Genomic DNA, 57,671 nt, shown 5'->3' on the forward strand with positions numbered 1-57,671 from the left:
GCCTGGTCACCGTGCCAGCAGGCGTCACCGGTTTCAGCGTGAGCGTGCCGACCCTCACCGACACCGTCACCGGTGAACCGGTGGAAACCGTCACCCTGACCATCGGCGGTCAAACCGGCACCGGTGGCATTTTGGACGTCAACACTGCACCTGTTGCATCCACTTCCATTGCAGCAGGTACAGAAGATCAGTTGCTTACATTGACCTGGGCCAATTTTGGCGTCAACGATGCTGATTCGGGCCCTGAAAGCCTTGCAGTTGTCATTACTGAACTGCCAAGTAATGGCAATCTTGAGTATCAGTTGAGTAACGGCTCATGGGCACCTGTAGCCTTGAACCAAACTATCGGCAAAGCTGATATTGATGCCGGAAAATTACGTTTTGCGCCTGGCACAAATGAATCAGGCATTGATGCATTTGGCGGAACTGGAGTCGGCAACCAACAAGCCGACTACGCCCACATCAAGTTCAAGCCGACCGATGGCGTGAATGAAGGTACGGAAGCCACACTCGTAGTCGACATTGCACCAGTAGCCGATACCCCCGTACTCAACCTGAATAATCAGCTTAACCTGCCCGACGGCAGTGGCCTGTTGGTTCAGACTTGGATAGGTCTGCCACTGGGGACGAACGGCAACGGCGCCAACCCAACTACTTTGCAATCCGTAATTGATCAGGCTGGCGCACCAAGCAACAGCACGACACTGAGCGATGTAAATAACAACAATGTAATTGAAGGTACTGCTAGCAAAGTCTCTGGTTTGATTTACCTGGAAGCTGGCCAGACATATACCTTCAGCGGCGTTGGTGACGACAGTATCCGCGTCGTGGTCGGTGGCAACAATGTGGCTCAGGCTACGTGGAGCCCTGGCAGCGGTCAGTTCAATGGCAGCTTTACACCGGCTAGCAGCGGCTACTACACCCTGGCGATTTATCACCACAACCAGAGTGGCCCCGGTGACTATGATGTGAACGTATCGGTTAATGGTGGACCGTCACAGGATCTCAACAGCACAAACTTTGACTTGTTCCCTAATAGCAACGCGATTACAGATCAAGGCGTCCGCCTGAGCGATCTACAAACCGACGCAAGCGGCACTTTCTATCGCCCATTCGACATCAACGAAGGCAATGAGGACAGTTCGATTCCGCTGTCCAAAATCACTGCTGGCCTAGTGGATACTGATGGTTCCGAAACACTGGTAATTAACATCTCAGGATTGCCAGAAGGCGCAACACTTAGCGATGGCATCCATACCTTTACCGCATCGGCAGGTAATACCGTTGCCCCCGTCAGCGGCTGGACGCTCAACAATCTGTCGCTCACTCCGCCACAAAATTTCAATGGCACAATTAACCTCAGCGTGACAGCCACTGCCACTGAGCAGGCCAATGGCAACCAAGCCAGCACCACGCAGAATCTGGTGGTAACGGTACATCCGGTTAATGATGCGCCAGTGGGAAATAGTGACAGCTACTCCACAGTCGAAGGCGCCACAGTGATTCACGGCACTGTTCTGGCCAACGACACGGATGTAGATGCAGCCCACTCGGCACTGCGTGTGGCGCAGTTCGCAACCAACAACAGCAGTAGTGCTACCGCGGCGAACGGCAGTAATTCGATCACCACAGCACTTGGCGGCACAGTGGTGATGAACGCCGACGGGACTTTCACTTACACCGCCCCTGTGCGTAACCACGGCGATGCAGTAGCAGATGTCGACAGCTTCGTTTATCGGGTTTCTGACGGCAGCCTGAGTTCCGCATGGACGACGGTAACCATCGACATTACCGATACCGCCCCAATCGCCAATCCAGACACGGACAACGTTGGCGTGGGAGTACGCAGCCATAACGCCAATAATTACGCGACCATCACCGGCAATGTCGTGACCGGTGAAGGCAATGTTGGCGGGCAAGACACTCTGGGAGCCGATGCAAGTCGGGTTTCCAGCATCGAGTTCAATGGCACGAGCTACAACCTTGGTGCCGGAAACACCACCATCACGACCACTCACGGCACTCTGGTAATCAACCAAACTGGCAGTTATAGCTACACCTCGACCTATCAGAACAAGGTGGTTCCGGCATCCACAGGGACAGGGAGTGGTGCATCTACGACTGCCACCATTATTTCGGGCTGGAATACCGCTGGCATCAGCCTGTTTGGTTTTGATGGCTCATCGCCATTGAATGCCAACAACACACTCAACTTGGCCTCTCTAACAAACAGCGCATCAAATATCGTTCGTTACCGCAACAATAGCGGTAGTAACAATGATGGTCTGGGGGTGGAAACAACCCTAACAGGTAATGACACAAACCAAAGCAACACTTCACGTATCGAGAACAACGAACACCTCGTACTCAACCTGAATATGGCGAGCCGCAGCACAAGTGTGACCCTGACCGATCTTAGTGCTGCTGAGAGTGCGCAATGGCGGGCTTACGATGCAGGCGGCAACCTTGTTGCCTCGGGAACTATTACCGGAGCATCGAGCAATGTCGTAACCAGTGAGATCACCAGCCCACAAGCATTCCAGTACCTTGTGTTCACCACTGGAACCGCTAGCTCCAACTACCGAATCAACGGGCTGACAGCTACACCGGATCTGAGCAGTATCACGCCGGATCAATTCACCTACACCCTGACCGATGCCGACGGTGATAGCTCAAGCACAACCCTGACCATCAGTACCAGTGGCAGCCCAAGCGCCATGGCCGATGTCGCTACGGTGTATGAGGCCGGTCTGGCTAATGGCACCCAGGCAGGGGTGGCGACAACAACAGTGACGGGCAACCTGCTGCTCAACGATGCCGGCATCAGCGCTAACACCAGCATCACCAGCATCAACGGTGTTCAGCCTTCCGGCGGCACTATTACCATTAGTAATACCATTGGCACTCTGGTCGTGAATGCCAATACGGGCGCTTATACCTATACGCTGAATAGTGCTACGACCGAAGGTGTTAACGACAAACCAACGTTCAGCTACACGCTCACTGACAGCGACACCGGCAAGAACAGCAGTAGCACGCTGACCATCAACGTAATCGATGACGCACCAAGCGGTGGTGACATCACCCAAACCTTGCAAGCGGCCGATGCGGCGGCTACCTACAACTTGGTCATCGTACTTGATCGTTCGGGCAGTATGGCATGGGATTCTGCGGGCCGGGCTTCCAACCAAGCGGGCTTCGATCCGGCGAGCGTACGCATGGACATTGCCAAGGATGCGTTGGAGCAACTGATCAAGAGTTACGACAGACTAGGCAAGGTCAACGTCAAAATTGTCAGCTTCGCCGACGACGTCACGACCTCCAACTGGTATGTCGACAATACGACTGGCGCAATCAAATTCGTAGACCAGACGCAAGCCAATGGCGGCACTCAATACAGCACAGCTTTGAACTCGGTGATAAGCAACTGGGGCACTCCGCCCGCAGCCGACAAAACCCTGTTCTACTTCGTTACCGACGGTGAACCCACCAGCGGATATGCGGTTGGCGGGTCAAACACAACTAACTGGCAGGACTTCGTCCAAGACAATGGTGACATTGCCTTTGCCATCGGTATCGGCAGCAGTGTCTCCATGAGCAATATCACTCCTATCGCCTACCCAAACACGGCCGATGGAGCCAACGAGCCTTATGCCATCACGCTTACCAATCCAGCTGATCTGACCAACACCCTGCTGCAAACAGTGGATGGCGGTGTGGTGCTGGGCAATGTCTCCGTGCTTTCCAACAACGGCACCAGCGGCATGCTATTGGGTGCAGATGGAGGCACGCTGACCAGCGTGGTGGTGGACGGCACGACCTATACCAAGGCTGCCGGCAACGAGCAAACCATCTACACCATCAAGGGCGGTGAGTTGACAGTGAACTTCACTACCGGTGCCTATACCTACCGCCTGGAAGTGAACCAAAGTATCCACAATGAAACCGAGGTATTCCGCATCACCGCCACCGACAATGATGGCGATACCAAGAGTATCAATCTGAATATCGTGCTGGATTATGAGGCCAACCTGGATGCAAATCGCGACACCATCCTGACCAATATCCAGGGCGGCGCACCGATCACGATTTCGAGTCAATCCCTGTTACACAACGACAGCAGCGGTGGCGATGCCAGCATCAGCAGCGTCGGAGGTGCGGTCAATGTAACGGTAAGCGGTACAGACACCATTACCTTTACGCCAGGAATAGGTGGTGCTATCGGGGTGTCGACCGAGGCGAGTGGTGATAGTGCAAGCAACAATCAGAACAACACCCTGCAAACCGCAATCGACTTAACCGATCGTAGCCAATTCGGCAACCTTGGCACCTCAGGCACCGGCTGGGCGGTTGACTCGAGCATCGTAGGATATACCCGAGTATTGAGAGGGCTTCTGGACAATACCAGCTCCAACTCCAGCGGCCGCGATCTGGATGCAGTCAAAGTTCATCTGATTGCAGGCGAACGTATCTATATAGACGTGGACGGCATCACCGGAACCAACAGCAGTCCGGACCGAACAGTGCTGCGGACTATTTATGACGCCAATGGCAATTCGCTGCAGTCCTATACATCCGATAGCTGGTTCACTGCGACCACTACAGGTGATTTCTATATCAGCCTGCAAACCAACTCCAACACCAGCAGCGATACCCCGTATAACCTTGTGCTGACCATTGATACACCCTCACCCAGCTTCAGCTACACCCTCAGCGAAAACGGTGCGAGCACTAGCACTGCGGTCGATATCCAGCATGTCACCGGCAATATCATCAATGGTACCGATGCCGACGAGATACTGATCGGCGGCAGCACCAACGACACCCTTAATGGTGGCGCGGGCAACGATGTACTGATCGGTGGCGCAGGCAATGACATTCTCAATGGTGGTACGGGGCGCGACCGGCTGGAGGGCGGCGCGGGCAACGACACCCTCAATGGTGGAGCAGGCAACGACATCCTGATCGGCGGAGAGGGTGATGACATTCTCTCTGGTGGTACTGGCGCTGATACCTTTGCCTGGAAAGCAGGTGATCTGAACAGTGCCAATGGCAAAGACGTGATCATGGACTTCAATGTCGCCCAAGGCGACCGTATCGACCTGAGCGATCTGTTGCAGGGTGAATCTGCGGAAAACATTGAGCAGTTCCTGCAATTGGTAACCGTGAACGGCACTTCGACCTTGCTGGTCAGCTCGACCGGGCAATTCGAGGAAGGTGACAGCAATGCGGCTATCGCCAGCAAGACGGACGTCAAAATCGAGTTGTCCGGCGTAAACCTGTCGGGCTATGACATCAGCACGCTAATCGGGACAACTGACACCTCGACCATCAAGATCGACTAAACCGATAACCACAACCCCGCTACCATAAGGCGGCGGGGTTGTTCAGTCAGGGTGGCCACAGAGGCAAGGAGCGGTCGATGTTGTATGTAAAGCGGGACGCCTGGGGCAATCTGCAACAGGTGGAAGCGGCGCCCTTCGAGGGCATGGATGGCGAGTTGCTGGCCGATAGCCAGGAAGCTCAGGCCTGGTATGCCAACCAGACGGTCGAAAGCAGCCTGCTGCAGCTCAAGCAGAGCGACCTGGACATGATCCGGGTACTGGAAGACTTGATTACCGTACTGATCCGTAAAGGTGTGGTACGCATCACCGATCTGCCAGAGGCCGCGCAAAGCAAGCTGGTCGGCCGTAGCAAGGCGCGGGATGCCTTGGGCGGGCTGCATCGGTTGATCAATGATGATGAATCAAAGCTGATCTGATCCAAGCGCATTGATACGTCAGGCTAACAAGGGTTCGCGGGCATAGCCCGCGCCTCCAGAACCTGCTTCAGCGCCAAGGCCCGGGCTCACCGAACAGACGACCCTGTACGCCGCTAATGCCCATGGCGCGTAGCACCTGCCACTCCCCTTCTGTTTCCACGCGCTCAGCAATCAACGGCAGATCGATGCTGTTAGCCGCGCGCTGCATGGCCTCGATAAACAGGCGCTTGTCGTTTTCCTGATCGATGTCGCGGATATAGCTGCCATCCACCTTGAGGTAGCCCAGGCCCAGCTTCGCCAGGTTGCCGATCATGCTGAAGCGCCCGCCGAAGTGCTGCAGGCCAAGACCAAAACCCAGGCTGCGCAAGCGCTGGGTCAGGCTTTCCAATGCGGCCTGGTCGGGGAGCTGGTCTTCATCCAATTCCAGGGTCAGACGCGACCCCAGTTGGCGGTTCTGCTGCAATACGGCATACAGTGCCGCCAGCGCTTGCGGATCACGAATACTGCTGCCAGACAGGCTCAGCGCCACAGCGGCCTGATGCCCTTGCAGCTGTTTGAGCACCAGGCCCAGCATGACCTGATCCAGCCGCGCAGCCCAACCGAAACGCTCAACCCAGGGCAGGAAGCGCCCGGCGGGAATCACTGCGCCCTGTTCATCCAGTACCCGCGCCAGCACCTTGTGGTGCAGCACGCGTGCAGAGTCACCGGCAGCCACCACCGGCTGGAAGAACAATTGGATACGCCCCTGCGTCAGAGCCTGATCCAGCAGGCGGTACCAGCTTTGCCCTTCATCCACCGCCAGCGACTGTTCAAGCAGCTCATTAAATGTCCAGCTCGGTTGCGCCTGGCTGGCGGCTTGCGCCAAGGCGCTGTCCAGCGCGCGGAACAGGTCGTTTTCTGCAGCACCTGGGGCGAAACTGGTCAGGCCCATATGCGCGACCGGCAGGCAGTCGCTGGCTCCAGTTTGCTGCAGGCTGTTTAGCTTCTGCTCCAGCTGCTCAGCCAGCTGTTGCGCCTCATGCCGTTCATACCCCGGCGCGAGCAAGGCGAACTCGCCCCCGCGGTTACGCGCCAGAACAAAGCGTCCCTGGCTGAGCTGTTGCAGCTGCTCGGCAATGCTGACCAGCAACTGGTCGGTGCGCTGACCGCCCAGGCGCTGGTTGAGGCCGCTCAGGTCATTGACCCGCAGCAATAGCAAATAACCACTGCAGGCCTGCTCGTCGACATTCAATCGGGCATGCAGCTGCAGATCGAAATAGCGCCGGTTGGCCAGCCCGGTCAAGCTGTCCTGATAGGCTTCAGCCCGCAACGCTTCACTGCGCGCGGCCTCCTCGGCAAACAGTGCCTTGAGTTTGCCGACCATCTGGTTCATGGCATTGACCACCCGGCGAAACTCGGGGGTTTTCGGCAGTTCCGGCAAGCTGAGGAATTCGCGGCGGGCGATGGCATTGGACTGCTCGACCATATAATCCAGCGGCCGCAGCTGACGCTTGAGCAGCAGCACACCCAGGGCAATGCACAGCACACCGCTCAGGGTCAGCCATAACAGGTTGCCAAGGGTGCTCTGCCAGAGTTTGCCGACAGCAAATAACGGGTGACTGATCACCTGCACCTGCGCGGCCTGACGCCAGCCATCACTGACAATCGCATCGCCCTGGGCCGGCTCCAGGTCGACCAGGCGGGCAAACCACTGGGGCGCCTCGCCGCTGACCGGCACACCGCTGCGTTCAACCAACAGCTTGCCGGTTGCCGGGTCGGTAACGCGAATGCTCTCGAAATAACCACTGTCGAAGATCGAGCTGACCATCAATTCGATCATCGCGGTGTCGTTGACATGCGGGCTGAGCGAGAGACCCAGCGCCGTGGCGGCATCCTGGGCATGGGCGCGCAGCTGGTTGACCTGCTGCTCACGCGAGCTTTCCACACTGACCAGAAAACTGCCGACGAAATTCACCAGCATCAACATGCAGATGGCGATAAACAGCTGCTTGAACAACGACATCAACCACTCCTGTCGAGCCCACCGCACAGCTATCGGCCCGAATACGCGTAAACAAATCAGATCGTCGCGACCGGCGCGGTACTCAGAAAGCGCTAACGCCCGCTCGCAGCACAGCTGTGCGACGCCCGTCATGGTGCGGGGCGTAGGCGCAAAACACAATGTTCAGCGCATCTGCGAGGACAACTCAGCGGAGGGAAACGAGAGGGTTGCGATGGCGGTCGCATTGCCCGTTGCAGGCAAGCGACCGCGCAACGAAGGTGGAACTCAGGCGCGGGGCAGACCACGCAGGTGGATAAAGCCGAACAGCAGCACTTGCAGACGCTGCAACCAGAGCTGCGGCTGGCCAACCAGGCGCGCGTTGAATAGCAGCATCTCGCCGAGATGCGCCAGCAGCATGCCACCGGCAATCAGATTGACAGCCAGGTGCCAGCCCTCACCCATGGGGTAAAACAGGTTGAGCAGCGCCAGCAACCAGAATGCGGCCAGCGCACCCTTGGCGAATATCAGAACAGGCATGAAGCACTCCTTCATCAGGTGAAAAACCTGAGCAGTCTGCCCTGATAACGCCTCAAGTGAGTCCGCACTTTGGTCGGGTCGCACAGCGCAGCAACACTCAACGCAGGGTCAGGGCAATCGGCGTATCGCCGAAGTCAAAGCAGCCGAGGAAAGTTTTGATATCCAGCAGATTGCCGTCGACTTTTACATCACCCAGTAGCGCCCCCTTGAGCAGGCCATTCTCGCCGCTCATCACGGTGTCCAGGTAGGTCTTGTCGAGGGTCAGCTTGAGCGTGGTGCCCTCGGGGATGCCCTGATGCAACTGCACCACGCCACGGCGAACTTCCAGCGCCCACTGCTCGCCGATATCCGGGAAGCTGAAACCCAAGGTCAGCTGCACATCATTGGCCTTGTCCGGGTCAACACGGGCAATCCAGTTCTGCAGGAAGATCCGCGCCGGGAAGGTCTTCAGCATGTCCGCCGAGAGAAACGCGCTGCGCATGCTCACGGCCATCTGCTGGACATCCTCACCGGCCAGCTTGCCTTCCAGCTCCATAGCGCTCATCAGGTACCAGTTGCGCCAGTTGATGTTCATGCTGGCGTAACCCAGCTTACGGAAGCTGCGCGCCTTGATATCGCGGGCCAGCGTGTCCTCGTTGTCCACCTGAATGGCGTAGCTGGACAGCTCGGCAGCCCATTGGTAATCACCCTTGAGGTAAGCCTCGCCAGCGGCCAGCAGCAGTTTTTCCCGCCCGCCCATCAAGGCAATCAGACGCTCGGCTTTATCTTTTGGCGGCAGCGGATCGAGGGCCACCGGGTCACCCTGGAACCAGCCCAGGTAGCCGTTGTAGATCTGCCGCACGCTGTGTTTCACCGTGCCGTAGTACTCACGCAGGTAAGGCGTGTAGCCGGCCAGGTGCGGCGGCAGTTTGACCTTCTCGACCAGCTCGTCCGGGGTCAGGCCCTTGTTCATCCAGCGCACGGTCTGATCATGGATATAGGCGATGCCGTCGCGAGTCATGCGCAACACTTCCTCGACCTTGTCCTGGCCACTGACCGGGCGGCCATGCAGCGGCACCATATGCTCGGCCTGATAGGCGCGCAGCTTGTCCAGGCTGTCGACCCACACCACCGGGTCGCGGAATTTGGTGCCGCGCAGGGTGTGGATATTCGGCAGAGTTGGCCCCTGCTCCACCTCGGCGCTGATCAGCACGCGGTTATCCGGCAGGTAGACGATGATCTCGTCCGGCGCTTCGCTGGGCACATGCAGAAACTGCAGATCCAGACCGGCGATGCGCGTGTCGAGCTTGTCCTTGAAGGTCAGGGTCGGCGCGATAAAGGTCGACGCCTCGGCCTTGGCCAGCGGGCCGATCCCAGCGTTCATCTGTTCATGGTCACTGGCCGGCAGCGCCGCACCGAAGCTGTAGCCGGAACGCACCGAAAGAATCGGCCCGACCAGCGCGCCCTGCGCCACCACATTGGCCAGCAGGGTGTCGTGGGCGATGATCTGCACCTCGCCACTGCGCACCTGTTCTTCGCTGACGAAAGCCTTCACGCCATTGATGTGGTCCGGGTGGAAGTGGGTGTAGACCACCGCCTTGACCGGCTTATCGCTGATCTTGCGGAACTCGGCCATGATCTTGCGCGACTCGCTGACCGACTCGCCGGTGTCGATGATGATCAGCCCTTCCGGCGCTTCGATCATCGCCACGTTACCCAGCTGCCAGCCGACAGCGGAATAAACGTTGCCGGCCACCTGGTAGACCTTCTGCGCGAAGTGCTTGGTGTGCTCAGCCAGCTCCGGGTTGATCGACGGACGAATCTGTTCTTCAGGCAGCGCGGCCTGAGCGGCCAGGGGTAATGCCAGGCTCAGCAGCACGGCGGCAGTTCGATTCAGTAAAAACATGCGAGTCGCTCATTGTTATTGGCTGTATTGGCAGAGTGGCCAAGCGACAGCAATAATTCCAATGCATTCCAAATCAACAAATGATGCAATCTGCGCATGAATGATCTTCGTCAGCTTCGCCATTTTGTCGCGCTCGCTGAACACGGCCATTTCGCCCGTGCCGCCGAGGCCGTGCACCTCAGCCAACCCGCGCTGAGTCGCAGCATCCAGGCGCTGGAAAGCAGCCTCGGTTGCAACCTGGTCGACCGCCATAGCCGCGGTATCAGCCTGACCACCCACGGCCAACTGGTGCTGGAACATGCACAGCGCCTGCTGGCGGGCAGCCAGGCGTTGAAAAACGCCGTCAGCCAGCTGGGTAATCTGCAAACCGGTGAACTGCACCTAGGCGCCGGCCCCTATCCGGCAGCGCGCCTGGTGCCACGGGCGGTGGGTCGTATGGCGCTGCGCTACCCACGGGTGCGGGTCAACCTGCAGATCGGTAATTGGCTGGAACTGCGCAGCAGCCTGCTGGATGACGCTCTGGAGCTGTTTGTCGCCGACAGCCGCGAGCTGCTCGGTGACCCACTGTTGTGCATCGAGCCACTGCAGCGCCACAGCGGGGTGCTGTTCTGTCGCCCTGGTCACCCGTTATTGGCGCACGCCAGGCTGCAGATGCAGGCGCTGCTCGACTACCCCATGGCGGGCACCCAGCTGCCGCTGGCCGTGGCGCAGAACCTGCGTGCACTCAGTGGTCGCGAGCAGCCGCTGAGCATTCAATGCGACAACTTTATGGTGCTCAAAGCCCTGGTGGCCGACAGCGACGTGCTGAGCATGGCGCCTTGGGATGTGGTGGCGGAGGATGTGCAGGCCGGCCGCCTGGCGCGTTTGCCGCTGGCCGACGGTGTGCTGACCGAGCAATCAGCCTATGCCTTGATCAGCCGCGCCGGGCATAGTCTGTCGCCGGCAGCCGAAGTCATCCGTGAGGAAATCCTGGCCGAAGACCGCATCTTCGGCCAGCAGGTGGCGGATACACCTAACTGACTGGCGTACGCCATCAGTTGCGCTGGCGCTCCCAGCCGCGCCGCTCATCACGCCGCTGTTCGCCACCATGGCGGCCGTCGTAACGTTCCTGACGGTGTTGCGGACGCTCGCGAGAGTATTCCCGCGGTCGGTTATCCCAGCCGGCACGCGGCTGCACGGCGCGGTAGTCGTGGCGCTTCTGATAGCTGTGCGGTTGGTAATGCCGTGGGGGTGGCGCCGGCACGTAATAGCGCGGGGGCTGACGGTAATGTTCGTGGCGCCGCCCGTCATGGCGGTAGGCCGGATAACGCTGCTGCGGCACCACATAGACCGGGTAGCGTTGCACTTGGTAATAGGTGGTCGAATAGTGCCGGTCATAACCGCGGTGGCCATAGCCACTGCCGCCGCCGTAGACCGCACAACCGCTTAACGAGACAAACAACAGCGCCAACAACATGGATTTATAGGACATGGCGGCCTCCTTCGACCGCAGGTACGGCAACAACTGCTGTCGCTGCCAGGGATGGCTCCCAACTGATCAGACAACATCTGCCCCTCGCCAGTGCGCAGCGTGTGCACGGCAGATTTCATGTCAAATTATTTCAGCACCCATAGCGCCTTCGTTTCGGCTGACACAGGCCAACCTGGCACAGTCCTCGCTTAAGCCAGGCAGCATCAAGGAAATGCGTACGGCAGCAAGTCGCTTGCAGCCTGACAATTGGCAATGGTCGACTAGGGTTCCGATTCACCGCAGCGTACTGCGGTGGGTGTCCGGTCCGAGAGTCGACGACCTCAAGTAACGGCTCAGGCCATGGGGTTACACGGCGGGATAAAAGCCCGGGAGAACGCACAGCACAGCTGTCCGCTTTCCTGTTCCCGCTGACTGACCCGAGGTAACCATGCCCCTACGTACCCTGCTCGCCCGCCTTACCTGCAGCTGCCTGCTGGCCAGCCTGCTGTTGCAACCGGCCCATGCCGCCACTGAACCGAAAACCTTCAAGCTGTGCTGGTCGATCTTTGCCGGCTGGATGCCCTGGGGCTATGCCGGCAGCGAAGGGATCATGCAGAAATGGGCCGAAAAGTACGGTATCCGCGTCGAGATCAGCGAGGTGCCGGATTACGTCGGCTCGATTGAACGCTACAGCGCCGGCGAGTTCGATGCCTGCTCGATGACCAATATGGATGCGCTGACCATCCCGGCTGCGGCGGGCGTGGATTCCACCGCACTGATCATCGGCGATTTCTCCAACGGTGCAGATGCCATCCTGCTGCGCGGCCCGGGCCTGACCCTGAAAGACCTCAAGGGCAAGACCGTGCTGCTGGTGGAAAACTCGGTGTCGCATTACCTGCTCAGCCGCGCCCTGGAATGGGCGTTGCTCAAGCCTGAGGATGTGACCATCCAGCACGTCTCCGACACGCAGATTGCCGAGGCCTTTCTCGCCGGCCAGGGCGATGCGGTGATCACCTGGAACCCGATTCTGGCCAAGATCAAACATCAGGCCCAGGTCAGCCAGGTGTTCAGCTCCAACCTGATTCCCGGTGAGATCGTCGACCTCACTGTGGTCAACAGCAAAGTCCTCGCCGCCCACCCGGAACTGGGCAAAGCGCTGACCGGCGCCTGGTTCGAAACCCAGCGACTGATGGGCATGCCCACCGATGCCGGGCGAGCGGCGCGGGCGAAAATGGCCAGCGCCGCCGGCACCACACCGGAGGATTTCAGCCAGCAACTCGACACCCTGCGCTCGTTCTATTCACCGCGTTACGCCCTGGCGTTTGCCAGCGCCAACAAGATGCCCGAGCTGATGCAGCGGGTTGCCCAGTTCGCCGACCAGCAGAAGCTGCTCGGCCACGACGGCAAGGGCCTGGAGAAGCTGGGTATTGCCTTCAGCGGGGAACGCAGCCTGGGCAATGCCGACAACATCCTGCTGCGCTTCGATGGCCGCTATATGCAGATGGCCGCAGACAAGCAACTTTGATCTGACGCCCCGCAATGCAGCACAGCCGCTGCATTGCGCACCGCCAGGGCGCACAAGCCAGGCCTGCTGTCAGCAGAAACCCCGTGCCAGCGGGCTAGTTCAAGCTGGCACGATGTTCGCAATACCCAACTCGTGCAGGAACAACCCGCTGTGGCGGGATCGCGGCACCACAACTTGCAATAGCTGACTAGGGTTCCGATCCGCGTTCCGATGAATACGGGTGACTGGTCCGAGAGTTGGCGACCTCCTTCGAGGTTACACGGCGGGATAAAAGCCCGGGAGAACGCGCCCCACCCGTGGGGAAACCGCCGCGCACTCCTGCCTGTCTTTCTCGAACTGGAGGCTCCACCATGCGTAAGACCCGTCTGTGTTCAGTACTCGCCGCCGGCCTGGCCGCCGCCATCAGCCTCAATAGCCACGCCGCGCCGAAAACCGACTTCAGCGTCTGCTGGACCATCTACGCCGGCTGGATGCCCTGGGAATACGGCGCCGCAGAAGGCATCGTCGACAAATGGGCGAAAAAGTACGACATCAACATCGATGTGGTGCAGATCAACGATTACGTCGAGTCGATCAACCAGTACAGCGCAGGCCAGTTCGACGGCTGCACCATGACCAATATGGATGCCCTGACCATCCCCGCCGCTGGCGGCGTGGACAGCACCGCGCTGATCATCGGCGACTTCTCCAACGGCAACGACGGCGTCGTGCTCAAGGGCGAGAAGAAGACCCTGGGCGACCTCAAGGGCCAGAACGTCAACTTGGTTGAACTCTCCGTGTCCCACTACCTGCTGGCCCGCGGCCTGGAAAAAGCCGGCCTCAGCGAGAAAGACCTGAAAGTGGTCAATACCTCCGACGCCGATATGGTCGCGGCCTTCGCCACCAGCGACGTCACCGCGGTGACCACCTGGAACCCGCTGCTGGCCGAGATCGAAGCCACGCCGAATGTGACCAAGGTGTTCGACTCCAGCCAGATTCCCGGTGAAATCATCGACCTGATGGTGGTCAACAGCGACACCCTCAAGGACAACCCGGCCTTCGGCAAAGCACTGACCGGCGCCTGGTACGAAATCATGGCCACCATGAGCGCTGACACCCCGGCCGGCAAGACCGCGCGCGAGCATATGGCCAAGGCCTCCGGCACCGACCTGGCCGGCTATGACGCACAACTGGCGGCGACCAAGATGTTCTATTCGGCCAAAGACGCCGTGGCCTTCGCCACCAGCCCGAAACTGCCGGCCACCATGACCAAGGTCGCGGAGTTCTCCTTCGGCCACGGCTTGCTCGGCGAAGGCGCACAAAGCGCTGATGCCATCGGCATGAGCTTCGCCAAAGACATCGTCACCGGCGACAAGGGCAACCTCAAGCTGCGCTTTGACCCGAGCTATATGCAGATGGCGGCTGACGGAAAACTCTGACGCCGTAGGGTGCGCCGTGCGCACCCTACATAGCTCTCGTTCACCCATGAGATAGCCCCATGCGTCTGATCAACCGCCACCCGGATCGCAGCGGTCGCCTGCTGCTGATCCTGCTGCCCTTCGCCCTGCTGCTGTTTGCCTATTTTGCAGGCTCGGCGCAGCGCCTGGCTGACAACCCCAACGACAAACTGCTGCCCAGCGCCAGCCAGATGGCCGCAGCAGTTGATCGCCTGGCGTTTACCGAGGACAAGCGCAGCGGTAACTACCTGTTCTGGCAGGACAGTGCTGCCAGCCTCAAGCGCCTGGGCATGGGCATTGGCATCGCCGCCCTTGCCGGTTTGTGCCTAGGGATTGCTGCCGGCATCATCCCGCTGTTCGGCGCGCCGTTGTCACCGTTGCTCACGGTGTTGTCGATGGTGCCGCCGCTGGCGATTCTGCCGATCCTGTTTATCGTCTTTGGCCTGGGCGAGTTGTCCAAGGTGATGCTGATCGTCATCGGCATCACGCCGATCCTGGCCCGCGATCTGGAACAGCGCGCCCGCGAGATTCCCACGGAAATCCTGATCAAGGCGCAAACCCTGGGTGCCAGCACCTGGACCCTGATCCTGCGCGTGGTGCTGCCGCAGTTGCTGCCGCGCCTGCTGATCGCCCTGCGTCTGGTACTCGGCTCGGCCTGGTTGTTTCTGATTGCCGCCGAAGCCATCGCCTCCACCGATGGCCTCGGCTACCGCATCTTTCTGGTACGTCGCTATATGGCCATGGACGTGATCCTGCCCTACGTGGTGTGGATCACCCTGCTCGCCTGGCTGATGGACCTGGGCCTGCGCCAGACCACCCGTCTGTGCTTTCCCTGGTATGAAGGAGCCAAGGCATGAAGCCCTTCATAGAAGTGAAAAACGTCTGGCAGGAGTACGGCGACCAGGTTGTGCTGGAGCGCCTGAATCTGTCGATCAATGAGGGCGAGTTCTGCACCCTGGTCGGCGCCTCCGGCTGCGGCAAGTCGACCTTTCTGCGCTTGCTGCTCGGTCAGGAACGCGCCAGCCGCGGTGAGATTCTGCTCGGTGGCGCGCCACTGGCCGGCGAGCCGGATAGTAGCCGTGGCGTGGTGTTTCAGCGTTACTCGGTGTTCCCACATCTGAGTGTGCTGGACAACGTCGCCATCGGCCTGGAACTGCCCCGCTCGCCGCTGCTCGGCCGCCTGTTCGGCAGCGCCAAGCGCGAAGCCCGCGAACAGGCGGCAGTGATTCTGCAGAAAGTCGGCCTCGGCCACGCACTCGACAAATACCCCAGCCAGCTCTCCGGCGGCATGCAGCAACGCCTGGCGATTGCCCAGGCGCTGATCATGCAACCACGCGTCTTGCTGCTCGACGAGCCGTTCGGCGCCCTCGACCCGGGCATTCGCAAGGACATGCACAGCCTGCTGCTGGAGCTGTGGCACGAAACCAAGCTGACCGTATTTATGGTCACCCACGACCTTAGCGAAGGCTTCAGCCTCGGCACCCGCCTGCTGGTGTTCGACAAAACCCGCATTGACCCGCATGCGCCGAACGCCTTCGGTGCGCGTATCACCTACGACATCCCCCTCAACAGCGACCGCCGCGCCACCCGCGCTGCCGTCGAAGCGTTGCCCGCGCATATCGCCGGCAACCTGCAACCGGCCCTGTAGGAGCACCCGATGACTGCCTCATTAAGCCTGCGCCCCACCCTCTACGAGGAACTCGTTCCCGGCGGCGGGCACACCTCCTTTATCCTCAAGCGCCGCCAGCTGCTGCGCATCACCGACCTCGAAGGCGGCGCCAACGCCAGCCTGCTGCTGCTCAATGCTGCGGAGAAAAGCGAACGGCTGAATCTGCCGGACAGCCTCAAATGCCAGCACACCGCCAAGCTCACCGCCGGCCACTGTCTGTATTCGGATATGGGCCGCGTGCTCGCCGCCATCACTGCCGATACCTGCGGCTGGCATGACAGCTTCGGCGGCGTGCTTAACGCCGCTGAAGTGCAGGAGAAATACGGTGCCGGCAGCTACCAGGAACTGCGCAACGGTTTCTTTCGCAACGGTGTGGACAACCTGCTGGTGGAAATGGGCAAGTGGAACCTCAATCTGCAAGACCTGCTGATGTGTCTCAACCTGTTCAGCAAGGTCACGGTCGACAGCGACGGCTGCTTCCACTTTCAGCCGGGCAATTCCAAGGCCGGCGACTACATCGAGCTGTACGCGCCGATGGACACACTGGTGGTACTCACCGCCCTGCAACACCCCATGGACCCCAATCCCGTGTATGCGCCCAAGCCGCTGCAACTGAGCTGGCACAAGGTCGAGAGCGACGGCATCAGCGTGCTGTGCCGCACCTCGCGCCCGGAAAACCAGCGGGGCTTCCATAACACCGAACGTCTGTACATCTGAGGCCGGCCAGCATGACTCTTATCTCAAGCGACAAGCACCCGGAAGCTGCGGTGTACCGCGCCACCATAGGCGCTGGCGAACCCTTTCTCTGTGAAGTGAAGGCCGGGCAGACCCTGCGCCTGCTTGATCTGGAAGGCAACCAGGCGGTCGATACGCTGTTCTATTCGGCGCGCAACCCGCGCGAGCGCTATGACGTGCAACGCACCCTGCGCAAACAGAACCGCGTGTACCTGACCACCGGCAGCGTGCTGTATTCCAACCTGGGCCAGCCGATGCTGACCATCAGCGCCGACACCTGCGGGCGCCACGACACCCTCGGCGGCGCCTGCGCCCAGGAGAGCAACACCGTGCGCTACGCCCTGGACAAGCGCTATATGCACAGCTGCCGCGACAATTTCCTGCGCGCCAGCCTGCACGACGGCCGCCTGAACAAGGCCGACATCAGCGCCAATATCAACTTCTTTATGAACGTGCCGGTCACCCCCGAAGGCGGCCTGACCTTTGAAGACGGCATCTCCGCCGCCGGCAAATACGTCGAGCTGATCGCACACATGGATGTGATCGTGCTGATCTCCAATTGCCCGCAGCTGAACAACCCCTGCAACGGTTACAACCCAACGCCGGCCGAGGTGTTGGTATGGGACTGACACGCTGGCAAGCGCTGCGACGCTGGCTGTTTCGCCTGTGCCAAAGCCGCGCGGGGCAGTGCCTGGAGCAGCAGCCCAAGCCACCGCAAAACCCGTAGGAGCGAGCCGACTCGCTATAGCGCGGATCGCCAGCAACCTGGCTCCCACCCAAAGCAAAAGCCTTTCAGCCACGGACGACCGTGGTGCAGACCGAATACCGCGGGACGGCCCGCCCACCCTTTCGAGGGCAAGCAGATGTTCGACAAACTCCTGATCGCCAACCGCGGTGCCATTGCCTGCCGCATCCTGCGTACTCTGCGTCAGCTCGACGTACAAGGCGTAGCCGTGTACTCCGAGGCCGACGCCGCCAGCCTGCATATCCAGCAGGCCGATGAAGCCTTCAGCCTCGGCGAAGGCCCGGCCGCCGGCACCTACCTGGTGGTCGACAAGATCCTTGCCGTCGCCAAGCAGACCGGAGCCAAAGCGATTCACCCCGGCTACGGCTTCCTCTCCGAGAATGCGGCGTTTGCCGAAGCCTGCGAGGCCGCCGGCATCGCCTTCGTCGGCCCGACGCCCGAGCAGCTGCGCGTGTTCGGCCTGAAGCACACCGCCCGCGCCCTGGCCAAACAGCACGGCGTGCCGATGCTCGAAGGCACCGAGTTGCTGGAAAACCTCGAGGCCGCGCTGAAAGCCGGTGAGGAAGTCGGCTATCCGGTGATGCTGAAAAGCACTGCTGGCGGTGGCGGTATCGGCATGCGCGTGTGCAACAGCGCCGCCGAACTCACCGACGCCTTCGACGCGGTCAAGCGCCTGGGGCAGAACAACTTCAGCGACAGCGGCGTATTTATCGAGAAGTACATCCAGCGCGCCCGCCACCTGGAAGTGCAAGTGTTCGGCGACGGTAAAGGTGAAGTGCTGGCCCTCGGTGTGCGCGACTGCTCGGTGCAACGGCGCAACCAGAAGGTGCTGGAGGAAACCCCGGCACCGAACCTGCCGGACGGCATGGCCGAGGAACTCTGTGCAGCGGCGATCAAGCTGGCCAAGGCGGTCAGCTACCGCAGCGCCGGCACGGTGGAATTTGTCTACGACAGTGCGGCCGAGCGCTTCTACTTTTTAGAGGTGAACACCCGCCTGCAGGTCGAACACGGTGTTACCGAACAGGTATGGGGCGTCGATCTGGTGCGCTGGATGATCGAGCTGGCGGCCAGCGACCTGGCACCGCTAAGTGAACTGGCGAAAAACCTGAAACCCAGCGGCCACGCCATCCAGGCACGCCTGTACGCTGAAGACCCAGGCCGCGACTTCCAGCCGAGCCCCGGCCTGCTTACCGCCGTGCAATTCCCGGCGGCCGATGGCAAAGCCCTGCGCATCGACACCTGGGTGGAAGCCGGCTGCGAGATTCCGCCCTACTTCGACCCGATGATCGCCAAGCTCATCACCTGGCAACCAACCCGTGAAGCGGCCAGCGCCGCACTTGGCCAGGCCCTGGCCGACACCCTGCTGTACGGCGTGGAAACCAACAGCCAGTACCTGCGGCAGATTCTGGTCGACGCACCGTTCGCCAGCGGCGAGCCCTGGACGCGCTGCCTGGAAGGCCTAACCTACCAGGCCAACACCTTCGAGGTGCTGTCCGCCGGCACCCAGACCACCGTGCAGGACTTCCCCGGCCGCCTCGGCTACTGGGCCGTTGGTGTGCCGCCGTCGGGGCCGATGGATGACCGCGCGCTGCGCCTGGGCAACCGCTTGCTTGGTAACGAAGAAGGCGCCGCCGGCCTGGAAATCACCATGAGCGGCCCGCTGCTGCGCTTCAACACCGATGCGGTGGTGGCGGTGACCGGCGCAGCGATTCCGCTGAGCGTGGATGGCAACGAACAGCCGATGAATACCGCGCTGCTGATCAAGGCCGGCAGCACGCTGAGCCTTGGCACCATCGCCGGTTCGGGCGCCCGCTCTTATCTGACCCTGCGCGGCGGCGTGCAGGTGCCCGAGTACCTGGGCAGCAAAAGCACCTTCACCCTCGGCCAGTTCGGCGGCCACGGCGGCCGCGCGCTGCGTGCCGGCGATGTGCTGCATATCCCGGCCTTGGCCGATCTGGAAGCCGGCGCGCAGCTACCCACCGAACTGTGCACCGTCCTGCCCGCCACCCGCGAAATCCGCGTGATCTACGGCCCGCACGGCGCACCGGAATACTTCACTCCGGCCTATATCGAGACCTTCCTCGCCACCGACTGGGAAGTGCACTTCAACTCCAGCCGCACCGGCGTGCGCCTGATCGGCCCGAAACCCGAGTGGGTACGCGACAGCGGCGGCGAAGCCGGCCTGCACCCGTCGAATATCCACGACAACCCCTACGCCATCGGCGCCGTGGACTTCACCGGCGATATGCCGGTGATCCTCGGCCCGGACGGCCCGAGCCTGGGCGGCTTCGTCTGCCCTGTGACCATTATCGAGGCCGACTTGTGGCAGTTGGGGCAGCTCAAGGCGGGTGACAAGGTCAGGTTCCTGCCAGTGGATATCACCACGGCACGGGAGTTGGCCACGACGCAAAATCATGCCTACGCGGACCTTTGTAGGAGCCAGCTTGCTGGCGATCCTGCGGCATCGCTAATCGCGAGCAAGCTCGCTCCTACACCAGCCCATGCGCTCATCTCCCCCATCGTTCTCGACATCGGCGAAGGCGACAAGCGCCTGGTCGCCCGCCTGTCCGGCGACACCCACCTGCTGCTGGAAATCGGCCAGCCGGAACTGGACCTGGTGCTGCGCTTCCGCGGCCATGCGCTGATGCAGGCGCTGGAAGCCAAGCACCTCGACGGTGTGATCGACCTGACACCGGGCATCCGCTCGCTGCAGGTGCACTACCAGCCGGAAACCCTGCCGCTGCAACTCCTGCTCGACACCGTCACCGGCCAGTGGGACGACGTATGCAACGCCCAGGACCTCAAGGTGCCGTCGCGCATCGTCCATCTGCCGCTGTCCTGGGATGACCCGGCCTGCCAGCTGGCCATCGACAAGTACATGACCACGGTGCGCAAGGACGCACCCTGGTGCCCGAGCAACCTGGAGTTCATCCGCCGCATCAACGACCTGCCCAACCTCGACGAGGTCTACAAGACCGTGTTCGACGCCAGCTACCTAGTGATGGGCCTGGGCGACGTCTACCTCGGCGCGCCAGTGGCCACGCCGCTGGACCCGCGCCACCGCTTGGTCACCACCAAGTACAACCCGGCGCGCACCTGGACCGCCGAAAACTCGGTGGGCATCGGCGGCGCCTACATGTGCGTGTACGGCATGGAGGGCCCCGGCGGCTACCAGTTCGTCGGCCGCACCCTGCAGATGTGGAACCGCTACCGTGAAGTCGCCGCCTTCCACGGCAAGCCCTGGCTGCTGCGCTTCTTCGACCAGATCCGCTTCTACCCGGTGGGTGCCGAGGAACTGCTGCAGATCCGCCGCGACTTCCCGCTCGGCCGCTATGAACTGCGCATCGAGGACAGCGAACTGGCCCTGGCCGACTACCAGGACTTCCTCGCCGAGGAAGCCGAGGGCATCGACGCCTTCCGCACCCAGCAACGCGCCGCCTTCGATGCCGAACGTCAGCGCTGGATCGCCTCCGGCCAGGCCCACTACGAAAGCGAGGAAGTGGTCGCCGAACTGGGCGACGACGCGCCGCTGGCGGCCGGCCAGCACAGCATCGACAGCCATATCGCCGGCAACCTCTGGCAGGTGCAGGTCGAGGAAGGCCACTCGGTGAAGGCCGGCGACGTACTGGTGATCCTCGAGTCGATGAAGATGGAGATCCCCCTCACCGCCCCGCGCGACGGCGTGGTGCGCGAAGTGCGCGTGCAACCCGGCTCGCCTGTGCGTGCAGGACAGCGCGTGGTGGTGCTGGAAGAGGGCTAAGGGATCAATCGGCACATACGTGCAAAGAGCTTTAGCCGCGACAGCGTCAACCAAGCAACAACCGTCGCGGTTAAAGCCTCTACCACACGACTGACGCCCTCCTTGACAACCAATCGGCGAGGTCCGATGTTTCAGCAGCGCCGGCCGTTGCCGAGCGCTACAATGCGGCCATTATTTAGCCAGCAGAGTCTTGCATGCCACAGCCCTCGCCCCTGACACGTCAACGTTCCTTGATTGTGCTTCTGCTGGTTCTGCTCGGCTGTGGCTTCCTCGCCACCTCCCTGGCCAGCTATTACACCGCCCTTGATTCAATCCGCGCCGGCATCATCAACACCGAGTTGCCCCTGACTTCGGATAACGTCTACTCGGAAATCCAGAAAGACCTGGTTCGACCCATCCTGATTTCCTCGATGATGTCGCGCGACACCTACGTGCGCGACTGGGTGCTAGGTGGCGAGCAGGATGGTGAACAGATCACCCGCTACCTGCGCGAGGTGCAGGAGCACTACGCCACGGTCACCAGCTTCTTCGTCTCCGAGAAGACCCATACCTACTACCAGGCCAAAGGCGTACTCAAGCAGGTGCAAGAAGCCGAAGCGCGTGACGACTGGTATTTCCGCGTGCGCGACATGCAGGCGCCTTACGAGATCAATGTCGATGTCGACATGGCCAACGATGACCGCCTGACCGTATTCATCAACTACAAGGTGTTCGACTACGAACATCGTTTTATCGGCGCCACCGGCGTGGGGCTGACTGTGGATGCGGTGGTCAAATTGATCGACACCTACCAGCAGCGCTACAACCGCAGCGTATTCTTCGTCGACACCACGGGCCGCCTGGTGCTGACCGGGACCGACGGTGGACCGATGGGCGCGCGCGTCGGTCAGTCGCTCAGCGAGCTGCCCGGCCTGGAACAGCTGATGGCCAAGCTGCCGCACCCACAAAGTGGGGATTTCGAGTACCAGGAACATGGCCGCGACCACTTCCTCAACGTGCGCTTTATTCCCGAACTGAACTGGTACCTGTTCGTCGACAAACATGAAGATGGCGCGGTAGCCGGCATCCGCAAGTCGCTGTACCTGAACCTGCTGATCTGCCTGGTGATTACCAGCATTGTCATCACCCTGGTCAGCCTGGCGATGGGCCGCTATCAACGGCGTATCAGCGCCCTGGCCACCACCGATCAGTTGACCGACCTGCCCAACCGCCGTGGCTTTGACCTGCTGGCCAACCAGGCCGTACAGGAGGCCCGACGCAACCCAAGCCCCCTGTGCGCGCTGATGCTCGATCTGGACAACTTCAAGCTGCTCAACGACAGCCAGGGCCATATGGCCGGTGATGAAGTGCTGCGCTGCTTTGCCCGCAACCTGCAGAACGCGGTACGCCAATCCGACATCATCTGCCGCTGGGGCGGCGAGGAATTTATCCTGCTGCTCAAGGACACCACACCCGATCAGGCCCGCGAGCTGGGCGAGAAAATCCGCCAGCAGACCGAACGCAACACCATCAGCTTCAACGGCAGCGACCTGCAAATCACCACCAGCCTCGGCCTGGCGCAACTGCATGCTGGCGAGTCGCTGGAGCAGCTGATTACCCGCGCCGACCGCGCCCTCTATCGGGCCAAACAAAGCGGTCGCAACCGCTTGTGTGAAGAAACCGCGTGAGCACTGATACCACCCGCTGCCCCTGCTGCGGGCAGCTTAACCAATGCGCCCAGGCTGACGCCGACGCACCGGTGAGCGAATGCTGGTGTTTTAGCGCCACCTTTGATGCCGAGCAGCTGGCCAAGCTGCTGCCCGAGCAGCGCAACCGCAGCTGCCTGTGCCCACGCTGCGCACAGGGCCTGCCAGCTGAGACGCAGCCAGCAAACGACTAGCCATGCGCCTCGACCGTTTTCTCAGCAACCTGCCCCAACTCAACCGCCAAACCGCTCGCCAACTGCTGGCCAGCGGCCGTGTGCGGGTGGACGGTGCGGTGGTTTGCGATGGTCTATGCGAAGTCAGCCAGTTCAGCCGAATCGAGGTGGATAGCGAACTGCAGCAAGCCGGCAAACCTGCCCGTTACTTTATGCTGCATAAACCCATCGGCGTGGTCAGCGCCACCGAGCATGAGCAACACCGCACCGTGCTGGATTTACTCGACGAGCCGGACAAAGCCGAGCTTCACCTGGCCGGCCGCCTGGACCTGAATACCAGCGGCCTGCTGCTAATCACCAACGATGGTCAATGGTCGCGCCGCCTCACCGAGCCGCGCAGCCGCCTGGGCAAGGTCTACCGGGTGACCACCGAACAGCCAATCACCGCGGAATACATCGAGGTGTTCGCTCGCGGCCTGTACTTCGCCTATGAAGACCTCACTACGCTGCCCGCCGAACTGGTCATTCTCGATAGCCACAGCGCCCTGCTGACCCTGCACGAAGGCCGCTACCACCAGGTCAAGCGCATGTTTGGCCACTTTCAGAACAAGGTCATCGGCCTGCACCGCCTGAGCATGGGTGCCATCCAACTCGACCCAGAGCTGCTTCCTGGCCAGTACCGGCCACTCAACACGGCAGAAATCGCCAGTTGCTAGGGTCTGTTGACGTTTCGTTCGCGGCCGCGCCGGAGCCAGTTTTAGCGCGAGGTAAGGCACGAGATGCGAAGTTTAGCCAGCTAAATGAGCCATCGAGAAACGCAGCATCGCGCTAAAACTGGCCCGGCCCTTCGGGTTGCGCGAAAAATCTCGCCATGCGTTGTTGGAGGACTTGGCAAGGGAACAACCATTACCTGCGCCCTCCGCCTAGCCTGGCGAGATTTTTCGCGGCAACGCGGCTCGCGACGAAACGTCAACAGACCCTAGCGTCAAGGTGCCGCCCAGTTTTTGTGCAGAAAAGGCAAATTAAGGCTTGTCAGCACCCCACGCGGCTGCTTAAATAGAACCATATGGTCTTAACGTGACTTAATGGTCACTAAAGCCATCTAAGCGCTCCATCGGTTACTTGCGCGCTGCGCAAAATGGGTTCCTGCCTGGTTAAAGACGCCGCCCCACACCTGCCAAAAGGTCGTGGACGGATGCTCTATTTCAGCCATAACTGATTGAAAATAAATAATTTATAAAATCCTCCAGCCTGACATCGTGCTGTCACGTCCAGGCGCTTTCCTGACTGCCCAACACCGTTCGGTTCAACGGCATTGCCCGTTGGCAATGGTCACTTTTATGCGCCAGGAGGAAACGACATGAAGCCAGCCATCGCTGTCGTCGATATACACAGGACGTTCAAGGTTCACACGGAGTTGTATGCCAACCCCAGCGCGCGCAAGACCATCATCCTGATCAACGGCTCGCTGGCCACCACCGCCGCATTCGCGCAAACCATCAAATACCTGCAACCACAGTTCAATGTGGTGCTCTATGACCAACCCTATGCCGGCCAATCCAAGGCACATAACAGCCATACCCGGCCAATCAGCAAGGAGGATGAAGCGGCGATCCTGCTGGAGTTGATCGAACAGTTTAAGGTCGACTACCTGCTGTCGTTCTCCTGGGGTGGCGTAGCCGCCATGCTCGCTCTGGCGCAACGCCCGGCGCGTATCGAAAAGGCAGTTATCACCTCCTTCTCGCCGCTGCTTAACGCGCCGATGCTCGACTACCTGGAAAAAGGTATGACCTACCTACAGGCCATCGACGGTGAGAATGTCGGCCAACTGGTCAACAGCACCATCGGCAAGTACCTGCCCTCACTGTTCAAACGCTACAACCAGCGCCATATCAGCAGCCTCGACAACCACGAATACCTGCAGATGCACGCACACATAAACCAGGTGGTACACATGGACAACCACTGCCAGATGGACTGCCTGGCGGCCATCGACATACCGCTGCTGTTTATCAACGGCGAGCACGACGAATACACTTCGCCAGATGACGTGCGCTTGTTTGCCGAGTACCTGAGTGACTGCCAGTTCGCCACCATCGACAACACCGGGCACTTTCTCGATATGGAGCACAAAAAGGCCTGGCTGCAGAGTCAAGCGGTGATGCTGGGCTTCCTGCAGGCCCCGGTACGCACCAACTCTAGCTACCGCCCGCAGCACGACCAGCACCACGCGATCGCCGTATGACGCGCCGGCACGCCGCAAGCCTGCAGCGCCTATCCACAGATAGCCGCGCTGCAGGCTTCATTTCGGCCAAGACTTCCGGTATAAAGGCACCCGCTGCGGGTGTCGTATAATGGTAATACCCTAGCTTCCCAAGCTAGAGCCGTGGGTTCGATTCCCATCACCCGCTCCAAATCTCAGTTTCTAAAGCCCTGAATTCTCTACAGACTTCGGGGCTTTTTAGTTTCTGGCGACAGTTCTTCAGGCGCCGTCACCAGCATAAAAAATGCCCGCACAATGCGGGCATTGTTACTGGTGGCGAATGAGGGCTTACACCACACCCTGCGCCAGCATGGCGTCGGCGACTTTGACGAAGCCGGCGATATTGGCGCCTTTGACATAGTTGACCCGGCCGTTCTCTTCGCCGTAGCGCACGCAGGCACTGTGAATGCTTTGCATGATGCTGTGCAGGCGCTCGTCCACCTCACCAGCGGTCCAGTTCAAGCGCATGGCATTCTGGCTCATTTCCAGGCCACTGGTGGCCACGCCGCCAGCATTCGATGCCTTGCCGGGGGCAAAGCAAATTCCGGCGTCGATAAACAGGTCCACTGCTTCCAGGGTCGACGGCATATTTGCCCCTTCGGCCACGCAGAAGCAGCCGTTGCTCAGCAGAGCCTTGGCATCCTCGGCATCCAGTTCATTCTGCGTGGCACACGGCAGAGCGATGTCACAAGGCAGCTGCCAAGGACGCTGGCCAGCGAGGAAGTTCAGCTTGAAGTGCGCGGCCATCTCGCTGAGGCGGCCACGGCGCACGTTCTTCAGCTCCATCAGGTGCTGCCACTGCTCCTCAGTCAGGCCATCAGGGGTATGTAGAGTGCCCTCGGAGTCCGACAGGGAAATCACCATGCCGCCCAGTTCCATGACTTTCTGCGCCGCGTACTGGGCCACGTTGCCGGAACCGGAAATGGCCACGCGCTGCCCTTCTACACCGCGATTGATGCGTTTGAGCATTTCCTGAGCGAAATACACGCAGCCGTAGCCGGTCGCTTCCGGGCGGATCAGGCTACCACCGTAAGTGATGCCCTTACCGGTCAGCACCGAAGTGAACTGGTTGGCCAGACGCTTGTACTGACCAAACATATAGCCGATCTCGCGACCACCCACACCGATATCACCCGCCGGCACATCCAGGTCGGCACCGATATGACGATACAGCTCGCTCATAAAGGCCTGACAGAAGCGCATCACCTCGTTGTCACTCTTGCCTTTCGGGTCGAAATCCGAGCCACCCTTGCCGCCGCCCATGGGCAGCGAGGTCAGCGAGTTCTTGAACACCTGCTCGAAGGCCAGAAACTTCAGCACACCGAGGTTGACCGATGGATGGAAGCGCAGCCCCCCTTTGTAGGGGCCAATGGCACTGCTCATCTGCACTCGATAGCCACGGTTGACCTGTACCCGCCCGGCGTCATCAACCCAGGACACACGAAACAACACCACCCGCTCGGGCTCGACCATACGCTCGACGATACCGGCTTGCAGGTAACGCGGGTTGGCCTCCAGAAATGGCCAGAGTGAGCGCAGCACCTCTTCCACCGCTTGATGAAACTCCGGCTGGTGAGGATCGCGCTGTTTCAGGCGGGAGAGGAAAAGCTCGACGGATTCGCTCATAGGGGTACCCCAACAGTGCCCATAGGCCGGGCAGATCGACTGAAAAGTGCGCCGCACTCTAGCAGCCGCAAGAGCACCGCAACAGAGCAAAATGTCGCTTATATGAATCTTTTTGGTGCGTACAAATAAATCGCCTGCTCTATTCAGGACATTAAAGCGCACAAGTTATCGCACAAAAATAGGGCTCAACTGCACACATTTAAAGCATATGCATTATGCGAGGTGCAGATGTCAGTCCCGGCAAGCACGCATGGTGCGTAGTCGAGAACATGTTAGGCAGAGGTGAGATCAGTGCGGACAATGCAGGGGGATAGCTGTTACCCCCAGGAAAGATGGCGTTCCCAACTGGATTCGAACCAGTATCTAGCCCTTAGGAGGGGCTTATTCTATCCATTGAACTATGGGAACCGAGGCTGGATAGACAGGCCACCAGCGGGCGGCATCTTAGCGAGACCTCACGCGTTTGTCATGCCGCTGCCATCATCTCGGCGCCATACTGCCAACTGACTGCCAACCGGTTGTCATAAGGAGAGGAGATCGTCATGCGCCCCGCTGCTTCGCATCATCTGCCGGATTCGCCTTTTGCCGATTTTCACCTGCGTGCGGTCAGCGTTAACGATGCTGCTGCTCTGGCTGCCTTACTGCAGCAGCTCGCGCCCGATGAGCCGCGTGCCGATGCCAAGCTGTTGGCGTTGCGTTTGAGCGAGCTGCCGGTAAGCCGTGTGGTGCTGGTGGCCGAGCGTGACAGTAAGTTGCTTGGCACCTGCACGGTCAATCTGATTGAACATCTGGCGCACAACTTCGCCCGCTCGGCGATTCTGGAAGATGTGGTGGTGGATACTGAGGCTCGCGGACTGGGGATTGGCCAAGCACTGATGGGTAAAGCCATCGAACGCGCCCGCACCTGGGGCTGCTACAAGGTGGCGCTGTCCAGCAGCCAGAGCCGTGAGGCCGCCCATGCTTTCTATGCCAACCTGGGGTTTAAGCCGCATGGCGTCAGCTTGGCGCTGATGCTGGACTAGAGGCTATCAACGGCTTTTGTAGGAGCGGGTTTGGTTTTGCAAAACCTGCCAGACGTTTTTAACGCCCAAAGCGCTCTTCAGCTAACTGATCGGCGATTTCTACCGTGGTTCTGCTCGCCGCATCGGCGCGTTGGAAAATCTGTTCCAGGGTCGCGTCGATACCTTTTTATAGGTCATACCGCGCGACAGGCGCAGCACATCACGCAGCGCTTCATCGTCATTAGCGTAATTCCACATGCGGCAACCGCCGAGGGCCGGGCCAAGGTTGCTGTTGTGAATGGCGATAATCGCCCGCAGGCCGCTGGCCTTGTCGTGGCCGTAGACCACCTGTTCGTGGTAGTCGAAATCGATATGGGAAAACACGGACATGGGAGTTCCTTGATGGTTCTTGTTGTAGGAGGTGAGCGACTGTAGGAGCCAGCTTGCTGGCGATCCGCTGGTGATCGCCAGCAAGCTGGCTCCTACAGGGAGGTGGCTTATGCAGCTGGTTCGAACAACTGCACCGCTGCGATCTCGCTGACGGTCATACGTGCTTTAAGCTGAGCGCTCTGCTCACTCACTTTGGCCAGGCTGCGTTCCTTGACGTGGCCATAGCCGCGGATCTGCTCCGGCAACTCAGCCAGGGCCAGAGCGGTGCGGTAGTTGTCGGCGTTGAGCTCCTTGAGCAGGTAGTCCAGATCCTGCTCGTAGTCGTCGATCAGCTGCAGCTCAAGCCGGCGCTCGGCGCTGTAGCCGAACAGGTCCAGCGGTGTGCCACGCAAGAACTTGAATTTGGCCAACACGCCGAAAGCCTTGAGCATCCAGGCGCCGAACTGACGTTTGCGCGGCTCGCCGGTGCTGGCGTCCGGCTTGCTCAGCCAGGACGGAGCCAGGTGGAACTCCAAGCGGTAATCGCCAGTGAACTGCGCCTCCAGCTGACGGATAAAGTTGCCGTCGCTGTACAGCCGCGCCACTTCGTACTCGTCCTTGTAGGCCAGCAGTTTGAAGTAGTAACGCGCCACGGCCTTGCTCAAGGCTTGGTCCGCGCTCTTGTCGACCTGCTGCACCCGCGCCACCTGCTCGCGGTAGCGCTCGGCGTAAGCTGCGTTCTGGTAGGCGGTCAGGCGCACCACGCGGTCAGCGATGATTTCTTCCAGGGTTTGGCAATGCGGCGCTTCGATCACCTCTGGCTTGGCCAGACGTTCCACGGCGACCACATCATGGGCGGCACGACGGCCCCAGAGGAAGGCCTGCTGATTGAGCTGCACGGCCACGCCGTTAAGCTCGATGGCCTTGTTGATGGCTTCGGCGGAAACCGGCACCAGGCCCTTCTGATACGCGAAACCGAGCATAAACAGGTTGGTGGCGATGCTGTCGCCGAGCAGGCGCGTGGCCAGGCGGCTGGCATCGACAAAGTGGGTTTTGCTCGCGCCGACCGCTTCGATCAGCGCCTCGCGCATGGCCGCGCCAGGCACCTGAGCATCGGGGTTGCGGGTGAATTCGGCGGTGGCCGCTTCATGGCTGTTGACCACCGCATGGGCGATCTTGTCATTCAGCTTGGCCAATGCCTCTTCACTGGCCGACACCACCAGATCGCAGCCTAGCAGCAGGTCGGTTTCACCAGCGGCGATGCGCACGGCAAAGATATCGTCCTGCTTGGCGGCAACGCGGATATGGGTGATCACCGGGCCGAACTTCTGCGCCAGGCCAGCCTGATCGAGCACACTGCAGCCCTTGCCCTCGATATGCGCAGCCATGCCGAGCAACGCGCCGACTGTGGTGACACCGCTACCGCCGACACCCGGCAGGAGGATATTCCAGGGACGATCCAGCGCCGGTTGTTTGGGTTCTGGCAAAGCAATAAACAGCGCGCTCAAGCCCACTGCTTCCGGCTTGCGCAGGTTTCCGCCATGCACGGTGACAAAGCTTGGGCAGAAGCCTTCAACGCAGCTGAAATCCTTGTTGCAGGAGTTCTGGTCGATCTCGCGCTTGCGCCCCAGTTCGGTTTCCAACGGCAGCACCGACAGGCAGTTGGATTTCACACTGCAATCGCCACAACCCTCACACACCGCAGAGTTGATAAAGGCACGCTTCTGCGGATCAACCAGCTTGCCGCGTTTGCGCCGACGGCGCTTCTCGGTGGCACAGGTCTGGTCGTAGATGATCACCGAGCAGCCCTTGAACTCGCGCAGCTCGCGCTGCACGGCGTCCAGATCACGGCGATGGTGGAAGGTGACGATGGGCGCAAAGGTATTGCGGGTCGGGTATTTCTCCGGCTCATCAGTAACCAGAGCGATGCGCTTCACCCCTTCGGCATACACCTGCTGGCTCAGTTGATCGACACGCAGTTCGCCGTCGATGGGCTGGCCGCCAGTCATGGCCACCGCGTCGTTGTAGAGAATCTTGTAGGTGATATTCACTCCGGCAGCCACAGCCGCACGCAGGGCCAGCTGGCCGGAATGGAAGTAGGTGCCGTCACCGAGATTCTGGAAGATATGCGGTGTGTCAGTAAACGGTGCCTGGCCGATCCAGGTCGCACCCTCGCCTCCCATCTGGGTAAAGGTGTCGGTGTTGCGGTCCATCCACTGGGTCATGTAGTGACAACCGATACCGCCCTGGGCGCGGCTGCCTTCCGGCAGTTTGGTCGAGGTGTTGTGCGGGCAACCGGAGCAGAAATGCGGAGTGCGCACGGTGTGGTGCTTGGGCGCAGCCAGGGAGGCTTCCTTGGCGGCGAGGAAGGCCAGACGCTCTTCAATCTGCGGGCTGCTGTAGATCGGTGCGAGGCGCTTGGCGATGGCGCGGGCGATCATCGCCGGGGTCAGTTCGGACAGGTTCGGCAGCAGCGAATGGCCAGCTTCGTCGAACTCACCCACCACAACCGGGCGCTTGCCCACTGGCCAGTTGTACAGCTGACCAGTGAGCTGGTCCTCAATGATGCTGCGTTTTTCCTCGACCACCAGAATCTCGTCCAGGCCTTCGGCAAACTCATGCACCGACACCGGCTCCAGCGGCCAACTCATGCCGACCTTGAGCACGCGCAGGCCCACCTGGGCGCACAGCGCTTCATCCAGGCCAAGGTCATCCAAGGCCTGACGCACGTCGAGGTAGGACTTGCCGGTGGTGATAATCCCTAAGCGTGGGTTGGGCGAATCGAGCTTGATCTGGTTGAGGTTGTTGGCCAGCGCAAAGGCACGGGCGGCGTAGATTTTGTAGGTGTTAAGGCGCGCTTCCTGAGCCAGGGGCGGATCCGGCCAGCGGATATACACGCCGTCTTCCGGCAGCTTGAAATCCTCGGGAATCTTCACCTGCATGCGCAGCGGGTCGACATCCACCACGGCCGAGGAGTCGACGTTCTCAGCGATGGTTTTCAGCGCCACCCAGCAACCGCTGTAACGCGACAGTTCCCAGCCGATGATGCCGTAATCGAGAATTTCCTGAACATTGGCCGGGTTGAGCACCGGGATCGAGGCGGCAATAAACGCATGCTCGCTCTGATTGGCGATGCTTGAGGATTTGCAGCCATGGTCGTCGCCGGCCAGCAACAGCACGCCACCATGCTCGGAGACGCCGGCCGAGTTGCCGTGCTTGAACACATCACCGCAGCGGTCCACGCCCGGGCCCTTGCCGTACCACATGGCGAATACGCCGTCGTAGCGCGCGCCGGGGAACAGGCTGGTCTGCTGGCTGCCCCACACAGCGGTGGCGGCCAACTCTTCGTTGACCCCCGGCTGGAAGTGGATGTGATTGTCTTTGAGGTACTGCTTGGCGTCCCACAGGCTCTTGTCGAGGTTGCCTAGCGGCGAGCCACGGTATCCAGAAATAAAGCACGCGGTATTCAGGCCATGAGCTGCGTCGCGTTGCTTCTGCAGCATGGGCAGGCGGGTCAGCGCCTGGGTGCCGGTCAGGTAGAGGTGACCGGTAGCAAGGCGGTACTTGTCATCCAGGCGGATCTCGGCCAGAGACATGGTGGTGCTCCTGTTATTTTTATCGAGAGCTGGGTTGGCAACGGTGAATGCCACCCTTGTTAAGCCTAGTGCGGGATCACCCCACAAGGCGTATGGCCAAGAATATGACTGAGCAGTACGGAGATTTTCTTTCTATTTTCGGGATGAAAAGCCAATACTGCGCATGACCTTTCTAACAAATATAAGAATTCAGGAACAATCATGCAGGACTTGCTCAGCCCCATTGATCGGAAAATTCTCCGCCTGCTGCAGCACAATGCCGACCTCTCCGCCGCCGAGATCGCCGAGAAGGTGGAATTGTCACAATCGCCCTGCTGGCGGCGGATTCATCGCATGCAGGAAGACGGCATCATCGAGCGCAAGGTGGCCCTGCTCAGCCACAAGCAACTGGGCTTTAGCATCACCGTATTTGTCGATATCAAACTCTCAGCCCACGGGCGCAGCAACCTGGAAGAATTCGAGCGCGCCGTGGTCGGTTACCCCGAGGTGCTGGAGTGCTTCACCATGGCCGGCGGCTCGGATTACCTGCTCAAGGTGGTGGCCAAGGATATCGCCAGCTACGAGCGCTTCCTGCGCGACCACCTCCTGCAACGCCCGCATGTGCACGAAGCGCACTCGCATATCGCCATGAGCGAGGTTAAGCGCACCACTGAGTTGCCATTGGATTGAAGGCTCATGGGAGAACGCCTGACGGTTTCGCTTCATAGGCTAAACACTCGTAAGGTGCGCCGGGCACACCAGCGCCACCCTCGGGGCAAACGCAGTTAGCATCGCCCATTTCATAAGGACTCAGGCGTATGCGTGCGCATCGCTCAGCAGTTTTAACAACTGGGTGACGGTTTCCTCGAGGGGGCCGGAATTGTCGAGCAGGTATTGCGACTTGATCTCGCCCTTCTCTCCAGAAGAGCGCGACAGCGGTTGCAGTTCACGACTGCGCGCCAGGCGCGCTTCTATCTGTTGTGCACTTTCCCGGCCGCGCGCCAGCAGACGTTGACGCAAAGCAGCCTCATCCACCTGCAGCAGGATGGCCAGCAGCCCAGGATAGTGCTCACGCGCTTGAGGCAGATAACCGCGTGAGCCATTGACCAGCACATCCTGCCCCGCAGCCAGCCAAACGTCGATCTGCCGAGGGATGCCATAGGCCAAGCCATTGGCGCGCCAGCTCAGGGCAAAGGCACCGGCGGCTTCCTGTTGATCAAACTCGGCCGGCGACACGCCGATGGCGTCCTCACCCAGCGCTTCCGCCGAACGGGTAATGATCCGCCGGGCAATTACACAACCGCGCTCGCCCAGGCGCTCACGCGCGGCATTCAGTAGGCTGTCCTTGCCCGAGCCCGAAGGCCCCATCAGATAGATCAAGCGGCCGCTCATCAGAACACCTTTTTCACTTGTCACCAGGCTTACTGAATCAGCGCCTGACCATTTCGCGGTTACAGGCAGCTGAAAGCCGTTGCATGGTACAGAACAAGATAGAGAAACCTCGTATCAGGATGATCGATTAGGCCTGCCCCGCCGTGACTATTGCTTAATGGTTTTTCCGGCACCGGCTCGGTTTTCCCTGCGTTTTGCACAGCACAGCGCATTTCTGATGATCGGTGCTGGCATAACGCCTTTATTCAACGCAAAATTCGGCACGTAATTGACGTCAATTTAACGACCTTGCGACTAGTGGGTCACAAGGTATCTAAGCGGCTTTCTGGCTGAACGGTTAGTGCTAAAGATGGTCAAACCGGTGACAATCCTATAGCCCATTGCCAGTATCGCTTTCCTGAACTAACCGGTTTAATGTACGCGCCCTATGAAACAAGCACTCTATTCCAGCCGTACCGCTGACAAATTCGTAGTTCGTCTGCCTGACGGCATGCGCGAACGTATTGCGGATGTTGCACGCAACCATCACCGCAGCATGAACTCGGAGATCATTGCTCGCCTTGAGCAAAGCATGCTCCAGGAAAGCGCGCTGAGTGATGACCTCAACATGCGCCTGGACAGCCCCGAGCTGTCACTGCATGAGCGCGAACTGCTGCAGCGCTTCCGCCAGCTGTCGCGTCGCCAGCAAAATGCCCTGGTGGCATTGATTGCTCACGACGCCGAAATGGCCGCCGAAGAAGCCTGATCGTTCAGCACTACAAAAAAGCCGACTTATGTCGGTTTTTTTGCTGCCAATAAAAAACCGCCTTAGTGGCGGTTTTTTATTGGCAGCAAATTAACGGCTAAAGCAGGAACAGGCTCGCCAAGCCCAGGAAGATAAAGAAGCCACCACTGTCAGTGACCGCAGTGATCATCACACTGGCCCCCATAGCCGGATCTCGCCCCATACGCACCAGCGTCATGGGTATCAGCACCCCCATCAGAGCGGCCAGCAGCAGGTTGAGGGTCATCGCTGCAGTCATTACCACACCCAGCGACCAGCTGTCATACAACAGATAGGCCACTACGCCGATTACCCCACCCCAGATCAGACCGTTGACCAAACCCACACCCAACTCCTTGCGAATCAGCCGACCGGTGTTGCCGGTACTGACCTGATCCAGCGCCATGGCACGCACGATCATGGTGATGGTCTGGTTACCCGAGTTACCACCAATGCCCGCCACAATCGGCATCAGCGCCGCCAGAGCCACCAGCTTTTCAATGGAGCCTTCGAACAGACCAATCACCCGAGATGCCATAAAGGCCGTCACCAGGTTGATCGCCAGCCAGGCCCAGCGGTTGCGCAGGGACTTCCATACCGAGGCGAAGATATCCTCCTCCTCACGCAGACCGGCCATATTGAGGACTTCGCTTTCGCTTTCCTCACGAATCAGGTCGACCATTTCGTCAATCGTCAAACGGCCGATCAGCTTGCCGTTCTTGTCCACCACAGGCGAGGAAATCAAGTCATAGCGCTCGAATGCCTGCGCAGCATCATAGGCATCCTCATCCGGATGGAAGCTCACCGGATCGGTGGCCATGACTTCACTGACCAGCTTCTCCGGGTCATTGACCAGCAGGCGCTTAACCGGCAGTACGCCCTTGAGCACCCCGTCGTAATCAACCACAAAGAGTTTGTCGGTGTGCCCCGGCAGCTCTTTCAGGCGGCGCAGATAGCGCAACACCACTTCCAGGCTGACGTCCTCGCGGATGGTGACCATCTCGAAGTCCATCAGCGCACCAACCTGCTCCTCCTCATAGGACAGGGCCGAACGCACCCGCTCGCGCTGCTGGGCGTCGAGGGTTTCCATCAGCTCATGCACGACGTCGCGCGGCAGCTCGGAGGCCAGGTCAGCCAACTCGTCGGCGTCCATTTCCTTGGCCGCGGCGAGAATCTCATGATCATCCATGTCCGCGAGCAGGGTTTCGCGCACCGCATCGGACACTTCAAGAAGGATGTCGCCGTCGCGCTCGACCTTGACCAACTGCCAAACAGTCAGACGATCGCCAAGCGGCAAGGCTTCGAGGATATGGGCAACGTCAGCGGAGTGCAGCTCATCGAGCTTGCGCTGCAGCTCGGCAAGGTTTTGCCGATGCACCAGGTTTTCCACCCGGTCGTGGTGCTGGCCTTCCTGACGATGGGTCAGGTCTTCCACCACCTTGTGGCGATGCAACAGTTCGACCACCTGAGCCAGGCGATCCTGCAGACTTTCCTGCGGTTTTTTTGCTTCTACTTCAGTCATGGCGCGCTCCATCCCCAGCGACGGTGCACGCCACAGGGGATCAATCCGGTCTTACACGATTGTGCGATAAGCGATTTGAGTAACTACTGGGTAAGTCCATGGTGGTATTCCACAAGCCCCGGCGGGGCTGACGCGGCGAATGATACCACCGCCAAGACGCTTTGCATGTGACAAAAACAAACCTAGAACAAGCGCTTGCAAGGCAAACTTGAGTGCGCGTGTACATATCTGTAGCTGCGACGAGCCGCGCACCGGGCAAGGCACGCCTGGCGATCACAAAGGTATCGACTACCCTTCTGAACTGAACCGTCATGGAGGACGTACGATGCGAGGACTGCACTACGCAGCTTGCTGCGCCATTCTGCTTTGCCCCCTAAGCACGCTCGGCTCAACCGTGTACCGCTGTGAAGATACCAAGGGGCATGTCACCTTCACCCGCCAAGGCTGCCCTGATAGCCACCAGCAAAGCCTTCAGCAGGCTTACAACCCTACGCCCGGTAGCGGCAAGCCGGTGCCACTGGCCAAACCACAGAAAAGCAGCCGCAGCAGCAAGAAGGTCGATAAGCAGGAACTGACGGTGGTTGGCGTCAAACAGGATGACTGCGGCAACCAGCTGAGCAGCAGTGAACGCCGCGCCGCGATCATCAAACAGCAAATCCGCACGGGAATGAGTCGCGCCGATGTGGAAAGCAGCCTGGGCAGACCTGACAAGGTCAGCAAACACAACGGCCAGACGCGTTATGTCTACCAAAGCAAGAAAGGCAACAAGCGCAATGTCAGCTTTGATGAAGCCGGCTGCGTCAAAGGCAAAGCCAAACGCTGAAGCCTGCTAGGCAGCTGGCCGGAAAAGGCACGCAGCACCGCGACGCATAACCCGGTAAAAATCTGCACAATAAAAAAGGGCCTGCATCACTGCAGGCCCCTCTTGCATGGCGGACTCAGGAGGATTCGAACCTCCGACCGCTCGGTTCGTAGCCGAGTACTCTATCCAGCTGAGCTATGAGTCCAATTGGCGTTTTTTATACCAGACCACCACTGGTTGCCCGAATCAACTGCTGCGCAGGTGTTTCGTATATGGCGGACTCAGGAGGATTCGAACCTCCGACCGCTCGGTTCGTAGCCGAGTACTCTATCCAGCTGAGCTATGAGTCCGTAGAGCGTGCGCATTATAAGGAGTCGATTTTCATAATCAAGCATTAAATCGAATAGTTTCAATAACTTATCGCTTTAACGCAGCGCCACCTTACAACACTAAATATGGCGGAGAAGGGGGGATTCGAACCCCCGACACCCTTTTGAGGTGTACTCCCTTAGCAGGGGAGCGCCTTCGGCCACTCGGCCACCTCTCCGCAACACGGGGCGCATGATAACCATGTTTTCCCCGTTTGCAAAGCCAAAATTTCAATAAAATTAGTGGCTTGGTTCTTCGCCTTTCTCTTTCTGGATGCGCTGGTAAATTTCTTCACGGTGCACGGCAACCTCTTTCGGCGCGTTAACGCCAATGCGCACCTGATTACCTTTAACGCCCAACACGGTGACAGTGACTTCGTCACCCACCATCAGGGTCTCTCCGACCCGGCGAGTCAGAATCAGCATTCCTTTCTCCTTACGGATTTCAGTTCAGGACAACAACAGTCTGCAAAAAAGAAAATGGTGGCAGCCCCGAACATCTCAAGCAGAGCCTTCACCCAAGTATTGACCAGTGTGAGCAGAAAGAAAGTTCCCGCTCATGCCAACCAAAAAGACAAAAGGCGCGGATAAACCGCGCCTTTCGGATAATGCCTCAGTCGCCCTGACGGGCCGGGGCATCCAGTTCAAAAGCAGTGTGCAGGGCGCGCACCGCCAACTCCAGATATTTCTCTTCGATCACCACGGAGACTTTAATTTCCGAGGTCGAGATCATCTGGATATTGATATTTTCCTTGGCCAGCGCCTCGAACATACGGCTGGCAACACCGGCATGGGAACGCATTCCGACACCAACGATGGACACCTTGGCGATCTTGGTGTCACCGATGACTTCACGTGCACCCAGTTCACGGGCCGTGTTTTCCAGCACCTCGAACGCCGCCGTGTAGTCATTGCGGTGCACAGTGAAGGTGAAGTCAGTGGTGTTATCGTGCGAAACATTCTGCACGATCATGTCCACTTCGATGTTCGCAGCACTGATCGGGCCGAGAATTTTGAACGCCACGCCCGGGATGTCCGGTACGCCACGGATGGTCAGCTTGGCTTCGTCGCGGTTGAAAGCGATGCCGGAGATGATCGGCTGTTCCATGGATTCCTCTTCATCAAGGGTAATGAGGGTGCCCGACCCCTCTTGGAAGCTGTGCAGCACGCGCAGCGGGACGTTGTACTTGCCGGCGAACTCCACCGAGCGAATCTGCAGCACCTTGGAACCGAGGCTGGCCATTTCCAGCATCTCTTCGAAGGTAATCTTTTCCAGGCGCTGAGCCTGCGGCACCACACGCGGGTCAGTGGTGTAAACACCATCAACGTCAGTGTAGATCTGGCACTCATCGGCTTTCAGCGCAGCAGCCAGCGCCACACCGGTGGTGTCAGAGCCGCCACGACCAAGGGTGGTGATGTTGCCGTGCTCATCGACACCCTGAAAACCGGCGACCACCACCACGCGACCGGCCTTGAGGTCGGTACGCAGTTTCTGGTCATCGATCTGCAGGATGCGCGCCTTGTTGTGCGCGCTGTCCGTCAGGATGCGCACCTGATTGCCGGTGTAAGACACCGCCGGCACGCCAATCTTGATCAACGCCATGGCCAGCAGGGCAATCGTCACCTGCTCGCCGGTCGAGACCATCACGTCGAGTTCACGCGGTATCGGCTGACCATCACTGACCTGTTTGGCCAGATCGATCAGGCGATTGGTTTCACCGCTCATGGCGGAAACCACAACCACAATGTCATCGCCGTTTTCGCGGAATTTCTTCACCTTCGCGGCCACCTGCTGAATACGCTCAACAGTGCCGACGGAGGTGCCGCCAAATTTCTGTACGATCAAAGCCATTTCAAAGCCGCCTCAGCCCGTGAAGGGCGCCCATTAAACAGATAACTCAAAACCCTGCCAAGGCCCGCCGGGCGTATACCGGGCCTTGGTCTTTGCAGCCAGCAACCTGATCTTTACAGACCCTGCTCGGCAAACGTGACGGCCAACGCCAGCGCGCCATCCAGCGCAGCTGCGTCAACACCACCACCTTGCGCCATATCCGGACGACCGCCGCCTTTACCGCCAACAGCAGCAGCTGCCTGCTTCATCAGCTCACCAGCCTTCAGCTTGGCAGTCAGATCCTGGGTCACACCGGCCACCAGCACGACTTTTTCGTCCTGCACACCGCCTAGCAGGATGACTGCACTGCCCAATTTGTTCTTCAACTGATCGACCATGGCCAACAACGCCTTGCCGTCCAGACCATCAAGACGCGCAGTCAGTACCTTGATGCCTTTGACGTCGACGGCCGAGCCAGCCAGGTCATTGCCCGCCGCGCTGGCGGCCTTGGCCTTGAGCTGCTCCAGTTCTTTTTCCAGCTGACGGTTGCGCTCCAGCACACCCGCCAGCTTGTCCAGCAGGTTGTCGCGACTGCCTTTGACCAGCGCCGCTGCTTCTTTGAGCTGCTCTTCCGCGCCATTCAAGTAGGCAAAGGCGGCTGCACCAGTGACTGCTTCGATTCGACGCACACCAGCCGCCACACCGCCTTCGCTGATGATCTTGAACAGACCAATGTCACCGGTACGTTTGACGTGAGTACCGCCACACAGCTCAACGGAGAAATCGCCGCCCATGCTCAGCACGCGCACCTGATCGCCGTACTTCTCACCGAACAGCGCCATGGCGCCTTTGGCCTTGGCGGTTTCGATATCGGTTTCCAGGGTTTCGACTTCTGTGTTGCCACGCACTTCGCGGTTGACGATGGCTTCCAGCTCTTTCAGTTGAGCCGGGGTAATCGCCTCAAAGTGGCTGAAGTCAAAACGCAGGCGCTGGCTGTCGACCAGCGAGCCCTTCTGGGTCACGTGCTCGCCCAGCACCTGGCGCAGCGCCGCATGCAGCAAATGGGTCGCCGAGTGATTGAGCGCAGTGGCCTGACGCACGCTGGCGTCGACTTCAGCCTTGACCGAAGTGCCGACACTCAAGCCGCCCTTGACCGCAACGCCATGGTGCAGGAATGCGCCGCCAGCCTTGGTGGTATCACGCACGTCGAAACGCACGCCCGCGCCTTCAAGAAAACCGCAGTCGCCAACCTGGCCACCGGATTCGGCGTAGAACGGCGTCTGATCGAGGACCACTACGCCCTCCTCGCCTTCGCCCAGGCTATCGACTGCCTGACCGGCCTTGAACAGCGCAATGATCTTGCCGCTGCCGCTGGTGCCCTGGTAGCCGAGGAACGCGGTGTCGCTGTCGACCTTGACCAGGCTGTTGTAGTCCATACCGAAAGAGCTGGCGGAACGGGCACGTTCACGCTGCGCCTGCATTTCGCGCTCGAAACCTTCTTCATCCAGGGTCAGCTCGCGCTCACGGGCGATGTCGCCGGTAAGGTCCATCGGGAAGCCGTAGGTGTCATACAGTTTGAAGATCACATCACCTGGAATCACGCTGCCTTTCAACTCGGTCAGGTCCTGCTCGAGAATCTTCAGGCCCTGCTCCAGGGTCTTGGCGAACTGCTCTTCTTCAGTTTTCAGCACGCGCTCGATATGCGCCTGCTGCTGTTTCAGTTCAGGGAAGGCTTCGCCCATCTCGGCCACCAGCGCGGCAACGATCTGGTAGAAGAAGCTGCCCTTGGCGCCCAGCTTGTTACCGTGACGGCAGGCGCGGCGGATGATACGGCGCAGCACGTAGCCACGACCCTCGTTGGACGGCGTCACGCCATCGGCGATCAGGAAGCCGCACGAACGGATATGGTCAGCCACCACCTTCAGCGAAGCCTGGGCCTCGTTGGCACAACCGATGGCCTTGGCCGCTGCATTGAGCAGGCTCTGGAACAGGTCAATTTCATAGTTCGAATTGACGTGCTGCAGCACGGCACTGATGCGCTCCAGCCCCATGCCGGTGTCCACGCTCGGCGCCGGCAGCGGATGCAGTACACCATCTGCGGTGCGGTTGAACTGCATAAACACGTTGTTCCAGATTTCGATATAGCGGTCGCCATCCTCTTCCGGGCTGCCGGGTGGCCCGCCCCAGATGTGCTCGCCGTGATCGAAGAAAATTTCGGTGCACGGACCGCACGGGCCGGTGTCGCCCATGGTCCAGAAGTTGTCGGACGCGTACGGCGCGCCTTTGTTGTCGCCGATGCGGATCATCCGCTCGGCCGGAACGCCGATTTCCTTGTTCCAGATATCAAAGGCTTCATCGTCTGTGGCATAGACGGTGACCCAGAGCTTTTCCTTGGGCAGGTTCAGCCAGTTTTCACCGGTGAGGAATTCCCAGGCGAAGTGAATGGCATCGCGCTTGAAATAGTCGCCAAAGCTGAAGTTGCCGAGCATTTCGAAGAAGGTGTGGTGACGTGCGGTATAACCGACGTTTTCCAGGTCGTTGTGCTTGCCGCCGGCACGCACGCACTTCTGGCTGGTGGCGGCGCGGGTGTAGGCGCGCTTTTCCAGGCCGAGGAAGCAATCCTTGAACTGGTTCATCCCCGCGTTGGTGAACAGCAGGGTCGGGTCATTACCCGGAATCAGGGAGCTGGAGGCGACACGGGTGTGTCCCTTCTGTTCGAAGAAGCTGAGGAAGGCTTCACGGATTTCTGCGCTTTTCATAGGAATCTTCCAAAAACCAGCGGCCACGACAAAGCCGGCAAAGGGCCGCATTATATCGGGCCTGCGCTAGGGGGCTAGTGCCTTTATTGATAGAGAGCGACTATTCATCGCCCCAAGACAATCAATTCCGACGAAATTTGGCGAAGGTCGCCACCACCTGATCGATATCCGCAGGGGAGATATCCAGGTGAGTGACCATACGCAGCCTTGGTGCCGCAGTAAGCTTGATCCCGCGCTCGGCGCAGAAGACTTTCAGCGCGCCGGCCTGCTCGCCGACCTGCACGTAAACCATATTGGTCTGCACCGGCTCCACGGTATAACCCAACTCGCGCAGGCCAGCCGCCAGACGTTCTGCATTGGCATGATCCTCAGCCAGGCGCGAAACCTGATGCTGCAGCGCATACAAGCCCGCCGCCGCGAGCATGCCGGCCTGGCGCATACCGCCGCCGACCATCTTGCGCAAACGTCGCGCCTTGCCGACCACCTCAACTGAGCCGCACAACACCGAGCCAATCGGGGCACCGAGGCCCTTGGACAGGCACACCGACACCGAATCAAAGTACTGCGTAATATCCCGCGCCGGCACGCCCAACTTGACCGCCGCGTTATACAGCCGCGCGCCATCCAGGTGCAGGGCCAAACCGCGTCGTGTGCACAGTTCACGTGCCGCTTGCAGATACGCCTGCGGCAACACCTTGCCCTGCATGGTGTTTTCCAGCGCTAGCAGGCGGGTGCGGGCAAAGTGGAAGTCATCCTGCTTGATCGCGGCTTCTACCTTGGCCAAATCCAGCGAGCCATCGGCTTCGCCATCGATCGGCTGCGGCTGGATCGAACCGAGCACGGCCGCACCGCCGCCTTCATATTTATAGGTATGCGCTTGCTGACCAACGATGTATTCGTCGCCCCGCGCGCAATGGGCCATCAGCCCGAGTAGGTTGCTCATGGTGCCCGTGGGCACAAACAGCGCGGCCGCAAACCCTAGCTCAGCCGCCAGATACTGCTCCAGACGGTTGACCGTAGGGTCTTCGCCATACACGTCATCACCCAGTTCGGCGGCTTGCATGGCCTCACGCATACCTGGAGTCGGCTGGGTGACGGTGTCGCTGCGCAGGTCGATCACGGGCATGGCGGGCAGTCCTTAAATGAGGCTAAAGCCCGATGCTAAAGCGCACCACTTAGGCGAACAAGGTACAGATCGGGCAAGAAAATGCAGGACAGCTACCTAGGGTGTATAACGCCTCTCATCCACCCACGTGCATCAATAGGTGAATGGATAAAGCGTCACTCACCCGATCGGCTTAGGCCAAGTTCACGTCTTCGGCGGGGACAATCAGGATACCGGCACGCAGGCCGTTCTTGACCTTGGGATTGGGGAAGATAATCCGCGCACCCGGCTCATCCACCACCCAGCGGGTGTCAGCCAGATCCTCGGCCAGCAGGTAGCCAAGCGGCAGTTCGCTGAAGTTCTCGATATCGGTCGGCAGGTGCAGCTTGAAGGCGTCGCTGTGCTTGATCACTTCGCGGGCCACGGCGAACAGTTTGAGCTCGCCCAGATCATCAGTGGCACCTTCAGGCTCGCGACCTTCGATTAGCGCCTGTAGATGCAGTTCAAGCAGATCAAGGTTAACCAGTTCGTTCTGCCCGAACGGTCGCGCCTTACCCAATTCCAGGGTGAAGGCTTCTGCACCCAACTGGGTGTAGGTGTAGGCGCTGAAGGTGATCGAGCTTTTGTTGTGCAGCAGCACCGCTTCAATCCCGGCAGCGCTCAGGCGCGCCAGTTCACGCTGGCTGCGCGGGCGACCTTCCTGAAACGGGTAAAGAGCGAACTGCTCGATCTTCGACCCGCGAATCGCGGTGTGCAGGTCGTAATGCAGACGGGTACGTTCCGGCTTGCTGAAAAAGGTGGCGGCCAGGTGTTCCAGGTCGCAGGCTCGCAGCGCTTCGGCACCGGTGTGCTGATCGTGACGGCCGTTGAACAGGCGATTGATGTCCTGTTCGATATAGCGCTCGCCGCTGCGCATGGCGGCGGGGTTACCGAACAAAAAGAGAATCCGCGCACGGGGCTTCAACTGACTGCGGGCGATGCCTTGCAGCAGACGGTCGAGCAGTTCAATCGGCGCGGTTTCATTACCGTGGATGCCGGCAGAGAGCAGCAGATCCAGACCATTGTCGCTGGCCACGGGCGGCGTTATTTCCAACGCACCTTCGGCCAGCCAACGCAAACGCGTGCCCTCGGGCGTCAGCTGAATCTTCGCTGCCGGCTCATGGCCGGCGAGGGTCAGTTCAAGCAGTTTGCCGAGGGCAAGCATGGGCGTTTCCTCAATCGTGATTACAATCTGGGCCATGCACATGGCCATCTTCATCCGCCAGATCGGCCGGTTCCATTTCCAGCTCCAGGCTGACCAGGTTGGTGGCCAACGGACGCAGCAGCAGGTTGGCGTACTCGGTGTCGCCCTCCTCCACGTCCACGCCAATCATCAGCTGGCCATTACCAACCTGCTGAATCCAGATTTCCTTGCCCTGCCAGACCACGGCAAACCGCGTGCAGGAGGTTTCCAGCTGGGTGCCATCGGTGTCTTCAAGGATCAGTTGCAGGGCGTCAGACATGGTAATAAGTACTCAATCAAGCTAATTGGAATGGATAAACCGCGCCCAGTTTAAGGATCTGCGTCAGTTCGTCCAAGGCCGTGCGGCATTCGTTGAGCAATTGTGGGTCAGCCAGGTCGTTTTCGCTCAGGCGATCACGGTAGTGCTTGTCGACCCAGACATGGAGAGTGTCGTGCAGGGTCGGGGTCATGATCACACCCTGGTTGACCGCCGCCAGCTCATGCTCCTTGAGCGCCACGCGCAGACGCAGGCAGGCAGGGCCACCGCCATTCTGCATGCTCTGCTTGAGGTCGAAGACCTTGACCTCGCGGATCGGCCCATTACCGCTGGTCAGTTGCTCCAGGTAGCGCCAGACATTGGCGTTGTTACGGCACTCTTCCGGCACGATCAGCAGCATGCCGCCATCCGCGCGAGTCAACAGCTGGCTGTTGAACAGGTAGGACTTGACCGCATCCTCCACCGTCACCGCATCACGCGGCACACACACGGCCTGGAGGTTGCCGCCACGGCGGGCGAGCTTGTCGCTCAGCTCAGCCAGTACCTTCTCGGTGTCGAGGAAGGCGTCCTGGTGATAGAACAGCACCTCGCCATTGCCTACGGCGATCACGTCGTTGTGAAACACACCCTGATCGATCACCGCAGGCGTCTGCTGGGCGTAGACCACGCCGTCATCGCTCAGGCCGTGCAGTCGGGCCACCGCCTGCGAGGCTTCCAGGGTTTGCCGCGCTGGGTAGCGCTGTGGCGCCGGGAAGCGGCTGTCGAAGGCGCTGCGGCCGAATACGAAGAACTCCACACCAGCATCGCCGTAGCCTTTGCAGAAGCGCGTGTGGTTGGCCGCGCCTTCGTCACCAAACTGACCGACGGCCGGCAACGCGGCGTGGTGAGCGAAGTGCTGCTCATTGGCGAACATGGCGCCGAGCACCCGGCTGGTGGTCGGGTGCTCGATCGAGCGGTGGAATTTGCAGTTGAGGTTGGCGGCGGTGAAATGCACGCGGCCATCCGCCGTATCCGCACTCGGGCTGACGGTACAGGCGTTGGCTGTCCACATGCTCGACGCCGAACAGCTGGCGACCAACAGCGGCATGGCGTCTTTCGCCGCCTTCTGAATCACCTGGGCGTCGGTGCCGGTAAAACCCAGGCTGCGCAGCACGGCGACATTCGGGCGCTCCTGCGGGGCCAGTACGCCCTGCTTGAAGCCCATTTCCATCAGAGCCTTCATCTTGGCCAGGCCCTGCTTGGCCGCTTCTTTCGGATTGGACGCAGCCTGACTGTTGCTCTGCGAGGCAACGTTGCCGTAAGACAGCCCGCCATAGTTGTGCGTTGGCCCGACCAGACCGTCGAAATTCACTTCAAATGCAGACGCTTTGGATACTTGGCTCACAGGCTAACTCCGGGGGTCAGGGTGGCAGGCAGGCTCAGGCTGTCGGATTCCAGCGAAGCCACCGGGTAGGCGCAGTAATCGGCCGCATAATAGGCGCTGGCGCGGTGGTTACCCGAGGCACCCACGCCGCCAAACGGAGCGGTGCTGGCGGCACCAGTCAGTTGTTTGTTCCAATTGACGATGCCGGCGCGGCTGTGCAGCCAGAACTGCTCGTAGCGCGCCTTTGAATCGGACAACAGGCCAGCGGCCAGGCCGTACTGGGTGTTGTTGGCCTCGGCGATGGCCGACTCGAAATCGGCGTAGCGAATCACCTGCAGCAACGGGCCGAAGAACTCTTCATCCGGACGATTGGCGACTTCAGTCACATCAATGATGCCCGGGGTAAGCAAGGCGGCGCCCTGCAGCGGCTGAGTCATTTCCAGCAGTGGTTTGGCGCCCTGAGCCAGCAGGTGCTGCTGCGCCTTGATCAGGTGCTGCACGGCCTCCAGGGAAATCACCGAACCCATAAAGGGCGCAGGCTGGGCGTCGAAGCTGCCGACCTTGATGCTGGCGGCAACTTCCACCAGGCGCTCCAGCAGGCTGTCACCCCAGGCGCCTTGCGGCACCAGCAGGCGACGGGCACAGGTACAACGCTGGCCAGCGGAGATAAACGCCGACTGAATGATGGTGTACACGGCGGCATTGAGGTCAGCGACCTGATCCACCAGCAGCGGGTTGTTGCCGCCCATTTCCAGGGCGAGGATCTTGTCCGGGCGGCCGGCAAACTGGTTGTGCAGCAGATTGCCGGTGCGGCTGGAGCCGGTGAAGAACAGCCCGTCGATACCCTCATGCGCGGCCAGGGCCACGCCAGTTTCACGGGCGCCCTGCACCAGGTTGAGCACGCCCGCCGGCAGACCGGCTTCGATCCAGCATTTGACCGTCAGGTCGGCAACTTTCGGGGTCAGCTCACTGGGTTTGAACACCACGCAGTTACCGGCCAGCAGCGCCGGCACGATATGCCCGTTGGGCAGGTGACCGGGGAAGTTGTACGGGCCGAACACCGCCACCACGCCATGCGGTTTGTGCCGCAGCACAGCGGTGGCGTCAGCCAGCGGGCCGCTCTTCTCACCGGTGCGATCGCGGTAGCTCTGAATCGAGATGGCGACCTTGTTGACCATGCTGGTGACTTCAGTGGCGGTTTCCCACAACGGCTTGCCGGTTTCTTCACCGATGCAGTGGCCCAAAGCCTCGGCATGGCTTTTCAGGGTGGCGGCAAACTGTTCGAGCACGGCAATACGCTCATCCAGCGAGCGTGCCGCCCAGGCTGGGAATGCTGCGCGAGCAGCCTGCACAGCGGCGTCCACCTGCTCTGGCGTGGCCGCGCGGCCATGCCAGATGGCTTCCTGGCTGACCGGGTTGAGTGATTCCAGGGCCTCGCCCTGGCCCGCGAGCCAGGCACCGGCAATGTAATGAGTGCTCATCTTGTTTTATCACTCCCAGCAAGGTGTAGACCCGGCCTGCACCGGATCGGCAAATAGAGACAGCGGCGCCCGGGTTTAGCCGCGAGCGGAAACCGCAACCGCACGCACCTGATCGCCCGCCGACAACTGCAGGCGCTTGGCAGTCGGCGCATCCACCACCAGGGTGCCGGCGGCCAGACGCGCTGGCGCGGCAGTAATCCGGCAGTCTTCGCGCTTGCGGTTATGGATCAGAAACTGCGGGGCATCGTCGCCCGGCGTGCCGATGGCCAGCACCAGCACCTGGCTGTCCTGCACGGCGCGAATCTTCGCGGTTTCGGCCTCGATGGCCGGGCCGGCGTCGAAGATGTCGACATAGCCCTGGTAGCTGAAACCCTCGCCCTTGAGCATGGCCAGCGCCGGCTCGGTGTCCGGGTGGACGCGGCCGATGATGTTGCGCGCGTCTTCCGAGAGAAAGCAGGTATAGAGCGGAAACTTGGGCATCAGCTCGGCGATAAAGGCCTTGTTGCCCACGCCGGTGAGGTAGTCGGCCTGGCAGAATTCCATCTTGAAGAAGTGCCGACCCAGGCTCTCCCAGAACGGTGAACGGCCCTGCTCATCGGACATGCCGCGCATCTCGGCAATCACCTTGTCGCCGAACAGCTCACGGAATTCGGCGATAAACAGAAAGCGCGCCTTGGACAACAGCCGGCCATTCAGGCCGCTGCGCTGGTCGCTGCGCAGAAACAGCGAGCACAGCTCGGAGTTGCCGGTCAGGTCGTTAGCCAGAAACAGGGTGGGAATCTGCCGGTGAATGTTCAGTTCCTGCGAGGCGCTGACGGTTAAACCAACCCGGTAGTTGTACCAAGGCTCGCGCAAGCCAACGGCGCCGGCAACCGCCGAAATACCCACCACTTCGCCGTTGTCGTCTTCGAGCACGAACAGGTAGTCGGCATCGGCCCGACCGGCCTCGCCACGGAAAGCTTTCTCGGCCCAGCCCACTCGGTGCGCCAGGCGCTCCTCGTTGGCCGGCAAGGTGGTCAGGCCTGCGCCGGTGCTGCGCGCCAGTTGAAACAGAGCCGGCAGATCGGTGCTGCGGACGGGACGAACGATCATGCGCTAACTCCTTAAACCGCAACCAGGCGTACGCTGACGCCTTCGCCGACACCCAGGGCTTCGGCGGCCGCAACACTCAGGGTGACCGGCTTACCCGGTACCCAATCCAGCTCCGCGACAATCGCGCGGAAATCCTGCAGCTGACCGTTACAGACCAGATACGGCCGTCCGCCTTTGCCGGGCTCGCCAATACGCACCGGCACCACACGGCTCTGGGCAATCGAGCGAATGCCTGAAGTGCGTGCATGCAGGGTCGGGCCACCGTCGAAAATGTCGATGTAATGATCGGTCTCGAAGCCTTCACGCATGAGGATGTCGAAGCTGATCTGCGCCCGTGGATGCACCTGGCCCATGGCTTCCTGTGCCTCATCCGGCAGCAGCGGCACGTAGATCGGGTAATGCGGCATGAGTTCAGCCAGGAAGGTGCGGCTCTTCAACCCACACAGGCGTTCGGCCTCGGTGTAGTTCATGTCGAAGAAGTTGCGTCCCACGGCGTCCCAGAACGGCGAATCACCGGCCTCGTCGCTGTAACCGACGATCTCCACCACCACCGCATCGGCAAAACGTTCCGGGTGATTGGCGAGAAACAGCAGACGACCGCGGGAATTGAGCTCCGACCAGGCGGTGTTCACCAACGGCCGCTCGACATAGAAGCTGGTCAGCAGGCTGTTGCCGGTGAGGTCGTGGCACAGCGAGAGCACGTGGATCTTGTTGTGGATCTTCAACTCACGGGAGTTGTGCACGAAGGTTTCGTTGCGGAAGCTGTAGAACGGCTCGGAGTAGCCGGCCGAGGCGACGATGCCGGAGCAGCCGACCAGGCGGCCGCTCTCGCTGTCTTCCAGAACGAAGAAGTAACTTTCTTCACCGTTGAAGCTGACTTCGGCGGCAAACGAGGCCTCCGAGGCGGCGATCTTTTCGCCCAGACGATCAGCGTCGTCCGGCAGTGAAGTCACACCAACCGGGCTGTCCGCGGCGAGACGCTGCACTTCAGTGAGGTCGGCCATTTGCGCGGGGCGCATCACCAGCATGGTGTCACTCCTTTTGATAAAAGCTCCAAGCTGCCCAACACGGGCGGCTCAGAGAAAACCGCAACACAGGTTGCAGCACACACAGAGACGGGCTTCCTTGCTGTTCACTCAACCCATCCGTGGGTCGAGCAGGCGCAGCCCGATCTGCCGTATATCGGCAGACCAGGCCGGCAATCAGGCTTGGGGCAGCTTGGCCACAGCACGCTCGAAACGCGCCAGGCCTTCATCGATATCGGCGTCGTCCACCACCAGACTCGGGGCGAAACGCACCACGTCCGGGCTGGCCTGCAGCACCATCACACCTTCCAGAGCAGCGGCATCGAGAATCGCCTTGGCCTTGCCCTTCCAGGCATCGGACAGCACCGCACCGATCAGCAGACCGAGACCGCGGACTTCGCTGAACACGCCGTACTGCTGGCCGATCTGCTCCAGCTTGCTCTTGAAGCGCTGATGTTTGGCTTTGACGCCCTCCAGCACCTCTGGAGTGTTGATGATGTCGATCACCGCCTCGCCCACCGCACAGGCCAGCGGGTTGCCGCCGTAGGTGGTGCCATGGGTGCCGACGGCCAGGTGCTTGGCCAGCTCGTTGGTGGTGAGCATTGCACCAATCGGGAAACCACCACCCAGGCTCTTGGCGCTGGAGAGGATGTCCGGGGTCACGCCGTAATGCTGATAGGCGAACAGCGAGCCTGTACGGCCCATGCCGCTCTGCACTTCGTCGAACACCAGCAGCGCGTTGTGCTTGTCGCACAACTCGCGCGCCGCTTGCAGGTAGGCCAGGTCAGCCGGCAGTACGCCGCCTTCACCCTGAATCGGCTCCAGAACCACGGCGCAGGTCTTGTCCGATACAGCGGCTTTCAGCGCGTCGATATCGTTGTAGGGAATGTGGCTGATGCCCTGAATTTTCGGGCCGAAACCGTCGGAATACTTCGGCTGACCGCCAACGCTGACGGTAAACAGGGTGCGACCGTGGAAACTGTTGGTCGCAGCGATGATCTCGCACTTGTCTTCGCCGAGCTTATCAAACGCCACGCGACGGGCCAGCTTGAAGGCGGCCTCGTTGGCTTCGGCGCCGGAGTTGCAGAAGAACACGCGCTCGGCAAAGGTGGCATCCACCAGCTTCTTGGCCAGGCGCAGCGCCGGCTCATTGGTGAACACGTTGGAGACGTGCCAGAGGTTGCCCGCCTGCTCAGTGAGTGCCTTGACCAGCGCCGGGTGAGCGTGGCCCAGCACGTTGACGGCAATGCCACCGGCAAAGTCGATCAGCTCGCGACCGCTCTGATCCCATACGCGCGAACCGGCGCCACGTACTGGAATAAAGGCTGCGGGTGCATAGTTGGGCACCATCACCTGGTCGAAATCGGCGCGTTGCACCGGGTCGTGCTGAACGGACATCTGAGCTCTCCTGACGAGGAACACCTGCATTCAATAGCAGGCGATGTGAAGGATTGTAGGGACTGATCCGGGGCCGGCATTGCCGCCATGCGACAACTTCTTATAGCGCCAACCCGAGGAAATCCGCTGCTTTCGCAAATGCGACAGAAAGCATCGGGAAGGCGCAGTTTAAATGCAGCCACCCGCCTTGGCGCGGTTTTCTCTGCCACACGGAAAAGGAATTTGGCCGCACAGGCGGCCGGAATCAAACAAGAGTGATGGCCTGGCTAGGCGGTTACCGGAATTACCGCCGGTACCGGCGGGCTGTCCAGGCTAAGGAATTCGATCAAGCGGGCTTTCTGCGCCATGGCGTCCTGATAACCCAGCTCAATCAGCTCATTGCAATAACCCGGCTCGAACAGCAGGTAACTCAGCACTCCGGCACCGCTGGCCTTGGTTGCCCCAGGGCCGCGCAGGAACAGACGCAGGGCTTTGGGCAATTCGTGACGGTGACGCGCAGCGATCAGATCCAGCGGCTGACTCGGTGAAATCACCAGCACATCCACCGGTTTGAGCCCCAGGCCACGCGGGTGTTTCTCTGCGGGAATCAAGCGGCCCATCTGGTTCAACCGCTCCAGCAATTCGATATCGCTTTCCAGGCTGTCGATAAAGGTGCTGTTGAGCATATGCCCGCTGATCTGCGCCAGGCTCGGCGGCCGGCTCTGCTGCGGCCGCACCACGGGCAGCTGAGCCTGCGGCCCGGCAGCAGGATTGCCACTGACCCCCACCACCAACACACGGCTGGCACCCAGGTGCAGCGCCGGACTGATCGGCGCGGACTGGCGCACCGCACCGTCACCGAAGTATTCGCGGTTGATCTTCACCGGCGGAAAAATCAGCGGAATCGAGGCGCTGGCCAGCAAATGCTCAAGCGCCAGACGGGTCGGCACCCCGACCCGGCGATGACGGAACCAGGGATCGATGGCCGCGCGGCCTTGATAGAAGGTCACCGCCTGGCCGGTTTCGTAACCGAAGGCCGTCACCGCTACGGCGCGCAACTGACGATGGCGCACGGCGGCGGCAATCCCGCTGAAGTCCAGCTCACGACCGAGCAATTCGGCCAGTGGCGAACTGTCGAGCAGCGCCACCGGCACCTGACCGCCCAAGCCCAATAAACTGTGACCAATAAAGCGACTGGCCTGACGCAACACGCCCGGCCAATCGCTGCGATACACCTGATGGGTATGAAAGCCCTGCCAGACGCTGGTCAGCCGCCGCACCGCCTCAGTGAAATGCAGCGCCCCACAGGCCAGCCCCACGGCATTGATCGCGCCTGCCGAGGTACCAACGATAACCGGGAAAGGATTGTGCGACGCATCGGGTAGCAGATCAGCAATCGCCGCCAGCACCCCAACCTGATAGGCCGCCCGTGCGCCACCGCCGGAGAGAATCAGCCCGGTAACCGGCTGACTGGTTGAAGCGGTGTGCGGCATAGGCTGTTTCCTGTTGTTTTTCAGCCAGTATAGGAGCCTGCCAGGCACACACGGAACAGGCAGCGCCAAGAAACCTCACCTCAGCGCAACAACCCGCCAATTGGATGGCGGCTCTAACGTTTCTTTTTATAGAGCTTCGGCTCGCCCTCGGGACGCGTCTTGAAGCGCCGGTGCGCCCACAGGTATTGCTCAGGACACTGGCTGATCGCCTGCTCGATCCACTGATTGACCCGCAGGCAGTCGGCCTCTTCGCTCTCGGTGGGGAAGTCCGCCAGCGGTGGATGAATCACCAGGCGATAACCCTGACCATCGGGCAAACGTTGCTGAGTAAAGGGAATCACCTGAGCGCGGCCCATACGGGCGAACTTGCTGGTGGCGGTGACGGTGGCCGCAGGCACGCCGAACAGCGGCACAAACACGCTGCGCTGGGCGCCGTAATCCTGATCCGGCGCATACCAGACCACCCCGCCAGCACGCAGCAACTTGAGCATGCCGCGCACATCGTCACGACCAATCACCCCAAGCAAACGCTGCTCGCGGCCGCGACGCTGTACGTAGTCAAACAGCGGATTCTTGTGCGGGCGGTACATGCCATACATGTTCTGCGCCATGCCGAGCAGCCCGCCGCCCATTTCCAGGGTGGTGAAATGCAGCGCCATAAGGATCACGCCCTGACCGTCAGCCTCGGCCTGACGCAGATGCTCCAGCCCCTCAATGGTGCCCAGGCGGCGCAGACGCTCGGCGGGCCACCACCAGGCGATGGCCATTTCAAAGAAGGTGATACCGGTGGAGGCGAAGTTTTCCTTCAGCAGCGCCTCGCGCTCGGCGTCGGGCATCTGCGGGAAGCACAGCTCCAGGTTACGCGCGGCGATCTTGCGCCGCGAACTGGCCAGGAGGTACATCACCCCACCCAAGCCGCGCCCCAGCCACAACAGCACCTTATAAGGCAGTTGGGCAATCAGCCACAGCAAGCCCAGGCCCAGCCACAACAGCCAGAAACGGGGATACAGGAAATAAGCGCGAAATACTGGGCGATCCATAAAACAGGTCCGAGGCACGCAATAAAGCGCGGCATTCTATCAGGAGTTTGTCCGCCGCCTGGTTTCGCGGCGCGCAACTTGCGAGCACGCGGCGTTCTCGCTATAAGTCCGGCTTACTTTTCCTCCCGCGTCTAGATAAAGGCCGTATCAGGCAGACCATGAGCCAAGCTGATCTCCTCGAACAAGACCCCGTATTCCAGCTTAAAGGCAGCATGCTGGCCATCACCGTGATGGAGTTGGCGCACAACGACCTCGCCCGCCTCGACCAGCAGCTCAGCGAAAAAGTCGCTCAGGCTCCAGCCTTTTTCAGCAACACCCCACTGGTGCTGGCCCTGGACAAGCTGCCGGAAGGCGAAGGCGTACTCGATCTGGCCGAGCTGATGGCGGTCTGCCGCAAGCACGGCCTGCGCACCCTGGCGATCCGCGCCAACCGCGAGGCCGATATCAGTGCCGCCGAAGCCCTGGACCTGCCCGTACTGCCGCCCTCCGGCGCGCGTGAACGTTTGATCGACCTGGCCCCGCCAAAACCGGAAAAACCCGCCGAACCCGAGTTCAAACCGAGCAAAATCATCACCAGCCCGGTACGAGGCGGCCAGCAGGTGTATGCCCAGGGCGGCGACCTGATCGTCCTGGCCCCGGTCAGCGCCGGCGCGGAACTTCTCGCCGATGGCAACATCCATGTGTACGCCCCGATGCGCGGCCGAGCACTGGCCGGCATCAAGGGCAATCTCAAGGCGCGGATTTTCTGCCAGCAGATGGGCGCCGAACTGCTGTCCATCGCCGGCCAGTACAAGGTGGCCGAAGACCTGCGCCGCGACCCGTTATGGGGTGAAGCGGTGCATGTCAGCCTGTCGGGTAACGTGTTGAACATCACCCGCCTTTAACGGATACTGCCGCCACTTTTCAAACAGGGCAGCCGGACGCCTGAATAGGCCACGGAACCTGCGTTTTCTCTACATTTTGGGGTGAATCACCTTGGCCAAGATCCTCGTTGTTACGTCCGGCAAAGGTGGCGTCGGTAAAACCACCACCAGCGCTGCCATCGGTACCGGCCTTGCCCTGCGCGGGCACAAGACAGTCATCGTCGACTTCGACGTCGGCCTGCGTAACCTTGACCTGATCATGGGCTGCGAACGCCGCGTGGTGTACGACTTCGTCAACGTGGTCAACGGCGAAGCGACCCTCACCCAGGCCCTGATCAAAGACAAGCGCCTGGAAAATCTCTACGTGCTGGCTGCCAGCCAGACCCGTGACAAGGACGCCCTGACCCAGGAAGGCGTCGAGAAAATCATTAACGAGCTGCGCGAAAACTTCGAATACGTGGTCTGCGACTCGCCGGCCGGTATCGAAAAAGGCGCGCACCTGGCCATGTACTTCGCCGATGAAGCGATTGTCGTGACCAACCCGGAAGTTTCCTCGGTACGTGACTCCGACCGCATGCTCGGCCTGCTGGCGAGCAAATCGCGCCGCGCCGAGAAAGGCGAAGAGCCGATCAAGGAACACCTGCTGCTGACCCGCTACAACCCTGAGCGCGTGGTCAAAGGCGAAATGCTCGGCGTGGAAGACGTCGAAGAAATCCTCGCCATCCGCCTGCTCGGCGTGATCCCCGAGTCGCAAGCCGTACTCAAGGCCTCGAACCAGGGCGTGCCGGTGATCCTCGATGACCAGAGCGATGCAGGCCAGGCCTACAGCGACGCGGTTGACCGCCTGCTGGGCAAGGAAGTGGCACACCGATTCCTCGATGTGCAGAAGAAGGGATTCATGCAACGCCTGTTTGGAGGTCGTGAATGAACATTTTTGACTTCTTTCGTGAACGCAAGAAAGAAACCACCGCGTCCATTGCGAAAGAGCGCCTGCAAATCATCGTCGCCCACGAGCGCGGCCAGCGCAGCCAGCCGGACTACCTGCCGGCCCTGCAGCAAGAGCTGGTCGAGGTGATCCGCAAGTACGTGAATATCGACTCGGATCAAGTACAGGTTGCACTGGAAAACCAGGGCAGCTGTTCCATTCTGGAACTTAACATCACGCTCCCCGACCGTTGATTGGTTGAGAGCATGCAACGGCGGCCCTGGCCGCCGTTTCTATTTGTGGAAAACCCATGCCGCTGTCGAATGTCGAAATCCTCCACCAGGACGCCGCCCTACTGGTGATCAACAAGCCCACCCTGCTGCTCTCGGTGCCTGGCCGCGCGGAAGATAACCGCGATTGCCTGGTCACCCGCCTGCAGGAAAACGGCTACCCGGAAGCGCGCATCGTCCACCGCCTGGACTGGGAAACCTCGGGGATTATCGTGCTAGCCCGCGACGCCGACAGCCACCGCGAGCTGTCGCGGCAGTTTCACGACCGCGAAACCGAGAAAGCCTACACCGCCCTGTGCTGGGGCCAGCCTGAGCGGGACAGCGGCAGCATCGACCTGCCGCTGCGCTACGACCCACCGACCAAGCCGCGCCACGTGGTCGACCATGAACTGGGCAAACACGCCCTGACCTACTGGAAAGTGCTGGAACGCCACGCCGAGCATTGCCGCATCGAGCTGACCCCCATCACCGGTCGCTCGCACCAGCTGCGCGTACACATGCTGTCGATTGGCCATCCACTGCTCGGCGACGGCCTGTACGCCCACGAACAAGCCCTGGCCGCCTACCCGCGCCTGTGCCTGCACGCCAGCATGCTCAGCCTGACCCACCCACAAACGGGCGAGCGCTTGCGCTTCGAGTGTCCCGCGCCGTTCTGACGCGCCAAGCACCGCATCAAAAACAAGCGCCCAGCGCTTAGAACTTATTCAAGATCTCGCGAGCTAGAGCCCTTCAAGGCAAAAACAGGCGAGGAAGCGGAGTGTACTTTTGTACATGAGCATTCCGAGCCGGTTTTTAACGCAGCAGGGCCGACGCGCAGCAGATCGTCGACGGACTCTCAGCCCTGCTTGCGCGGCCAGATCAAACTAAAACAGGCACCGCCCAGCGCTTCGCTGCGGCTGATCTGTGCGCGGCCGCCGTGCCAGTAGGTGATGCGGCGCACGATGGACAGCCCCAGGCCATGCCCGCCCGAGGCGCGGGTGCGGCTGTCGTCCAGACGCAGGAAGGGAGTAAAGATGTGCTCCCAGGCCTCTTCCGGCACGCCGGGGCCGTCATCTTCGACATCCAGCCGGCAGCGCTGCTGGCCGACCTGATAGCTGACCCGCACCCGCGATTCGGCGTGACGCATGGCATTGCTCACCAGGTTCTGCAGGGCGCGATGCAGGTAGCGTAGTTCAGCTTCGACCAGCGCCCCGCTGCCATCCAGCGCATCACGTGACGGGCCGTGTTCGACGCGCACGCTGGCACGCAGAGGTGCCAGTTCGGTAATCACCTGATCGATCAGCTCATCCAGATCGACCTGCTGGAAGTTCAGCGCCGGCGCGCCCTGCTCCAGGCGGGCATAGGTGAGCATCTCGTCGACCAGCTTGTCGAGGTCCTGGATGTCGCTGTCCATGCCCTCCATATATTTACGCCGCGCGGCTTCGGTTTCCGCATCACCGATCATTTCCAGCCCGAAGCGCAAACGCGCCACCGGCGTGCGCAGCTCATGGGACACCGCACGGACCATCTCGCGCTGGATGCTCAGCGAGCGCTGCAAATGCTCGGCCATGGCGTTGAAGGCAGCCGCCAGGCGCCCCACCGAATCGCTGCCGCGGGTCGGCACGCGGGCATCCAGGCGGCCACTGGCGATGCGCGTAGCGGCACCTTCCAGATCACTCAGGCGCTGCTCCAGCGGCCGCACCAGCAGGTAGACCATCAGGCCGATCAGGCTCAGGCCCAGCGCACCAATCAGCACCAGCCACTGCGCCGGATAGGGATTCATCTGGTACAGCGGGCCGATTTCCAGCACCCAGGGCGTGTCGACGATGCCGGAGAACACATGGATGCTGTCGCCACCACGGCCCAGGGCCATCACCGTGTCGCCTTCATCGACCCGGCGACGCTGATCGGGGTCGAGGTCAGCCTGATCGAGGCGCACCAGGCGCAGGTCGAAGCCGAACTGTTTATCCTTTTTCAGCGCGGCCAGCCGGCGCGGCTGTTCATCCCAGGGATAGCGCACCAGCTCATCGATCAGCAGAAAGCTGGTGGCACGCGCCAACTGCTCACTGACCTGCTGCACATCCGCCACCAGCAACAGCGGTTGCTGCGCCAACTGACTGTAAATGCGCGCCTCATGCGGCCCGGTCTGCTGCACCAGCACCTGTCCACGGCGCAGGCTGTTGCGCACGCCGCTGTCCAGGCTGGTCTCATCCAGCGCCTCGATGCGCAACGGAATCCCAAGCAACCGCCCCCACACCGTCACCGCGCGCCGCCGTTCGATCTCCACCATCGGTGCGAGGTTGTCGGCCATCAGGCGAAACGTGCCCTGCGCCAGGCGCTCGCGGTACTGGTCCACGCGTACTTCGTTGAGCAACTGCAAGGCGCCGACGCCGAGCAGCGCCACCAGCACCAGCACCGCCAGCATGCCGCCATAGATGCGCAGAAAGATCGAGTTCATCAGCCGGCCACAACGCAGTTCATGCCATGGCCTCGGCAGCTTCAGCGACAAACAGGTAGCCCTTGCTG

Annotated in this window: 45 protein-coding genes, 5 tRNA genes, 1 pseudogene and 2 riboswitches (1 of these 53 running past the window's edge); of the genes and pseudogenes, 23 read left to right on the forward strand and 28 right to left on the reverse strand. The window is 60.5% G+C overall.

The window, feature by feature from the left end; translation table 11 throughout:
* Positions 1-38 precede the first annotated feature (38 nt).
* Both IOD17_RS17100 and IOD17_RS17105 read left to right on the forward strand, forming a co-directional pair.
* Positions 39-5,345, forward strand: a complete 5,307-nt coding sequence (locus IOD17_RS17100) for a type I secretion C-terminal target domain-containing protein (RefSeq protein WP_233686243.1) — start codon at positions 39-41, stop codon at positions 5,343-5,345.
* A 77-nt stretch (positions 5,346-5,422) separates the two neighbouring features.
* Positions 5,423-5,761: a tryptophan synthase subunit beta gene (locus IOD17_RS17105; RefSeq protein WP_233686244.1), complete on the forward strand. Its 339-nt coding sequence runs from the start codon at positions 5,423-5,425 to the stop codon at positions 5,759-5,761.
* A gap of 67 nt (positions 5,762-5,828) precedes the next feature.
* On the opposite strand, the gene lapD is transcribed toward IOD17_RS17105, so the two are convergent.
* From lapD to IOD17_RS17120, 3 genes are all read right to left on the reverse strand, one after another.
* Positions 5,829-7,763 (reverse strand): cyclic di-GMP receptor LapD, encoded by a 1,935-nt coding sequence (gene lapD / locus IOD17_RS17110; RefSeq protein WP_233686245.1) that lies wholly within the window; start codon positions 7,761-7,763, stop codon positions 5,829-5,831.
* Between the two features lie 264 nt (positions 7,764-8,027).
* On the reverse strand, positions 8,028-8,279 hold the full coding sequence (locus IOD17_RS17115; protein WP_233686246.1) for a DUF1145 domain-containing protein: 252 nt from the start codon (positions 8,277-8,279) through the stop codon (positions 8,028-8,030).
* 97 nt (positions 8,280-8,376) lie between these two features.
* Positions 8,377-10,164, reverse strand: coding sequence for an alkyl/aryl-sulfatase (locus IOD17_RS17120; RefSeq protein ID WP_233686247.1), 1,788 nt, complete (start codon positions 10,162-10,164; stop codon positions 8,377-8,379).
* A 96-nt stretch (positions 10,165-10,260) separates the two neighbouring features.
* Here IOD17_RS17120 and IOD17_RS17125 point away from each other — a divergent pair, with 96 nt between their 5' ends.
* Positions 10,261-11,184: a LysR family transcriptional regulator gene (locus IOD17_RS17125; RefSeq protein ID WP_233686248.1), complete on the forward strand. Its 924-nt coding sequence runs from the start codon at positions 10,261-10,263 to the stop codon at positions 11,182-11,184.
* Positions 11,185-11,197: 13 nt separating this feature from the next.
* On the opposite strand, the gene IOD17_RS17130 is transcribed toward IOD17_RS17125, so the two are convergent.
* Positions 11,198-11,635 carry a hypothetical protein gene (locus IOD17_RS17130; RefSeq protein ID WP_233686249.1) on the reverse strand — a complete coding sequence of 146 codons (438 nt, stop codon included), beginning with the start codon at positions 11,633-11,635 and terminating at the stop codon, positions 11,198-11,200.
* A 249-nt stretch (positions 11,636-11,884) separates the two neighbouring features.
* A riboswitch (guanidine-I (ykkC/yxkD leader) is annotated at positions 11,885-12,009 on the forward strand.
* A gap of 53 nt (positions 12,010-12,062) precedes the next feature.
* Here IOD17_RS17130 and IOD17_RS17135 point away from each other — a divergent pair.
* The 12 genes from IOD17_RS17135 (at position 12,063) to IOD17_RS17190 (ending at position 25,756) form a co-directional block, all read left to right on the forward strand.
* Positions 12,063-13,139: a putative urea ABC transporter substrate-binding protein gene (locus IOD17_RS17135; RefSeq protein WP_233686250.1), complete on the forward strand. Its 1,077-nt coding sequence runs from the start codon at positions 12,063-12,065 to the stop codon at positions 13,137-13,139.
* A 176-nt stretch (positions 13,140-13,315) separates the two neighbouring features.
* Positions 13,316-13,423, forward strand: a riboswitch (guanidine-I (ykkC/yxkD leader).
* Positions 13,424-13,489: 66 nt separating this feature from the next.
* Complete coding sequence (locus IOD17_RS17140; RefSeq protein WP_233686251.1) at positions 13,490-14,557, forward strand: putative urea ABC transporter substrate-binding protein; 1,068 nt, start codon at positions 13,490-13,492, stop codon at positions 14,555-14,557.
* A gap of 59 nt (positions 14,558-14,616) precedes the next feature.
* The gene (locus tag IOD17_RS17145) at positions 14,617-15,432 is read left to right on the forward strand and encodes an ABC transporter permease (RefSeq protein ID WP_233686252.1); all 816 of its coding nucleotides are present in this window, start codon (positions 14,617-14,619) and stop codon (positions 15,430-15,432) included.
* Positions 15,429-16,223 carry an ABC transporter ATP-binding protein gene (locus IOD17_RS17150; RefSeq protein WP_233686253.1) on the forward strand — a complete coding sequence of 265 codons (795 nt, stop codon included), beginning with the start codon at positions 15,429-15,431 and terminating at the stop codon, positions 16,221-16,223. The genes IOD17_RS17145 and IOD17_RS17150 overlap by 4 nt, the downstream gene beginning before the upstream one ends.
* Positions 16,224-16,232: 9 nt before the next feature.
* Positions 16,233-16,961 carry an urea amidolyase associated protein UAAP1 gene (locus IOD17_RS17155; RefSeq protein WP_233686254.1) on the forward strand — a complete coding sequence of 243 codons (729 nt, stop codon included), beginning with the start codon at positions 16,233-16,235 and terminating at the stop codon, positions 16,959-16,961.
* A gap of 11 nt (positions 16,962-16,972) precedes the next feature.
* A complete protein-coding gene (locus tag IOD17_RS17160; RefSeq protein WP_233686255.1) occupies positions 16,973-17,608 on the forward strand; it encodes an urea amidolyase associated protein UAAP2 in 636 nt (211 codons plus the stop codon).
* Between the two features lie 234 nt (positions 17,609-17,842).
* Positions 17,843-21,484: an urea carboxylase gene (uca, locus tag IOD17_RS17165; protein WP_233686256.1), complete on the forward strand. Its 3,642-nt coding sequence runs from the start codon at positions 17,843-17,845 to the stop codon at positions 21,482-21,484.
* Between the two features lie 194 nt (positions 21,485-21,678).
* Positions 21,679-23,151 carry a sensor domain-containing diguanylate cyclase gene (locus IOD17_RS17170; RefSeq protein ID WP_233686257.1) on the forward strand — a complete coding sequence of 491 codons (1,473 nt, stop codon included), beginning with the start codon at positions 21,679-21,681 and terminating at the stop codon, positions 23,149-23,151.
* On the forward strand, positions 23,148-23,363 hold the full coding sequence (locus IOD17_RS17175) for a cysteine-rich CWC family protein (RefSeq protein WP_233686258.1): 216 nt from the start codon (positions 23,148-23,150) through the stop codon (positions 23,361-23,363). Before IOD17_RS17170 ends, IOD17_RS17175 begins: the two co-directional genes overlap by 4 nt.
* 2 nt (positions 23,364-23,365) lie before the next feature.
* Positions 23,366-24,058, forward strand: a complete 693-nt coding sequence (locus IOD17_RS17180) for a pseudouridine synthase (RefSeq protein WP_233686259.1) — start codon at positions 23,366-23,368, stop codon at positions 24,056-24,058.
* Between the two features lie 644 nt (positions 24,059-24,702).
* The gene (locus tag IOD17_RS17185) at positions 24,703-25,587 is read left to right on the forward strand and encodes an alpha/beta fold hydrolase (protein WP_233686260.1); all 885 of its coding nucleotides are present in this window, start codon (positions 24,703-24,705) and stop codon (positions 25,585-25,587) included.
* Positions 25,588-25,682: 95 nt separating this feature from the next.
* Positions 25,683-25,756 (forward strand) — tRNA-Gly (locus IOD17_RS17190).
* A gap of 137 nt (positions 25,757-25,893) precedes the next feature.
* Here IOD17_RS17190 and gdhA read toward each other — a convergent pair.
* Positions 25,894-27,231, reverse strand: a complete 1,338-nt coding sequence (gene gdhA / locus IOD17_RS17195; RefSeq protein ID WP_233686261.1) for an NADP-specific glutamate dehydrogenase — start codon at positions 27,229-27,231, stop codon at positions 25,894-25,896.
* 333 nt (positions 27,232-27,564) lie between these two features.
* A tRNA-Arg gene (locus IOD17_RS17200) sits at positions 27,565-27,639 on the reverse strand.
* A 134-nt stretch (positions 27,640-27,773) separates the two neighbouring features.
* Here IOD17_RS17200 and IOD17_RS17205 point away from each other — a divergent pair.
* Entirely contained in the window at positions 27,774-28,253 is a 480-nt protein-coding gene (locus IOD17_RS17205; protein WP_233686262.1) for a GNAT family N-acetyltransferase, read from the forward strand.
* Between the two features lie 165 nt (positions 28,254-28,418).
* Here IOD17_RS17205 and IOD17_RS17210 read toward each other — a convergent pair.
* Positions 28,419-28,622 (reverse strand): annotated as a pseudogene (locus IOD17_RS17210) (Glu/Leu/Phe/Val dehydrogenase dimerization domain-containing protein); the annotation flags it as partial.
* 107 nt (positions 28,623-28,729) lie between these two features.
* Complete coding sequence (locus tag IOD17_RS17215) at positions 28,730-32,197, reverse strand: indolepyruvate ferredoxin oxidoreductase family protein (protein WP_233686263.1); 3,468 nt, start codon at positions 32,195-32,197, stop codon at positions 28,730-28,732.
* Between the two features lie 201 nt (positions 32,198-32,398).
* On the opposite strand from IOD17_RS17215, the gene IOD17_RS17220 reads away from it, so the two are divergent.
* A complete protein-coding gene (locus IOD17_RS17220; protein WP_160088079.1) occupies positions 32,399-32,866 on the forward strand; it encodes an Lrp/AsnC family transcriptional regulator in 468 nt (155 codons plus the stop codon).
* Positions 32,867-32,986: 120 nt separating this feature from the next.
* On the opposite strand, the gene phnN is transcribed toward IOD17_RS17220, so the two are convergent.
* On the reverse strand, positions 32,987-33,568 hold the full coding sequence (phnN, locus tag IOD17_RS17225) for a phosphonate metabolism protein/1,5-bisphosphokinase (PRPP-forming) PhnN (RefSeq protein ID WP_233686264.1): 582 nt from the start codon (positions 33,566-33,568) through the stop codon (positions 32,987-32,989).
* 427 nt (positions 33,569-33,995) lie between these two features.
* Here phnN and IOD17_RS17230 point away from each other — a divergent pair, with 427 nt between their 5' ends.
* The gene (locus IOD17_RS17230; RefSeq protein WP_233686265.1) at positions 33,996-34,313 is read left to right on the forward strand and encodes an Arc family DNA-binding protein; all 318 of its coding nucleotides are present in this window, start codon (positions 33,996-33,998) and stop codon (positions 34,311-34,313) included.
* A 97-nt stretch (positions 34,314-34,410) separates the two neighbouring features.
* Here IOD17_RS17230 and mgtE read toward each other — a convergent pair whose 3' ends face one another.
* Positions 34,411-35,853 (reverse strand): magnesium transporter, encoded by a 1,443-nt coding sequence (mgtE, locus tag IOD17_RS17235; RefSeq protein WP_233686266.1) that lies wholly within the window; start codon positions 35,851-35,853, stop codon positions 34,411-34,413.
* Positions 35,854-36,178: 325 nt separating this feature from the next.
* On the opposite strand from mgtE, the gene bamE reads away from it, so the two are divergent.
* A complete protein-coding gene (gene bamE / locus IOD17_RS17240; RefSeq protein ID WP_233686267.1) occupies positions 36,179-36,676 on the forward strand; it encodes an outer membrane protein assembly factor BamE domain-containing protein in 498 nt (165 codons plus the stop codon).
* Between the two features lie 107 nt (positions 36,677-36,783).
* Here the strand turns inward: bamE and IOD17_RS17245 are convergent.
* From IOD17_RS17245 to IOD17_RS17320, 16 genes are all read right to left on the reverse strand, one after another.
* Positions 36,784-36,860: transfer RNA gene (locus IOD17_RS17245), tRNA-Arg, on the reverse strand.
* Positions 36,861-36,928: 68 nt separating this feature from the next.
* Positions 36,929-37,005: transfer RNA gene (locus tag IOD17_RS17250), tRNA-Arg, on the reverse strand.
* Between the two features lie 106 nt (positions 37,006-37,111).
* Positions 37,112-37,202 (reverse strand) — tRNA-Ser (locus IOD17_RS17255).
* Between the two features lie 61 nt (positions 37,203-37,263).
* On the reverse strand, positions 37,264-37,449 hold the full coding sequence (gene csrA, locus IOD17_RS17260; protein WP_025165378.1) for a carbon storage regulator CsrA: 186 nt from the start codon (positions 37,447-37,449) through the stop codon (positions 37,264-37,266).
* Between the two features lie 187 nt (positions 37,450-37,636).
* Positions 37,637-38,875 (reverse strand): aspartate kinase, encoded by a 1,239-nt coding sequence (locus IOD17_RS17265; RefSeq protein ID WP_233686268.1) that lies wholly within the window; start codon positions 38,873-38,875, stop codon positions 37,637-37,639.
* Positions 38,876-38,988: 113 nt separating this feature from the next.
* Positions 38,989-41,613 carry an alanine--tRNA ligase gene (gene alaS, locus IOD17_RS17270; protein ID WP_233686269.1) on the reverse strand — a complete coding sequence of 875 codons (2,625 nt, stop codon included), beginning with the start codon at positions 41,611-41,613 and terminating at the stop codon, positions 38,989-38,991.
* Between the two features lie 121 nt (positions 41,614-41,734).
* Positions 41,735-42,739 (reverse strand): low-specificity L-threonine aldolase, encoded by a 1,005-nt coding sequence (gene ltaE, locus IOD17_RS17275; RefSeq protein ID WP_233686270.1) that lies wholly within the window; start codon positions 42,737-42,739, stop codon positions 41,735-41,737.
* 172 nt (positions 42,740-42,911) lie between these two features.
* Entirely contained in the window at positions 42,912-43,922 is a 1,011-nt protein-coding gene (astE, locus tag IOD17_RS17280) for a succinylglutamate desuccinylase (protein ID WP_233686403.1), read from the reverse strand.
* Positions 43,923-43,932: 10 nt separating this feature from the next.
* Positions 43,933-44,220, reverse strand: coding sequence for a topoisomerase II (locus IOD17_RS17285; RefSeq protein WP_233686271.1), 288 nt, complete (start codon positions 44,218-44,220; stop codon positions 43,933-43,935).
* Between the two features lie 16 nt (positions 44,221-44,236).
* Positions 44,237-45,601: an N-succinylarginine dihydrolase gene (gene astB / locus IOD17_RS17290; protein WP_233686272.1), complete on the reverse strand. Its 1,365-nt coding sequence runs from the start codon at positions 45,599-45,601 to the stop codon at positions 44,237-44,239.
* The gene (gene astD, locus IOD17_RS17295) at positions 45,598-47,061 is read right to left on the reverse strand and encodes a succinylglutamate-semialdehyde dehydrogenase (protein WP_233686273.1); all 1,464 of its coding nucleotides are present in this window, start codon (positions 47,059-47,061) and stop codon (positions 45,598-45,600) included. Before astD ends, astB begins: the two co-directional genes overlap by 4 nt.
* 75 nt (positions 47,062-47,136) lie before the next feature.
* Positions 47,137-48,153 (reverse strand): arginine N-succinyltransferase, encoded by a 1,017-nt coding sequence (gene astA / locus IOD17_RS17300; RefSeq protein WP_233686274.1) that lies wholly within the window; start codon positions 48,151-48,153, stop codon positions 47,137-47,139.
* Between the two features lie 11 nt (positions 48,154-48,164).
* Positions 48,165-49,181, reverse strand: a complete 1,017-nt coding sequence (gene aruF, locus IOD17_RS17305) for an arginine/ornithine succinyltransferase subunit alpha (protein ID WP_233686275.1) — start codon at positions 49,179-49,181, stop codon at positions 48,165-48,167.
* Positions 49,182-49,355: 174 nt separating this feature from the next.
* Positions 49,356-50,576: an aspartate aminotransferase family protein gene (locus tag IOD17_RS17310; RefSeq protein ID WP_233686276.1), complete on the reverse strand. Its 1,221-nt coding sequence runs from the start codon at positions 50,574-50,576 to the stop codon at positions 49,356-49,358.
* Positions 50,577-50,842: 266 nt separating this feature from the next.
* On the reverse strand, positions 50,843-52,048 hold the full coding sequence (locus IOD17_RS17315) for a patatin-like phospholipase family protein (protein ID WP_233686277.1): 1,206 nt from the start codon (positions 52,046-52,048) through the stop codon (positions 50,843-50,845).
* 113 nt (positions 52,049-52,161) lie between these two features.
* The gene (locus tag IOD17_RS17320) at positions 52,162-53,088 is read right to left on the reverse strand and encodes a lipid A biosynthesis lauroyl acyltransferase (RefSeq protein WP_233686278.1); all 927 of its coding nucleotides are present in this window, start codon (positions 53,086-53,088) and stop codon (positions 52,162-52,164) included.
* Positions 53,089-53,246: 158 nt separating this feature from the next.
* Between IOD17_RS17320 and minC the strand changes: the two genes are divergently transcribed.
* The 4 genes from minC (at position 53,247) to IOD17_RS17340 (ending at position 55,822) form a co-directional block, all read left to right on the forward strand.
* Entirely contained in the window at positions 53,247-53,972 is a 726-nt protein-coding gene (minC, locus tag IOD17_RS17325) for a septum site-determining protein MinC (protein ID WP_233686279.1), read from the forward strand.
* Between the two features lie 91 nt (positions 53,973-54,063).
* Positions 54,064-54,879: a septum site-determining protein MinD gene (gene minD / locus IOD17_RS17330; RefSeq protein WP_090251774.1), complete on the forward strand. Its 816-nt coding sequence runs from the start codon at positions 54,064-54,066 to the stop codon at positions 54,877-54,879.
* Positions 54,876-55,130: a cell division topological specificity factor MinE gene (minE, locus tag IOD17_RS17335; RefSeq protein ID WP_025165363.1), complete on the forward strand. Its 255-nt coding sequence runs from the start codon at positions 54,876-54,878 to the stop codon at positions 55,128-55,130. The genes minD and minE overlap by 4 nt, the downstream gene beginning before the upstream one ends.
* 56 nt (positions 55,131-55,186) lie before the next feature.
* A complete protein-coding gene (locus IOD17_RS17340; protein ID WP_233686280.1) occupies positions 55,187-55,822 on the forward strand; it encodes an RluA family pseudouridine synthase in 636 nt (211 codons plus the stop codon).
* A gap of 179 nt (positions 55,823-56,001) precedes the next feature.
* On the opposite strand, the gene IOD17_RS17345 is transcribed toward IOD17_RS17340, so the two are convergent.
* A complete protein-coding gene (locus tag IOD17_RS17345; protein WP_233686281.1) occupies positions 56,002-57,603 on the reverse strand; it encodes an ATP-binding protein in 1,602 nt (533 codons plus the stop codon).
* Positions 57,604-57,622: 19 nt separating this feature from the next.
* Positions 57,623-57,671: the 3' end of a winged helix-turn-helix domain-containing protein gene (locus IOD17_RS17350; protein WP_233686282.1), read on the reverse strand. The gene runs 677 nt beyond the window's last position; the window shows 49 of its 726 coding nt (coding positions 678-726); the start codon falls outside the window, past its right edge; the stop codon is at positions 57,623-57,625.

The organism is Pseudomonas anguilliseptica, assembly GCF_021375795.1.
In the GTDB taxonomy this organism is placed as follows: domain Bacteria; phylum Pseudomonadota; class Gammaproteobacteria; order Pseudomonadales; family Pseudomonadaceae; genus Aquipseudomonas; species Aquipseudomonas anguilliseptica_A.

Excerpts from the sequence above, each read along its gene's own strand:
- IOD17_RS17105 (WP_233686244.1), top strand. The coding sequence starts at position 5,423 with ATGTTGTATGTAAAGCGGGACGCCTGGGGCAATCTGCAACAGGTGGAA.
- lapD (WP_233686245.1), bottom strand. The coding sequence starts at position 7,763 with ATGTCGTTGTTCAAGCAGCTGTTTATCGCCATCTGCATGTTGATGCTG.
- IOD17_RS17115 (WP_233686246.1), bottom strand. The coding sequence starts at position 8,279 with ATGCCTGTTCTGATATTCGCCAAGGGTGCGCTGGCCGCATTCTGGTTG.
- IOD17_RS17120 (WP_233686247.1), bottom strand. The coding sequence starts at position 10,164 with ATGTTTTTACTGAATCGAACTGCCGCCGTGCTGCTGAGCCTGGCATTA.
- IOD17_RS17125 (WP_233686248.1), top strand. The coding sequence starts at position 10,261 with ATGAATGATCTTCGTCAGCTTCGCCATTTTGTCGCGCTCGCTGAACAC.
- IOD17_RS17130 (WP_233686249.1), bottom strand. The coding sequence starts at position 11,635 with ATGTCCTATAAATCCATGTTGTTGGCGCTGTTGTTTGTCTCGTTAAGC.
- IOD17_RS17135 (WP_233686250.1), top strand. The coding sequence starts at position 12,063 with ATGCCCCTACGTACCCTGCTCGCCCGCCTTACCTGCAGCTGCCTGCTG.
- IOD17_RS17140 (WP_233686251.1), top strand. The coding sequence starts at position 13,490 with ATGCGTAAGACCCGTCTGTGTTCAGTACTCGCCGCCGGCCTGGCCGCC.
- IOD17_RS17145 (WP_233686252.1), top strand. The coding sequence starts at position 14,617 with ATGCGTCTGATCAACCGCCACCCGGATCGCAGCGGTCGCCTGCTGCTG.
- IOD17_RS17150 (WP_233686253.1), top strand. The coding sequence starts at position 15,429 with ATGAAGCCCTTCATAGAAGTGAAAAACGTCTGGCAGGAGTACGGCGAC.
- IOD17_RS17155 (WP_233686254.1), top strand. The coding sequence starts at position 16,233 with ATGACTGCCTCATTAAGCCTGCGCCCCACCCTCTACGAGGAACTCGTT.
- IOD17_RS17160 (WP_233686255.1), top strand. The coding sequence starts at position 16,973 with ATGACTCTTATCTCAAGCGACAAGCACCCGGAAGCTGCGGTGTACCGC.
- uca (WP_233686256.1), top strand. The coding sequence starts at position 17,843 with ATGTTCGACAAACTCCTGATCGCCAACCGCGGTGCCATTGCCTGCCGC.
- IOD17_RS17170 (WP_233686257.1), top strand. The coding sequence starts at position 21,679 with ATGCCACAGCCCTCGCCCCTGACACGTCAACGTTCCTTGATTGTGCTT.
- IOD17_RS17180 (WP_233686259.1), top strand. The coding sequence starts at position 23,366 with ATGCGCCTCGACCGTTTTCTCAGCAACCTGCCCCAACTCAACCGCCAA.
- IOD17_RS17185 (WP_233686260.1), top strand. The coding sequence starts at position 24,703 with ATGAAGCCAGCCATCGCTGTCGTCGATATACACAGGACGTTCAAGGTT.
- gdhA (WP_233686261.1), bottom strand. The coding sequence starts at position 27,231 with ATGAGCGAATCCGTCGAGCTTTTCCTCTCCCGCCTGAAACAGCGCGAT.
- IOD17_RS17205 (WP_233686262.1), top strand. The coding sequence starts at position 27,774 with ATGCGCCCCGCTGCTTCGCATCATCTGCCGGATTCGCCTTTTGCCGAT.
- IOD17_RS17215 (WP_233686263.1), bottom strand. The coding sequence starts at position 32,197 with ATGTCTCTGGCCGAGATCCGCCTGGATGACAAGTACCGCCTTGCTACC.
- IOD17_RS17220 (WP_160088079.1), top strand. The coding sequence starts at position 32,399 with ATGCAGGACTTGCTCAGCCCCATTGATCGGAAAATTCTCCGCCTGCTG.
- phnN (WP_233686264.1), bottom strand. The coding sequence starts at position 33,568 with ATGAGCGGCCGCTTGATCTATCTGATGGGGCCTTCGGGCTCGGGCAAG.
- IOD17_RS17230 (WP_233686265.1), top strand. The coding sequence starts at position 33,996 with ATGAAACAAGCACTCTATTCCAGCCGTACCGCTGACAAATTCGTAGTT.
- mgtE (WP_233686266.1), bottom strand. The coding sequence starts at position 35,853 with ATGACTGAAGTAGAAGCAAAAAAACCGCAGGAAAGTCTGCAGGATCGC.
- bamE (WP_233686267.1), top strand. The coding sequence starts at position 36,179 with ATGCGAGGACTGCACTACGCAGCTTGCTGCGCCATTCTGCTTTGCCCC.
- csrA (WP_025165378.1), bottom strand. The coding sequence starts at position 37,449 with ATGCTGATTCTGACTCGCCGGGTCGGAGAGACCCTGATGGTGGGTGAC.
- IOD17_RS17265 (WP_233686268.1), bottom strand. The coding sequence starts at position 38,875 with ATGGCTTTGATCGTACAGAAATTTGGCGGCACCTCCGTCGGCACTGTT.
- alaS (WP_233686269.1), bottom strand. The coding sequence starts at position 41,613 with ATGAAAAGCGCAGAAATCCGTGAAGCCTTCCTCAGCTTCTTCGAACAG.
- ltaE (WP_233686270.1), bottom strand. The coding sequence starts at position 42,739 with ATGCCCGTGATCGACCTGCGCAGCGACACCGTCACCCAGCCGACTCCA.
- astE (WP_233686403.1), bottom strand. The coding sequence starts at position 43,922 with ATGCTTGCCCTCGGCAAACTGCTTGAACTGACCCTCGCCGGCCATGAG.
- IOD17_RS17285 (WP_233686271.1), bottom strand. The coding sequence starts at position 44,220 with ATGTCTGACGCCCTGCAACTGATCCTTGAAGACACCGATGGCACCCAG.
- astD (WP_233686273.1), bottom strand. The coding sequence starts at position 47,061 with ATGAGCACTCATTACATTGCCGGTGCCTGGCTCGCGGGCCAGGGCGAG.
- astA (WP_233686274.1), bottom strand. The coding sequence starts at position 48,153 with ATGATCGTTCGTCCCGTCCGCAGCACCGATCTGCCGGCTCTGTTTCAA.
- aruF (WP_233686275.1), bottom strand. The coding sequence starts at position 49,181 with ATGCTGGTGATGCGCCCCGCGCAAATGGCCGACCTCACTGAAGTGCAG.
- IOD17_RS17310 (WP_233686276.1), bottom strand. The coding sequence starts at position 50,576 with ATGTCCGTTCAGCACGACCCGGTGCAACGCGCCGATTTCGACCAGGTG.
- IOD17_RS17315 (WP_233686277.1), bottom strand. The coding sequence starts at position 52,048 with ATGCCGCACACCGCTTCAACCAGTCAGCCGGTTACCGGGCTGATTCTC.
- IOD17_RS17320 (WP_233686278.1), bottom strand. The coding sequence starts at position 53,088 with ATGGATCGCCCAGTATTTCGCGCTTATTTCCTGTATCCCCGTTTCTGG.
- minC (WP_233686279.1), top strand. The coding sequence starts at position 53,247 with ATGAGCCAAGCTGATCTCCTCGAACAAGACCCCGTATTCCAGCTTAAA.
- minE (WP_025165363.1), top strand. The coding sequence starts at position 54,876 with ATGAACATTTTTGACTTCTTTCGTGAACGCAAGAAAGAAACCACCGCG.
- IOD17_RS17340 (WP_233686280.1), top strand. The coding sequence starts at position 55,187 with ATGCCGCTGTCGAATGTCGAAATCCTCCACCAGGACGCCGCCCTACTG.
- IOD17_RS17345 (WP_233686281.1), bottom strand. The coding sequence starts at position 57,603 with ATGAACTCGATCTTTCTGCGCATCTATGGCGGCATGCTGGCGGTGCTG.